Source organism: Kitasatospora sp. NPDC043949, from assembly GCF_056435365.1.
On sequence record NZ_JBWKEQ010000022.1, the window covers coordinates 6,869 to 64,539 of the forward strand.

At 75.3% G+C, this 57,671-nt stretch carries 42 protein-coding genes and 1 riboswitch; of the genes, 30 read left to right on the top strand and 12 right to left on the bottom strand.

The window, feature by feature from the left end; translation table 11 throughout:
- Positions 1–540: 540 nt before the first annotated feature.
- From AC07AL_RS19485 to AC07AL_RS19530, 10 genes are all read left to right on the top strand, one after another.
- A complete protein-coding gene (locus tag AC07AL_RS19485; RefSeq protein ID WP_363579595.1) occupies positions 541–1,512 on the top strand; it encodes an urea transporter in 972 nt (323 codons plus the stop codon).
- Positions 1,513–1,602: 90 nt separating this feature from the next.
- Positions 1,603–1,908 (top strand): urease subunit gamma, encoded by a 306-nt coding sequence (locus AC07AL_RS19490; protein ID WP_063349823.1) that lies wholly within the window; start codon positions 1,603–1,605, stop codon positions 1,906–1,908.
- 3 nt (positions 1,909–1,911) lie between these two features.
- Positions 1,912–2,778 (top strand): sirohydrochlorin chelatase, encoded by an 867-nt coding sequence (locus AC07AL_RS19495; protein ID WP_478317832.1) that lies wholly within the window; start codon positions 1,912–1,914, stop codon positions 2,776–2,778.
- 24 nt (positions 2,779–2,802) lie between these two features.
- A complete protein-coding gene (locus tag AC07AL_RS19500) occupies positions 2,803–3,201 on the top strand; it encodes an urease subunit beta (protein ID WP_350887002.1) in 399 nt (132 codons plus the stop codon).
- A complete protein-coding gene (gene ureC / locus AC07AL_RS19505) occupies positions 3,201–4,925 on the top strand; it encodes an urease subunit alpha (protein WP_363627609.1) in 1,725 nt (574 codons plus the stop codon). The genes AC07AL_RS19500 and ureC overlap by 1 nt, the downstream gene beginning before the upstream one ends.
- A complete protein-coding gene (locus AC07AL_RS19510) occupies positions 4,922–5,692 on the top strand; it encodes an urease accessory protein UreF (RefSeq protein ID WP_400804661.1) in 771 nt (256 codons plus the stop codon). Before ureC ends, AC07AL_RS19510 begins: the two co-directional genes overlap by 4 nt.
- 97 nt (positions 5,693–5,789) lie before the next feature.
- Entirely contained in the window at positions 5,790–6,410 is a 621-nt protein-coding gene (gene ureG, locus AC07AL_RS19515; protein ID WP_063349828.1) for an urease accessory protein UreG, read from the top strand.
- Entirely contained in the window at positions 6,407–7,381 is a 975-nt protein-coding gene (locus AC07AL_RS19520) for an urease accessory protein UreD (RefSeq protein ID WP_478317833.1), read from the top strand. The genes ureG and AC07AL_RS19520 overlap by 4 nt, the downstream gene beginning before the upstream one ends.
- Before the next feature lie 294 nt (positions 7,382–7,675).
- Positions 7,676–8,212 (top strand): DUF3159 domain-containing protein, encoded by a 537-nt coding sequence (locus AC07AL_RS19525; RefSeq protein ID WP_363579592.1) that lies wholly within the window; start codon positions 7,676–7,678, stop codon positions 8,210–8,212.
- A gap of 162 nt (positions 8,213–8,374) precedes the next feature.
- The gene (locus tag AC07AL_RS19530) at positions 8,375–9,280 is read left to right on the top strand and encodes a class I SAM-dependent methyltransferase (protein ID WP_363627608.1); all 906 of its coding nucleotides are present in this window, start codon (positions 8,375–8,377) and stop codon (positions 9,278–9,280) included.
- 24 nt (positions 9,281–9,304) lie between these two features.
- Here the strand turns inward: AC07AL_RS19530 and AC07AL_RS19535 are convergent, their stop codons facing one another.
- From AC07AL_RS19535 to AC07AL_RS19555, 5 genes are all read right to left on the bottom strand, one after another.
- Positions 9,305–10,462, bottom strand: a complete 1,158-nt coding sequence (locus tag AC07AL_RS19535) for an NAD(P)-dependent alcohol dehydrogenase (protein ID WP_363627607.1) — start codon at positions 10,460–10,462, stop codon at positions 9,305–9,307.
- Between the two features lie 21 nt (positions 10,463–10,483).
- Positions 10,484–11,899, bottom strand: a complete 1,416-nt coding sequence (locus AC07AL_RS19540; protein ID WP_363579589.1) for an aldehyde dehydrogenase family protein — start codon at positions 11,897–11,899, stop codon at positions 10,484–10,486.
- Entirely contained in the window at positions 11,896–12,651 is a 756-nt protein-coding gene (locus AC07AL_RS19545) for a (5-formylfuran-3-yl)methyl phosphate synthase (RefSeq protein WP_363579672.1), read from the bottom strand. Before AC07AL_RS19545 ends, AC07AL_RS19540 begins: the two co-directional genes overlap by 4 nt.
- Before the next feature lie 248 nt (positions 12,652–12,899).
- Complete coding sequence (locus AC07AL_RS19550) at positions 12,900–13,364, bottom strand: protein-tyrosine phosphatase family protein (RefSeq protein WP_363579588.1); 465 nt, start codon at positions 13,362–13,364, stop codon at positions 12,900–12,902.
- A 13-nt stretch (positions 13,365–13,377) separates the two neighbouring features.
- Complete coding sequence (locus tag AC07AL_RS19555) at positions 13,378–14,808, bottom strand: helix-turn-helix transcriptional regulator (RefSeq protein ID WP_363579587.1); 1,431 nt, start codon at positions 14,806–14,808, stop codon at positions 13,378–13,380.
- Between the two features lie 147 nt (positions 14,809–14,955).
- Here AC07AL_RS19555 and AC07AL_RS19560 point away from each other — a divergent pair, with 147 nt between their 5' ends.
- Both AC07AL_RS19560 and AC07AL_RS19565 read left to right on the top strand, forming a co-directional pair.
- Positions 14,956–15,885: an NADP-dependent oxidoreductase gene (locus tag AC07AL_RS19560; RefSeq protein WP_478317834.1), complete on the top strand. Its 930-nt coding sequence runs from the start codon at positions 14,956–14,958 to the stop codon at positions 15,883–15,885.
- Between the two features lie 104 nt (positions 15,886–15,989).
- A complete protein-coding gene (locus tag AC07AL_RS19565) occupies positions 15,990–16,778 on the top strand; it encodes an SDR family NAD(P)-dependent oxidoreductase (protein WP_363579585.1) in 789 nt (262 codons plus the stop codon).
- 71 nt (positions 16,779–16,849) lie between these two features.
- On the opposite strand, the gene AC07AL_RS19570 is transcribed toward AC07AL_RS19565, so the two are convergent.
- The 3 genes from AC07AL_RS19570 to AC07AL_RS19580 all read right to left on the bottom strand — a co-directional run bounded on the left by AC07AL_RS19570 (position 16,850) and on the right by AC07AL_RS19580 (position 19,812).
- Positions 16,850–18,031 carry a PP2C family protein-serine/threonine phosphatase gene (locus AC07AL_RS19570; protein ID WP_363627604.1) on the bottom strand — a complete coding sequence of 394 codons (1,182 nt, stop codon included), beginning with the start codon at positions 18,029–18,031 and terminating at the stop codon, positions 16,850–16,852.
- 94 nt (positions 18,032–18,125) lie between these two features.
- A complete protein-coding gene (locus AC07AL_RS19575) occupies positions 18,126–18,548 on the bottom strand; it encodes a MarR family winged helix-turn-helix transcriptional regulator (RefSeq protein WP_063349838.1) in 423 nt (140 codons plus the stop codon).
- Between the two features lie 31 nt (positions 18,549–18,579).
- Positions 18,580–19,812 carry a M48 family metalloprotease gene (locus AC07AL_RS19580; protein ID WP_363627603.1) on the bottom strand — a complete coding sequence of 411 codons (1,233 nt, stop codon included), beginning with the start codon at positions 19,810–19,812 and terminating at the stop codon, positions 18,580–18,582.
- Between the two features lie 282 nt (positions 19,813–20,094).
- Between AC07AL_RS19580 and AC07AL_RS19585 the strand changes: the two genes are divergently transcribed.
- The 7 genes from AC07AL_RS19585 (at position 20,095) to AC07AL_RS19615 (ending at position 27,145) form a co-directional block, all read left to right on the top strand.
- Positions 20,095–21,288: a CapA family protein gene (locus AC07AL_RS19585; protein ID WP_363627602.1), complete on the top strand. Its 1,194-nt coding sequence runs from the start codon at positions 20,095–20,097 to the stop codon at positions 21,286–21,288.
- Between the two features lie 285 nt (positions 21,289–21,573).
- A complete protein-coding gene (locus AC07AL_RS19590; protein WP_363627601.1) occupies positions 21,574–22,359 on the top strand; it encodes a 2,3-dihydro-2,3-dihydroxybenzoate dehydrogenase in 786 nt (261 codons plus the stop codon).
- A 276-nt stretch (positions 22,360–22,635) separates the two neighbouring features.
- Positions 22,636–23,787, top strand: coding sequence for an isochorismate synthase DhbC (gene dhbC / locus AC07AL_RS19595; protein ID WP_363627641.1), 1,152 nt, complete (start codon positions 22,636–22,638; stop codon positions 23,785–23,787).
- Between the two features lie 41 nt (positions 23,788–23,828).
- Positions 23,829–25,499, top strand: a complete 1,671-nt coding sequence (locus AC07AL_RS19600; protein ID WP_363627640.1) for a (2,3-dihydroxybenzoyl)adenylate synthase — start codon at positions 23,829–23,831, stop codon at positions 25,497–25,499.
- A 13-nt stretch (positions 25,500–25,512) separates the two neighbouring features.
- Positions 25,513–26,154, top strand: a complete 642-nt coding sequence (locus AC07AL_RS19605; protein WP_363579580.1) for an isochorismatase family protein — start codon at positions 25,513–25,515, stop codon at positions 26,152–26,154.
- A 5-nt stretch (positions 26,155–26,159) separates the two neighbouring features.
- Positions 26,160–26,384, top strand: coding sequence for a phosphopantetheine-binding protein (locus tag AC07AL_RS19610; protein WP_063349844.1), 225 nt, complete (start codon positions 26,160–26,162; stop codon positions 26,382–26,384).
- The gene (locus AC07AL_RS19615; RefSeq protein ID WP_400804685.1) at positions 26,384–27,145 is read left to right on the top strand and encodes an AMP-binding protein; all 762 of its coding nucleotides are present in this window, start codon (positions 26,384–26,386) and stop codon (positions 27,143–27,145) included. Before AC07AL_RS19610 ends, AC07AL_RS19615 begins: the two co-directional genes overlap by 1 nt.
- Positions 27,146–27,283: 138 nt before the next feature.
- On the opposite strand, the gene AC07AL_RS19620 is transcribed toward AC07AL_RS19615, so the two are convergent.
- Positions 27,284–28,408: an amidohydrolase gene (locus tag AC07AL_RS19620; protein WP_478317835.1), complete on the bottom strand. Its 1,125-nt coding sequence runs from the start codon at positions 28,406–28,408 to the stop codon at positions 27,284–27,286.
- Positions 28,409–28,532: 124 nt separating this feature from the next.
- Here AC07AL_RS19620 and AC07AL_RS19625 point away from each other — a divergent pair, with 124 nt between their 5' ends.
- Genes AC07AL_RS19625 through AC07AL_RS19635 form a run of 3 tightly spaced genes read left to right on the top strand, consistent with a single transcriptional unit; the run spans position 28,533 to position 37,424 of the window.
- Positions 28,533–35,849 carry an amino acid adenylation domain-containing protein gene (locus AC07AL_RS19625; RefSeq protein ID WP_478317836.1) on the top strand — a complete coding sequence of 2,439 codons (7,317 nt, stop codon included), beginning with the start codon at positions 28,533–28,535 and terminating at the stop codon, positions 35,847–35,849.
- Positions 35,842–36,027, top strand: a complete 186-nt coding sequence (locus AC07AL_RS19630) for an MbtH family protein (protein WP_400804692.1) — start codon at positions 35,842–35,844, stop codon at positions 36,025–36,027. The genes AC07AL_RS19625 and AC07AL_RS19630 overlap by 8 nt, the downstream gene beginning before the upstream one ends.
- Positions 36,024–37,424 (top strand): DHA2 family efflux MFS transporter permease subunit, encoded by a 1,401-nt coding sequence (locus AC07AL_RS19635; protein WP_400804695.1) that lies wholly within the window; start codon positions 36,024–36,026, stop codon positions 37,422–37,424. Before AC07AL_RS19630 ends, AC07AL_RS19635 begins: the two co-directional genes overlap by 4 nt.
- Before the next feature lie 65 nt (positions 37,425–37,489).
- Here AC07AL_RS19635 and AC07AL_RS19640 read toward each other — a convergent pair whose 3' ends face one another.
- The 3 genes from AC07AL_RS19640 to fhuB all read right to left on the bottom strand — a co-directional run bounded on the left by AC07AL_RS19640 (position 37,490) and on the right by fhuB (position 41,797).
- The gene (locus AC07AL_RS19640) at positions 37,490–38,344 is read right to left on the bottom strand and encodes an MBL fold metallo-hydrolase (RefSeq protein WP_363579575.1); all 855 of its coding nucleotides are present in this window, start codon (positions 38,342–38,344) and stop codon (positions 37,490–37,492) included.
- 12 nt (positions 38,345–38,356) lie between these two features.
- Positions 38,357–38,417: riboswitch (guanidine-III (ykkC-III) riboswitch) on the bottom strand.
- Positions 38,418–38,494: 77 nt separating this feature from the next.
- Positions 38,495–39,610, bottom strand: coding sequence for an enterochelin esterase (gene fes, locus AC07AL_RS19645; RefSeq protein WP_363579574.1), 1,116 nt, complete (start codon positions 39,608–39,610; stop codon positions 38,495–38,497).
- A 21-nt stretch (positions 39,611–39,631) separates the two neighbouring features.
- Positions 39,632–41,797 (bottom strand): Fe(3+)-hydroxamate ABC transporter permease FhuB, encoded by a 2,166-nt coding sequence (gene fhuB / locus AC07AL_RS19650; protein WP_478317837.1) that lies wholly within the window; start codon positions 41,795–41,797, stop codon positions 39,632–39,634.
- 105 nt (positions 41,798–41,902) lie between these two features.
- On the opposite strand from fhuB, the gene AC07AL_RS19655 reads away from it, so the two are divergent.
- The 8 genes from AC07AL_RS19655 to AC07AL_RS19690 all read left to right on the top strand — a co-directional run bounded on the left by AC07AL_RS19655 (position 41,903) and on the right by AC07AL_RS19690 (position 57,661).
- The gene (locus AC07AL_RS19655; protein WP_363579571.1) at positions 41,903–42,928 is read left to right on the top strand and encodes an iron-siderophore ABC transporter substrate-binding protein; all 1,026 of its coding nucleotides are present in this window, start codon (positions 41,903–41,905) and stop codon (positions 42,926–42,928) included.
- Positions 42,929–43,143: 215 nt separating this feature from the next.
- Positions 43,144–43,929, top strand: coding sequence for an ABC transporter ATP-binding protein (locus AC07AL_RS19660; protein WP_363579569.1), 786 nt, complete (start codon positions 43,144–43,146; stop codon positions 43,927–43,929).
- A gap of 191 nt (positions 43,930–44,120) precedes the next feature.
- The gene (locus AC07AL_RS19665) at positions 44,121–44,978 is read left to right on the top strand and encodes a DUF4132 domain-containing protein (protein WP_400804704.1); all 858 of its coding nucleotides are present in this window, start codon (positions 44,121–44,123) and stop codon (positions 44,976–44,978) included.
- Complete coding sequence (locus AC07AL_RS19670; RefSeq protein ID WP_478317838.1) at positions 44,975–50,149, top strand: hypothetical protein; 5,175 nt, start codon at positions 44,975–44,977, stop codon at positions 50,147–50,149. Before AC07AL_RS19665 ends, AC07AL_RS19670 begins: the two co-directional genes overlap by 4 nt.
- Positions 50,150–50,169: 20 nt before the next feature.
- Positions 50,170–51,345, top strand: coding sequence for an ATP-binding protein (locus AC07AL_RS19675; RefSeq protein WP_400984480.1), 1,176 nt, complete (start codon positions 50,170–50,172; stop codon positions 51,343–51,345).
- A gap of 4 nt (positions 51,346–51,349) precedes the next feature.
- Positions 51,350–55,093 carry a vWA domain-containing protein gene (locus tag AC07AL_RS19680; protein WP_478317839.1) on the top strand — a complete coding sequence of 1,248 codons (3,744 nt, stop codon included), beginning with the start codon at positions 51,350–51,352 and terminating at the stop codon, positions 55,091–55,093.
- A 2-nt stretch (positions 55,094–55,095) separates the two neighbouring features.
- On the top strand, positions 55,096–57,081 hold the full coding sequence (locus AC07AL_RS19685; protein ID WP_478317840.1) for a hypothetical protein: 1,986 nt from the start codon (positions 55,096–55,098) through the stop codon (positions 57,079–57,081).
- Positions 57,082–57,181: 100 nt separating this feature from the next.
- Positions 57,182–57,661 carry a MarR family winged helix-turn-helix transcriptional regulator gene (locus AC07AL_RS19690; protein ID WP_363579560.1) on the top strand — a complete coding sequence of 160 codons (480 nt, stop codon included), beginning with the start codon at positions 57,182–57,184 and terminating at the stop codon, positions 57,659–57,661.
- The last annotated feature ends 10 nt before the right edge of the window (positions 57,662–57,671 follow it).

Consider the following 57,671-nt stretch of genomic DNA (forward strand, 5'->3'; position numbering starts at 1 on the left):
ACCCCCCCCCACCCACACCCCCACACCCACCCACCGCTCACCCCCACCCCCCCCCCCCCCCCCTCCCCCCCGCGGCCCGCTCCCGCGCGGTCGGGGCCCGGAGGCCGGCTCGTACGCACAGGCTCACGTCCGGCGGCCCCTGCTTTCCGACGCGGCGCATACACATTTCCGCCACATTCCCGCAGTGCTGCGCCGCCTTTTCGTGGCGCCGGATGTCCGAATTGCCTGACCGGGGCGGCTTCGTGTCGAATTCCTTGACATGACCACCTTCTCATTTTCGTCTGCCGCAAGTAAAACTTCGCAAAGAATGGCTCTCTGCAGGGGGGTCGCTGACCTGCGCAATCAACATATTGTTGCAGCTCAGAGGCCTGATGATCACCCTTCGCCATACGGGTGTAACCGGTCGTGTCCGCGCCGACCGGCATTCCGCAGGAGTACGGTTCCGGAGGAATCGCCGGGCGTGCTCGCGAGTAAAGTCGAGCAGCCTTGCGGGACTATTCGCCATGCCGTGGAAAGACGTACCGGGAATTGGTGCGAAGTATGGGTCAGAAAAAGGGTGAGCCGGGGGCCTCGGAGGCCGCCCGCCCGATATCCCTCAAGTTAGCCGTCGAAGTCCTGCGCGGCGTCGCGCAGGTGGACTTCATGCCGTCCGCCGTCTGCGGCCTGTTCTTCGTGGCCGCACTCTTCGCGGCCGGCTGGCGCTACGGCGTCTACGGCCTGCTCGGCAGCGCCGTCGGCACTGCCGTCGCGTACGGCCTGCGGTTGGCGCGCGACGCCGTCGAGGCCGGGCTGCACGGTTACAACGGCTGCCTCGTGGCGCTGGGGTGCGCGGTGTTCCTCGGCCCCGACCACCCCGCCACCGTCGCGGCGGCCGTCCTCGGCGCCGTCGTCGCCGTGGTGGTCACCGCGGGCCTCGGCGCGGTGCTCGACACCTGGAAACTGCCCGCGCTCACCGCGCCGTTCTGCCTGGTCGCCACCGCGACGACGGCCGCGGCGCCCGGCTTCCGCCACCTGTGGCACGGCACCGGCGCCCCGACCGCCCTGGCCGGGCCGGCCGCCGGCCCGACCGGGCTGACCTGGGACCAGCTGTGGCACGGGTTCTTCGCCAACATCGGCCAGATCTTCTTCATGCCCCAGTGGTACGTCGGCCTGCTGTTCCTGGCAGGCATCTTCGCGGCCAGCCGCCCGGCCGGCCTGCTGGCCTGCGCGGGCAGTGCGACCGGGCTGCTCACCGCCTGGACGCTCGGCGCGCCCGCCGACGCCGTCGGCCAGGGGCTGCTCGGGTACAGCGGGGTGCTCGTCGCGATGGCGCTGTGCGGCGTGTTCGTCGCCCCCGGCGGGTGGAGCGCGGCCTACGCCGTCCTCGGCGCGGCCGCCGCCACCGTCCTGACCCCGGCGCTGGCCGCCGCCACCGTGCCGTTCGGCGGCCACGCCTTCACCTGGCCGTTCGTCCTGACCACCATGCTGTTCCTGGCGGCGGTGCCGGCCATTCCCCGGCTGCGCAGGGTCTGACCGGGTTTCGGTAGTCCGAATTCCCGCTCGTGACAGGCGTGTTCATTCGGAGTTCCTGCGGAGTTCCCTCGGAAAGGAAGAGTGATTCCCGTGAATCTCGCCCCGCGTGAGATGGACAAGCTGTACATCTACGTTGTGGCCGATCTGGCCCGCAAACGCCGCGACCGCGGTGTGAAACTGAACTACAGCGAGGCCTGCGCGCTGATCAGCGAGGCGATCATGGAGGGCGCCCGGGACGGGCGCACCGTCGCCGAGTGCATGGAGATCGGCAAGCAGGTCGTCAGCGGCGAGGACGTCATGCCCGGCGTCCGCGAGATGCTGCCGCTGCTCCAGGTCGAGGCCGCGTTCCTGGACGGCACCAAGCTGGTCTCCTGCCACGACCCGGTGGGTGCCTGAGCCATGACCGTACGTCAGGCGGAAGCGGCGACCGGTCCGACGCCGGCGCCGACCTCGGCCCCGCCGTCCGCCGCCACGGTGGTGCTGGCCGGCGGGCACGAGAGCGACGGCGGCCGGGACCTGGCCGCCCTGGTGGAGCGCGAGCCCGCCGTCCACGCCGCGGCCGCCGCCGGCCGGGCGCTCGGCGAGGCCGTCCGCTCGGCGCTGGCCGCCACCGACGGCCCGGTGTGCGTCGTCCCGATGACGCTGGGCCGCGACCCGAAGCTGGTGGCCGACACCGCCCGGGCGCTGCGCTGGCTGGCAGCAGGGGAGGGGCGCGGACGACTCGCCCTGACCGGGGCGTTCGGCGGCAAGGACCACCTCGTCGGCTGGCTGCGGGCCGCGGCCTCCGCCGCCCCCGGGCCCGACGGCGCCGTGCTGGTCACCGCCCCGGCGGCCGGCCCGTTCGAGGACGCGGACCTGTTCCGGATCGCCCGGCTGGTCCGCCAGTACGGCCACCACCGCTGGGTCGAGGTGGCCCTCGCGGGCGGCGACCCCGACCTCGCCGAGGGCGTCGAACGCTGCCGGCTGCTCGGCGCCCGCGAAGTGACGGCCGTACCGGCCTCGTTCGGACCGGCGCTGCGCACCGAACTGCCCGGGGTGCGGGACGGCGGGCCGCTGCTGCGGCCGTCCGCGATCGCCGGCGTCGTCGCGGCCCGCACCGCGGCGGCCCTGCACCTGCTCGGCCACGGCGAGGACGGCATCCTGGCCGGCCTCGACGCCGAGCACGGGCACGGCTACGCCCACAGCCACGGCCCCGGCGGGGACCACTCGCACGGCCACGGCCACGGTGCCACCGATGGACACACCCACGGCCACACACATCACTGAACCGACAGAGAGGAAGGGCCCGCCATGTCTGGTGGCGCCACGTACCTGTACGGCGACGACCCGGTGGAGATCAACGCCGGTCGCGCCCAGGTCACCATCACGGTCAGCAACACCGGCGACCGGGCGATCCAGGTCGGCTCGCACTACCACTTCTTCGAGGTCAACCGCGCCCTCGACTTCGACCGCAACGCCGCCTACGGCAAGCACCTGGACATCCCGGCCGGCACCGCCGTCCGCTTCGAGCCGGGCGACACCAAGGACGTCACGCTCGCCGAGTTCGGCGGCCACGGCCGCCTGATCGGCTTCAGCAACCTCGTCGACGGCGGCATCAGGTCGGCCGACACCCGCGCCCGGGCGATCGACCGGGCGATCGCCCTCGGGTTCAAGGGCACCAACCTCGACCACAAGGAAGGCGACCGCTGATGGCCACGCTGTCCCGCAAGCAGTACACCGATCTCTTCGGGCCCACGGTCGGTGACCGCTTCCACCTCGCCGACACCAACCTCGTCGTCGAGATCGAGAAGGACTTCAACCAGGGCCACTACGGCGACGAGGCCGTCTACGGCGGCGGCAAGGGCATCCGCGACGGCATGGCCCAGGACCCGGCCGCCACCTCCGCCCAGGGCGCGCTGGACCTGGTGATCACCAACGTCGTCGTGATGGACGCCGTCCTCGGCGTGGTCAAGGGCGACATCGGCGTCAAGGACGGCTTCATCACCGCCGTCGGCAAGGCCGGCAACCCGCACACCCAGAGCGGCGTGCACCCCCAGCTGGTCATCGGCCCCGGCACCGAGGTGATCTCCGGCGAGCACCTGATCGCCACCGCCGGCGGCATCGACACCCACATCCACTTCATCGCCCCGCAGCAGGTTCAGGAGGCGCTGAGCAACGGCATCACCACCCTCATCGGCGGCGGCACCGGCCCCTCCGACGGCACCAACGGCACCACCTGCACCCCCGGCCCGTGGAACATCCACCGGATGTACCAGGCGGTCGAGGACCTCCCGGTCAACGTCGGACTCCTCGGCAAGGGCAACGGCTCGCTGCCCGGCGCCCTGCGCGAGCAGGTCGAGGCCGGCGTCTGCGGCCTCAAGGTGCACGAGGACTGGGGCAGCACCCCCGCCGCCATCGACAGCGCGCTCGGCGTCGCCGACGAGTACGACGTCCAGGTGGCCATCCACACGGACACCCTCAACGAGGGCGGCTTCTTCGAGGACACCCTCTCCGCCATCGACGGCCGCACCATCCACACCTTCCACACCGAGGGCGCGGGCGGCGGCCACGCCCCCGACATCATGCGGATCGCCGGCGAGCCCAACGTCCTGCCGTCCTCCACCAACCCCACGCTGCCCTACACCGTCAACTCGGTCGACGAGCTGCTGGACATGGTGATGGTCTGCCACCACCTCAGCCACGACATCCCCGAGGACGTCTCCTTCGCCGACTCCCGGGTCCGCGCCGAGACGATCGCCGCCGAGACCGTCCTGCACGACGAGGGCGTCATCTCGATCTTCTCCTCGGACTCGCAGGCGATGGGTCGGATCGGGGAGTCCTTCACCCGCGCCTTCCAGACCGCCCACCACTGCAAGGACCAGCGCGGCAAGCTCGACGGCGACAGCGAGCGCAACGACAACTTCCGCGTCCTGCGCTACCTCGCCAAGCTCACCATCAACCCGGCCATCGCCTCCGGCACCGCCGACCACATCGGCTCGCTGGAGAGCGGCAAGCTCGCCGACATCGTGCTCTGGCCGATCAACTCCTTCGGCGCCAAGCCCAAGATGGTCATCAAGGGCGGCGTCATCAACTGGGCGCTGATGGGCGACCCGAACGCCTCGCTGCCCACCCCGCAGCCGGTCTACTACCGCCCGATGTACGGCGCGCTCGGCCGGGCCAAGCAGGCCACCCGGGTCTCCTTCATGTCGCAGGCCGCCATCGACCTCGGCGTCCCGGCCCGACTCGGGCTGGACAGCCGGGTCCTGCCCGTGCGGCGCTGCCGCTCGGTCGGCAAGCAGCACATGGTCCGCAACGACGCGCTGCCGAAGATCGCCGTCGACCCGGAGACCTACAAGGTCACCCTGGACGGCGAGCCGGCCACCATCGAGCCCGCCCGCGAACTCCCGCTCAACCACCTGTTCTACCTCGCGTGAGCGGCTCTCCAGGGCTCGGTACTTCGGGGCCCGGTACTTCGGGGCCCGGTTCTTCGGGGCCTGGCTCTCCCGGGCTCGGGGGAGGCCTGGACACCCTGCTGGTCAGCCTCCAGCTGACCGACTCCGCCTTCCCCAGCGGCTTCTACACCCTCTCGCACGGCCTGGAGGGCTACGCGCAGGCCAAGGCCGTCACCCCGGACACCATGCCCGACCTGCTCACCGACCTGCTGCGCCACTCGGTCGGCCCCGGCGACGCCACCGCGCTCGCCCTCGCCCACGGCGCCGCCCGGGCCGGCGACTGGGGCCTGCTGGTCGACGTGGACCAGCGGCTGCACGCCACCAAACTCAACCGCGAGCTGCGCCTGGCATCCACCCGGACCGGGCGCCAACTCCTCGACATCGCCCGGGAGTCGATCGGCGGCGAACCGCTGGACCGGTACGCCGAACTGGTCGCCGCCAAGCAGGCCCCCGGCTCCCAGCCGGTGGCCGCCGGAGTCGCCTACGCCTCTGCCGCCGTGCCCGTCGACCAGGCCGTCGCCAGCGACCTGTTCGCCTTCTGCACCAGCTTCGTCGGCGCCGCCCTGCGGTTGCGGCTGACCGACCACCGCAAGGCGCAGGTGGTGCTGCGGGCCGCGGCGCCGGTGATCGAGGAGACCGTACGGGCCGCCCTCGCCCGGGAGTTGGAAGACCTGGGCGGGTGCGTGCCGGTCGCGGACGCGATGTCCGGGCGGCACGAACGGGCCGAGGCCCGGCTGTTCGCCAGCTGAACCGCGTCCGGGAGGTGCGGGCGGGCGCCGGAGTGTCGCAGCTCCCGTTCCTCCCGGACGCAGAACCAACGTCACACCGCATCAGAAGGAGACAGCAATGACCGAGAACGTGCTCCGCGTGGGCATCGGCGGGCCGGTCGGCTCCGGCAAGACGGCGCTCATCGAGGCCCTCGTCCCGGTGCTGATCGCCAACGGCCACCGCCCGGCGGTCATCACCAACGACATCTACACCCAGGAGGACGCGCAGCACGTGCGTCGCACCCTGGCCGGCGTCCTCGACCCCGAGCGGGTCGTCGGCGTCGAGACCGGCGCCTGCCCGCACACCGCTGTCCGGGACGACCCGACGATGAACCTCGCGGCCGGCGCCGAGATGCTGGAGCGCTTCCCCGACGTCGACACCCTGCTGTTCGAGTCCGGTGGCGACAACCTCACGCTGACCTTCAGCCCCGTCCTGGTCGACCTCTTCCTCTTCGTCCTGGACACCGCCGAGGGCGAGAAGATGCCCCGCAAGCGCGGTCCGGGCATCACCGAGTCCGACCTGCTGGTCATCAACAAGATCGACATCGCCCAGTACGTCCGTGCGGACCTCGGCATCATGGAGTCCGACGCCCACCGCGTCCGCGAGGGCGGGCCGGTCGTGCTCACCAACTGCCTCACCGGGCACGGGCTGGACGAGATCGCCACCTTCCTGGAGACCTTCCGCAAGGTCCCGGCATGACCGTCACGGTGGCCGCGGGGGAAGCGGCTGCGGGGGAGGCCGCCGTGCCCCGGCTCGATCCGCGGCACTACGAGCCGGCCCGCGTCCCGTCCGCCGTCCGCCGGTACGCCGGGACGCCCGACACCCTGGGTGTCGGGCGCCCCGGCAAGGTCGGCCTGCTGGAGCTGGCCTTCGAACGGATCGGCGAACGCACCGAACTCACCGGCCACTACCAGAAGTCGCCGCTGCAGATCATGCGCCCGCTCTACTTCGACCCGGCCCGCCCGGACCTCGCCGTCACCTTCCTGATGTCCACCGGCGGCGGCATCCTCCAGGCCGACCGGCTCCGCACCGACCTGCGCTGCGGCGCCGACACCGCGACCCACCTCACCACCCAGGCGGCCACCAAGGTCTACCGGATGGAGTTCGACTACGCGACGCAACTGGTCAACCTGGACGCGGGCCCCCGCGCCTACGTCGAGTACCTGCCCGAGCCCGTCATCCCCTTCGTCGATTCCCGGCTCTACCAGCGCACCGTCCTCACCGTCGACCCCACCGCCACCGTGCTGGCCGGCGAGACCGTCCTCGCCGGCCGCCTCGCCCGGGGAGAGCGCAACGCCTACCAGGTGTTCGCCTCCGACCTTGAAGTGCGGCGCCCCGACGGCCAGTTGATCGCCCTCGACACCGTCCGGCTGGAGCCCCCGGAGGCCGGCGTGACCGGCCCGGCGGTCCTGGCCGGCCACGACGTCATGGCCAGCCTCTACGTCGTCACGCCGCTCGCCCCCGCCGCGCAGGTCGCCGACACCCTGCACGAGGCCCTGGCCGGCAGCGGCCTGCTCCACGGCGTCAGCGTCCTCCCGCACGACAGCGGCGCCTGGCTCCGCCTGCTCGGCTCCGACACCCGCGCCTGCGCCGCCGCCCAGCGCACCGCCTGGGACGCCGTCCGCCGGCTCCTCATCGGCGCCCCGGCTCCGGCCCTGCGCAAGACCTGACCCCGCTCCGCACCTCCCCGTACCTCCCCGAAGCGCCCCGGCGCCTCGGGGAGGGGGCGCGAGGGGGCGAGGGGGCGAGGGCGGCCCCGGATGCAGCCGGACCGGCCTGGTCGCAGCATGGAACCGGAGGCTCTCATGCACCGACCCACGTTCGGACCTTCCCCACCCGACCCCGCATCCGGCGGCCCGGCATCCGGCGCGGCAGTCGATCCCGCCCCCGTCCCCGCCCCCGGTCCGGGGCCGGGACGCCAGAGCCGGGGCGGTCTGCGATCCGGCTCGGTCTTCCTCTCGTTCGTGCCGTGGATCGTGTTCGACGTCATCGCCGGGCCGAGCACCTGGAAACTGGCGGCCCTGACGGCGCTGGTCGCCGCGCTCGTCCTCGCCGTACCGGACGCGCGCCACCATGCGCTCAAGGTGCTCAGCATCGTCGGCGTGGCCTTCTTCGCCGTGCTCTGCGTGCTGGGCCTGGCGCTCGACCGGCACAGCCTGATCTGGCTGGAGACCTACGCGCAGGTGCTGTCCAGCGGCGTGCTCGCGGTGGTGGCCCTGGGGTCGCTGGCGTTCACACCGTTCACCGAGCAGTACGCCCGGGAGTCCACGCCGCCGGAGGTCTGGGGTACGCCGCGGTTCCAGCGCACCAACCGGTTGCTGACCGCGCTCTGGGGCGCGGTCTTCCTGATCACCGCGCTCCTGGGGCTGGCGGCCCTGCACGTCGGCTCGGCGAAGGACTGGCTGACCTGGGTCATCCCGGTGATCCTGCTGGTGCTGGCGTTCCGGATCACCCGTTGGTACCCCGAGCACGTGCGCGAACAGGCCCGGCGCGGTCGGTGAGCAGCACACCCGGGGGGCGTCCGGGCGCCGCGGCGGCGGGATTCACCCGGTCGGGTGGATCCGGTGGGACCGCTCCCGGACGGGCGAGGGCCGGCTGGATAGTGAGGAGGCAGTCGCATTCCTCGCTGTTCGCGTTCTCAACTCGCTTCAAGGGGAGGACACATGGTCGGTACGGCGCACCGGAGCACCGGTGTGGAGGGGGTGGAGGGCGGTGTCGGTCTGACGGCTCTCCTGGTCGCCGCGGCGCGCGCGATCGAGACCCACCGGCACGACACCCTGGCGCAGGACGTCTACGCGGAGCACTTCGTGCTCGCCGCGCCGGCGTCCGCGGGCTGGCCGGTCCGGATGCACCAGGTGCCGGACGGGGACGCGAACCCGCTGTGGGGGCGGTTCGCGCGCTACTTCGGCCTGCGGACGAGGGTCCTCGACGACTTCCTGCTCCGGTCGGTGCACGCGGGCGCCCGCCAAGTGGTCCTGCTCGGCGCCGGGTTGGACACGCGGGCGTTCCGGCTCGACTGGCCTCCCGGCTGCACGGTCTTCGAGGTCGACCGGGAGGGCGTACTGGCCTTCAAGCACGGGGTGCTCGGAGGGCTGTCGGCCTCCCCGAAGGCGGCGCGCGTACCGGTCGTCGCCGACCTGTGCGCCGACTGGGCCGGAGCGCTGACCGAGGCCGGCTTCGACGCGGCCGTACCGAGCGTCTGGCTGGCGGAGGGGTTGCTCTTCTACCTGCCCAACGGTGTCGAGGCGCAACTCATCGACACGGTCGACCGGTTGAGTGCGGGCGGCAGTGCCATGGCGTACGAGGTCAAGCTGGAGAAGAGCCTGTTGGAGTACCGCGAGAGCCCGCTCTACACCTCGACGAAACACCAGATCGGCATCGACCTGCTCGATCTGTTCGACGGAGAGCCGCGGCCCGACTCCGCGGGCGCCCTGGCCGGCAAGGGCTGGATCACCTCGGTCCACACCCCCTTCGACTTCACCCACCAGCACGGTCGCGGTCCCCTGCCCGAGCCGAACGACGCGCTGGAGGGCAACCGCTGGGTGTTCGCGCACAAGCCCCGGGTGTAGGTGCAGGAGGGCGGAGCGCCTCGCTCAGCGGGCGCTCCGCTCCGGGACCAGGACGGGTTTGACCACCCGGCCCGCGTCGCAGTCGCGTTCGGCCTCGTTGATGGCGGCGAGCGGGTACCGGCGGATCAGCTGGTCGAAGGGGAACCGCCCGGCCTGCCACAGCCGGGTCAGCCGGGGGATCAGCAGCGCCGGCACCGCGTCCCCCTCGCAGATGTGCGAGATCCGCCGGCCCCGGTCCAGTGTCCCCGGATCGAGCGACAGCGCGGTGCGGAGCCGGGCCACCAGCCCGAGGTGGCCGGTCGGGCGCAGGGCCCGGAGCGCCTCGTTGATCAGCGGGCCGGAGGCCGTGGTGTCCAGCGCGTACTGGGCGCCACCGTCGGTCAGCCGCTGGATCCGCTCGGCCAGGCCGGGCCGGGGGACAAGGCCGGGCCGGGAGGCCAGGTCGGGCCCGGAGGCGTGGTCGGCCGGTCCGGCGCGCAGCGGGATCGCGCCGAACCGCTCGGCGAGGTTCAGCCGTTCGGTGTAGCGGTCGACGGCCACGGCCACCGCCCCGGCGGCCGTGGCCGCCATCACCGCGGCGAGGCCAACCGCCCCCGCGCCGAGGACCAGGACGGTGTCGCCGGGGCCGGCGCCGAAGGAGTTGAACACCGCCCCGGCACCGGTCAGGAAGCCGCAGCCGAGGGGCCCGAGCAGGTCGACGGGCAGCGAGCGGTCGACCCGGACGGCGTTGCGCGCCGGAACCATCGCGTACTCGCCGAACGAGGACTGGCCGAACCACCGGGGGGCCAGCTCGCCCCCGGCCGCGTCGGTGAACCGCGCCGCCTCCTCCTCGCGCCCGCCGAAGAGGTTGAGCGCGGCGAAGGAGTCGCAGTAGGCGGGGGCCGCACCCAGGCAGTTCCGGCAGTGTCCGCACGAGTCGAAGCTCAGCACGACGTGGTCGCCGACGCTCAGCCCGGTGCCCGGGCCGCCGGTCTCCACCACGACCCCGGCCCCCTCGTGCCCGAGCACCGCAGGCAACGGCGAGCGGCCCGCCGAACGCCGGACCGCGAGGTCGGTGCGGCACATCCCGCAACCCGCGATCCGCACCAGCACCTCGCCGTCGGCCGGCCCCCCGTTCAGGACCACCTCCTCGACGACGAACCCGCCCTCGTACGAGCGCAGTACCGCCGCGTCGAACCTCATCGTCACGCCTCCTCCGGATCGTCAAGCCTCCTCAGGCCGGTGCACGACGAACGGCCTGAGGTTCCCGTAGAGCCCCCACGGCCCGCCCGCGACGCCGACACCGCTGTCCTTGATGCCCGCGAAGGGCTGGGCGAGGGACAGCTCGGCGTGGTGGTTGATCCACGCCGTCCCGCACTCCAGCCGGTCGGCCACCACCTCGGCCCGGTCGAGGTCCGTCCCCCACACCGAGCCGCCCAGCCCGAATCCGGTGTCGTTGGCCGCCTCGACGGCCTCGTCGACGCTCCGGTACGGCAGCACCGGCAGGACCGGGCCGAACTGCTCCTCCGTCACCACCGGACTGTCGGAGGGGACGTCGGCCAGCACCGTCGGGGCGAAGAAGTAGCCCGGCCGGTCCAGCCGGTGGCCACCGGCCGCGGCCCGGGCGCCGTCCGCCAGGGCCCGGGCCGTGTAGCGCTCGACCCTGGCCAGCTGGGGGGCGTTGTTGACCGGCCCCAGCTGGGTGCCCGGGTCGAGTCCGGCGCCGACGACGACGCTCTTCGCCCGCTCCGCGAGGGCCTCGACCACGTGGGAGTGGAGCCGGGCCGGGGCGTAGACGCGCTTGACCGCCATGCAGACCTGCCCGCAGTTGCGGAACGCCGCCCAGAACAGCCGGTCCGCGATCCGGTCCACGTCCACGTCGTCCAGCAGGACGGCGGCGTCGTTGCCGCCCAGCTCCAGGGTGACCCGGGCGAGCGAGACGGCCGCGCCCGCCGCGACGGCCCGTCCGGTGGGGACCGAGCCGGTGAAGGTCACGTGGCGGATCCCCGGGTGGGAGGCGAGCCGGGCGCCGAGGGGTTCGCGGCCGGTGACGATCGTCAGGACGCCCTCGGGGAGGGCGGTGGCGAGGACGGACCCCAGCAGCCGGGTGGCGAGGGGGGTGAACGGGGAGGGCTTGAGCACCATCGTGTTGCCCGCGGCGAGCGCGGGCGCGAACTTCGCCGCCGCGAGCTGGAGCGGGAAGTTCCACGGGACGATCGCGGCGACCGGCCCCAGCGGCCGCCAGTGGATCTCGCTGCGCACCGGACGGCCGTCCGCGATCGGCTGTGGCCCGGGGGCCAGGTCGGCGAAGTAGCGCAGGCGGGCCGCCGTCCGGGCGACCTCGGCGGCCGACTCGGCCAGGGGTTTGCCCTGTTCCCGGGTGAGCAGCGGGGCGAGGTCGGCTCCGGCCGCCTCCACGGCGTCGGCTGCCGCGCGCAACGCGGCGGCGCGGGCGGCGGGGTCGGCCCGCCAGCTGCGCCAGGCCTCGTGGGCCCGGCCGACGACGGCGTCCAGCGCGTCCGGCTGCTGGTCGGGGGCCTCGGCGAAGGCCTTGCCCGTCGCCGGGTCGACGACGGCGAAGCGACCGCCGTCGGGCCCGGGCGGGCGGCCGGGCCGGCTCGCCGGCCTGCCGGGGGTCAACTCGCGGCGGTGACGACGGCCGCGTGGTCCCGGGCGTGCCGGTCCATCTCCGCCCGGAAGTCGGCCACCAGCTGCGGCCGGATCCTTCCGGCGGTGCGGTCGCCGCCCTCGCAGACGGCCCCGCGCACTCCCACGATGTCCGTGCCGATACGGGTCAGCGTGCCGAGGTCCGCCGCCTTGACGCTGCCCGCGAGCGCGGCGAGCAGATCGGCTTCGTGGGCCAGCCGGACGAACTCCGCGCAGACCTCGGGCGGAACGTGGTCGAACAGCCTGGTCCCGTCCTTGATCGCGGTGTCGAGCATGGCCGCGTCGGAGCCGGAGCGACGGGCGATGTCGGGCAACGCGAGCGGGTTGACGCAGCCGATCCGGTGGGCGTCGGCGTAGCCCGAGGCGACGACGAACGCGTCCGGCCGGTAGTCCTTCACGGCCCGGACGACCCCTCGCATGACGTCGACGGCCTGTTCGGGCGTCGTGCACCCGTAGAGGCCGACCTTGATGTACGTGGCGCCGGAGACGGCCGCACCGAGCGCGGCCTGGGCCACCGTGCCGGGCTTGTACGGGACGTCCCCCACGGTGGCGGACAACGGCTTGTCCGCCGGGACGGCGTCACGGATCTCCCTGATCACCCACGGGAAGTTCGCGCCGAGCGAGCCCTCGTCCGGCTTCTTGACGTCGACGATGTCGAGGTGCTCCGCCGCCTTCGCGCAGTCGAGGGCCTCCTCGACGCCGTCCGGGGAGATGAGCAGCAACAACGTGGGCTCCTTCCACCGCAGGTCCACCGGCCGGGGGCAGGTGTGCGGAGTCGTCTGGATCACGTGCGGTCCGCTCATCATTCCTTCGGCCCGTGGCCCCCGGTAGGGCGCGCGGAACCCGAACGGGTCACTGTCGTGGCGCGATCACCCCCCGACGCGCCGGACACGCCAGTTCGAACCCGTCGCACACGGGCGCGGTCGGGTCGCCGGGGTCGGGATTCCTGCTCCTGGCCGCCCGGGACGGCCGTTCAGGCCCACCGCTCCACGAAGCGGCGCTGCCAGGGCGTCTCCACCGCGTGCCGGTCGTAGTGCTCCCGGACGTACGCGACGGCCTCGGCGGCCGGGACGCCGTCCAGGATCGCGACGCAGGCGAGGGCGGTGCCGGTGCGGCCGTGGCCGCCGGCGCAGGCGAGTTCGACGCGTTCGGTCGCCGACCGCCGCCAGACCTCGCGGAAGGCGTCGGCCGCGTCCGCCCGGTCGGCGGGGAGCCGGAAGTCGGGCCAGTGCACCCAACGGCCCTCCCACGGGAACGGCTTGGGCGGGCGGCCCAGTAGGTAGAGCCCGAAGGAGGGGTGCGGGCCGGGCGGCAGCGGGCGGCTGAGGCCGCGCCCGCGCAGCAGCCGCCCGGAGGGCAGGCGCAGCACGCCGGGGGCGGCCGGGTCCCAGGGCGCGGTCGGCCCGGTCGGCCCGGTGGTCTCGGTGGTCTCGGTCATCTCGCGGTTCTCCTCAGGACGCCACGTGCAGGGCCGGGGTGCCCGGCATCCCGGCCCGGTGGGCCAGGGCCGCCGCCTCGCCGCGCGAGGAGACGCCGAGCTTGGCCAGGATGTTGGCGACGTGGAACTTCACCGTCGACTCGCTGATGTGCAGCGCCGCGGCGATGTCCCGGTTTCGCCGGCCCTGGGCCAGTTGGTCGAGCACTTCCAGCTCGCGCGGCTGGAGGCCGTCCAACGGGTCGGTGGCGCGCGGTTGTTCGGGCAGGCCGAGCGGCAGGTCGACGCTCACCGTGGTGCCCCAGCCGGGGACGGCCTCGATGGCGCAGCGCCCGCCGAGGGCGGCGATCCGGTCGGCGGTGCGGTGGACGGCCAGCGCGTCGGTGGCCAGCAGGCCGGGGCCGTCGTCCCGGACCACCGCCCGCAGCGTGTCACCGGTGAACCGCCAGCTCACGTGCAGCCTGGTCACGGCGTCCTGCTCCAGCATCACGAGGACGGCCGCCCGGACGGCGTCCCGGGCGGCGTGCGCGGTGTCCGCCGGCACGGACCGGCCTGCCTCCGCCGGCGGCGCGACGTCCAGCCGCACCCGGGTGTGCCGCAGCAGCGGGCGCAACTGCTGGTCGAGCCGGGCGAACGCGGCGTCGGCGGGCTCCTCGCTGAGCGCCCGGTCCAGGTCGGCGCCCCGGCGAAGGTCGAGCAGCGCCGTCACGGCCAGTTCGGTGGCGGCGCGGCGCGCGGTGGCGTCGTCCAGCGCGGCGGAGCGCAGCGGCGCGAGGATCGCGGTGAGCGCCGCGCCGTGGGAGCCGGTGAACTCGGCGATCGCCCGGGCCCGGGCGTTGGCGGAGGCCCGGGAGGCCACCGCGTGGGTGGGGCCGGCGTCGGTGGCGCGGTGGTGCGAGTGGGTGGTGACCAAGTCCCACAGTTGCTGGAGGACGGCGAGCGCCCCGGCCGCCACCGGGTCGGCGCCGCCGTCCCGGACCAGCACCAGCACCGCGGTGGTGGCGTCCGACGCCGACGCCGTGACCACCACGACGGACCTCGCCCGCCCGGCCAGCTGCGCCTCGCCCTGCCAGGCCCGGCCGTCGGCCGTCGCCGAGGTGGTCGTCTCGGCCAGCTTGGCGAGCTCCAGGCCGCTGACGGCGGCGGTCAGCTCGGGTGGGCCGAAGGCGAGCGTGGGGGAATAGGTGCAGATGCCGCTGAGCTGGGCGATCGCCACGTGCGGGACGAGGGTGGCGACCACCTCGGAGAGCCGGTCCATCAGGTGCGGCCGGGGGGTGCGCAGCACCTCGACGGCCCGCGCCAGCGCCTCCTCGGGGCGGCCCCAGTGCTGCCGCCACCGCTCGTCCGCGCCGTCCCCATCCCCGTTCCCGTGGTCCAGGTCCCTGCCGTCCACGTCCTCGCCCGTCTCGTTGCGCACGTCCTTGTCAACGCCGATGCCGTCGCCCATGCCGGCCAGCCTAGCCCGGGGGCCGGGGCGGGGGCCTGGCCGTTCGGACAGGTGGAACCATCCGAAAGGCGGGCCTGGCGACCACCCCGGACGATCCAGGATGGAGCCGTCGGAAGAAACAACTCACCGAACCCGCAAGGACATTCCATGACCAAGGCGATCGCCTTCTCCGAGTACGGCGGCGTGGACGTGCTGCGCCCGACCGACGTCGAGCTGCCCGCCCCGGGCCCCGGCCAGGTGCGGGTCGCGGTCCGCACGGTGGGCGTCAACCCGCTGGACCACAAGGTGCGCAGCGGCTCGATGGTGGCGGCCTTCCCGGTCTCCTTCCCGCACGTCGGCGGCTACGAGCTGGCCGGTGCGGTGGAGGCCGTCGGCCCGGACGTGACCGCGTGGGCGCCCGGCGACGAGGTGTTCGGCGCCGTCATGGGCGGCGCGTACGCCGAACAGGCGCTCGTGGACGCCGACCTGCTGGCCCGCAAGCCCGCCGCGCTGAGCTGGGAGGAGGCCGCGGCGATCCCGGTGGCGGCCGAGACCGCCGAGCGGGTGCTCGGCGTCCTGGGCGTGCGGGCCGGCGAGACGCTGCTGGTGCACGGCGCGGCCGGCGGGGTCGGCACCCTGCTGCTGCAACTGGCCCGGGCACGCGGGATCACCGTGGTCGGCACCGCCGGCGAGGCCAACCACGACTACCTGCGCGAGCTGGGCGCGATCCCGGTGGCCTACGGCGACGGCCTGGCGGACCGGGTGCGGGCCGCTGCCCCGGGCGGGGTGGACCGGGCGCTGGACGCGGCGGGCAAGGGCGGGGTGCTGCCGCTCTCCATCGAGCTGACCGGCTCCGCGGACCGGGTGGTGACGATCGTCGACTTCGCCGGCTCCGCCGAGTACGGCGTCCGCTTCAGCGGCGGGGCGGAGGGCGTCGAGTCCTACCACCAGAGCGCCTACGCCGCCGTGCTGGCGCTGCACGAGGCGGGCACCCTGCGGCTGCCGCTGCACCAGGTGCTGCCGCTGGCGGAGGCGGCCGAGGCGCACCGGCTCAGCGAGCACGGGCACCTGCGCGGCAAGATCGTGCTCACGGTCTGAGCCATGGGTGCCGGGGTCGTCGACGACCGGCAGTCGGCCCGGTGCACTGGTCAACTGGTCGATGCACCGGGCTTCCTGACGTGGAATCGGTAGAGTCCGGTGGCATGGTGACTGAGAACGCATCAGGGGTGTCGGCGGGCCGCCTGGCCGGGCGGTCCTGCGTGGTGACGGGCGCGGCCAACGGCATCGGCCGGGCCGTCGCCGAACGCTTCGTGCGCGAGGGCGCGTCGGTGGTCGGCACCGACATCGACGTCGAGGGCCTGCGCCGGCTGGCCGACCGGTTCCCGCACGCCGTCAGCACGGTGGTCGGCGACGTGGCCAGCGACGAGGACGCCCGCCGGATGGTCGACGCCGCCGTCGAACGGCACGGCCGCCTCGACGTCCTGGTGGCCAACGCCGGGGTGATCCCGCTCATGGAGGTCACCGAGGCCACCGCCGAGGAGTGGGACCAGGTCATGGCCGTCGACGGCCGCGGCATGTTCCTCACCTGCAAGTACGGCATCCAGGCGATGGCCGCCCAGGAACGGCCGGGTGGGGCGATCGTCTGCGTCTCCTCCATCTCCGGCGAGGCCGGCCAGCGCGGCCAGGCGGTCTACGGGCCCGCCAAGTTCGTCGCCTCCGGCCTCACCCGGCACCTCGCCGTCGAATGGGCCGACCGCGGCATCCGGATCAACGCCGTCGCCCCCGGCACCATCGCCACCGACCGCGTCGCCCGCCTGTACGACGAACCCGGCGGGACGGAGTACCTCGCCGCGATCGAGAAGCGCCACCCGATGGGCCGCCTCGGGGCCCCGGCGGAGGTCGCGGCGGCCGTCCTGTTCCTCGCCTCCGACGACGCCTCCTTCATCACCGGCGCGGTGCTGCCCGTCGACGGCGGCTACCTCGCGCAGTAGCCGTCAGCCCCCGGTGTTCGCGACAGGGGAGCCAGGGGAGAGAGCCGGGCGAGCCGGGGGAGCCGGGGGAGCTAGGGAAGCCGGGGGAGCCGCTCGACGATGACCATCGCCGCGTCGTCGTCCAGCCGGCCGCCGACGTGGGCGAGCAGGTCGCGGCGCAGGTGGTGGAGCAGGGCGGTCGGGCGTTCGTCCTGCCAGGCGGTGACGCGGTCGGTGAGCGGGTAGAAGCGCCGGTCGGCGTCTCGGGCCTCGATCACGCCGTCGGTGTAGATCAGCAGCCGGTCGCCGGGGTGGAACGGGAAGGTCTCCACCTCGTACCGGACCGGGGCGAGCTCGCCCAGGCCCAGCGGCGGCGCCGGGTGGCGGGCGGCCAGCGTGGTGATGCCGTCGGGGCGCAGCAGCAGCGGGGGCGGGTGGCCGCAGTCGATCAGCCGGACCGCCGTGCCGTCGTCGGGGATGTCGAGCAGGACGGCGGTGATGAAGGACTCGCCGCTGTCCTCCGGCGGGGCCGCCTCGTCCGGGTCCTCGCCGCTCAGGCGGCGTCGGCGGGCCTGTTCGCCGAGCTGGGCGAGGTCCCAGCAGACGCTGCCGTCCAGGTAGGCGGCGAGCCCGGGCAGGTCGGCGTGCAGGTGGGCGGCGGCGCGGAAGGCGCCGAGCAGCAGGGCCGCGTCGCCGAGCGAGGACAGGCCCTTGCCGCGGACGTCACCGACCAGCAGCCGGGTGCCGGTGGCGGTGCGGGCGGCCGCGTACAGGTCGCCGCCGACCTGTGCCTCGGCCTCGGCGGCGAGGTAGACGGAGGCCAGGTGCAGCGGCCCGATCCGGTCCGGCAGCGGGCGCAGCAGGACCCGCTGGGCGGCCTCGGACACTGAGCGGACCTGGGCCAGCTCGCGTTCGTACCGTTCGCGCAGCGCCCGCAGTCCGATGATCAGGGCGGAGACGACGACCTGCGCGCCCAGCTGGGTCTCGATGTTGGCGCTGGTGAGGCCGTCCCGGGTGATGCCGATGACGGTGAGCGCGGCGAGGGCCAGCAGGGCGACGCCGGCGGTGGCCCGGGCGCCGGCGTAGGAGGCGGTGAGCGCGGGGGCGACGATCAGCAGCGGGCCGAGGTGGATCTGCGCGGGGGAGAGGATGTCGACGACGGTGATCACGACGATCAGCGCGAGCGACAGCGCCGTCAGCGCGCGGCGGTCGGGCCGCCGGGGGCGGCGGCGGTCGCGGGGCTGCGGGTCACGGGGACGCTGCCGGAGTGGCACCTTTCCTCTGTACACCGTCGGGGCGGTGGGGCGCACCCCGGGCGCTCCTCGGGTACACCCCGGAGGCCCCCGGGCGCACCCCGTACAGGGGGTCTCAGCCCTCTTCGCCGTAGCGGGCCAGGTAGGCGGCGAAGCGGGCGACGTCCTCGTCGGACCAGTCGGTGAAGCGGGCGGTGAAGGCCAGGCGGCGCTGCTCGTTGGCGTCCTGCAGCAGGGCGAGCCCGGCCTCGGTGGCGCGCAGGATCTGGCCGCGCTGGTCGTCCGGGTCGGCCTCGCGCCGCAGCAGGCCGAGCTTCTCCAGGGCGGTGACCTGGCGGCTGACGGTCGACTTGTCGAGCATGAAGTGGGCGGCCACGTCGGCGGCCCGACAGCCGCCGCGCTCGGTGATCAGGTCGAGGATGCTGTAGGTGACCAGGGAGAGGTCGGGGTGCAGCTGGGAGGCCTTGTGCCGGGCGCGCCGGGCGAAGGCGGTCAGCTCGCGCTGGATGGCGTCGATGGACGACTGGCGGCCGGGCACGGGCGTTCCTACCTCCTCGATATTTGTTGCACTATACAACGGATTCCCCCGGGTTCGCGCGCCGCTCCGGGCCTCCCTGTCCCTGAGTGGCCTGCCAGGCGCGGGCGGCGGCAATCCGGCGGGTCGCACTCGGGTGAGTGGCGAACAGTAGCTCAAGCGCCCTCGGCGGGTCGACATCGGAGACGTTCGCCAAGGCCAGTCTGCGTTGCATTGCGACGAACTGCTCGGCGTCCGACGTCAGTTCGAGCGCATGCCGGTCCGCCCTGGCCTCGATCCGGCGGCTCACTGCGCACTGGGCCGGCCCCGACAGCGCCCCCAGCAGCGCCGCGCACGCCGCCAGCAGCGGCAGCGCCCGCGGATCGGCCGCATCCGCCGCCCCCGCCGCCGACAGCAGAGGTCGCCAGGAGCCCAGCACCCCCAGCACGGCCACCGCCGCGGCCGCGCCCACCGCGCCCAGCAAGGTGCCGAACGGCACGTCCCGGTGCTTCACGTGGCCCAGCTCGTGCGCCACCACCAGTTCCACCTCGCGCGGCGTGGCCGTCGACAGCAGCGTGTCGTACGCGACGATCCGGCGGGTCGCGCCCAGCCCCGACACGTACGCGTTGAGCGCGGTGGTCCGCCGCGAGGCGTCCGCCACCAGGACGTCCCGCACCCGTACGCCGTCCCGCTCGGCCAGCGCCAGCAGGGCGCTGCGCAGCGGGCCCGGCGGCATCGGGGTGAAGCGGTTGAACACCGGCTCGATCAGCAGCGGGTGCAGGAAGGACAGCGCCGCCGTCAGCACCGCCGCCGCGCCCGCCGCCGGCAGCCACCAGTGCCGCGGCGACCAGGCGGTCAGCGCGAACAGCCCGAGCGCGAGCGGAAGGACCAGCACGAGGGCCAGCCCCAGGCCGCGCAGCGCGTCCACCGTCCAGCCGACCCAGCCCTGCGTCACCAGCCCGTACCGGGCCCGGACCACCCGCAGTCGGGCGCCGAACGGCAGCTGCAACGCCTGGCCGAGCACCACCAGGGCCGCCGCGCCCGCCAGCACCCCGGCCGTCCGGGAGCCGCCGAACCAGCCGCCGACGGCCGAGACCAGGCCGGCCCCGGCCGGGGTCAGGCCGAGCAGCAGGGTGAGCGCCAGGCCCGCCAGCCGACCGCCCAGTGCCCAGGGGAGCTGGGCGCGGCGCAGCGCGCGGCCACGGGCGCGCTCGGCGGGGGTGAAGTCGGCTGGTGGGCGGCCGGTGGGGGCGGGGCCGGCGGAGGCGGTGGTATCGGTGTCGTCCATGGGGTGGGTGCGGCTCCGGGCTCTGGCGGACGGGGGCGGTTCAGCATCTCCTACCGCGCCGGGGCGGCGCTCAGTCCTCGGCGCCCGGTGCTCCAGTCTTTGGTGTCCGGCCGTGGGTGTCCGGCCGTGGGTGTTCGTCGGCTCGTGTCCGGCCGTGGGTGTTCGGGGGTGGGTGTCCGGCCCGCCGGTGTTGTGCTCGGAATGTTGCGGAACCGAGGCGGATGGGTGCGGAACCCGTGCCGTAGGCTGACCGCTTCTGGATCGACCCGGGGGGAACCACTCATGCGCCGTGCCGCGGCCGCCGTCGCGCTGTTCGTCGGCCTGACCGCCGTCGCCGCCTGCGGGCCCGACGACCCCGCCCCGGCGCCGGCCGCCGCGCCCGGCTCGACCGCGGCCTCCTCGGGTGGGGCGGCGGGCGCGTCCACCAGCCCGGGTGCGACGCCGTCCGGAACCGCCGCCGGGAAGAACGCCGCGCCCCGGCCCGACGGCAGCATCACCGTCGCGTTCGCCGGAGACGTCCACTTCGAGGGCCGCACCGAGGCCCGGCTCGCCGTCCAGCCGCCGGAGCAGGCCCTCGGCCCGCTCTCCCGGACGCTCGCCGACGCCGACCTGTCCGTCCTCAACCTGGAGACGGCGATCACCGGGCGCGGCGCCCCCGAGCCGAAGACCTACACCTTTCGCACCTCGCCCAAGGCGCTCTCGGCGCTCAAGGACTCCGGCGTCGACGTCGTCTCCATGGCCAACAACCACGCCGTCGACTTCGGCGCCGACGGCCTCACCGACACCCTCGCCGCCAAGGACTCCTCGCCGATCCCGGTCGTCGGCGTCGGCCGCAACGCCAAGGAGGCGTACGCCCCGTACGTCACCACCGTGCGCGGTGTGAAGGTCGCCGTCGTCGCCGCCAGCCAGGTCGAGGACCTGACCAACCAGAAGTGGCGGGCCGGTGCCAACAAGCCGGGAATCGCCTCCGCGCTGGACGTCCCCGCGCTGGTCAAGGCGGTCGAGGCGGCCAAGCAGCAGGCGCCCGTCGTCCTCGTCTACCTGCACTGGGGCGACGAGGGCAAGGCCTGCCCCACCGGCCCGCAGACCGCCATCGCCAAGAAGCTCGCCACCGCCGGCGCCACCGCCGTGGTCGGCACCCACGCCCACACCATGGTCGGCTCGGGCATGCTCGGCAACACGTACATCGGCTACGGCTTCGGCAACTTCCTCTGGTACGGCACCTCCAACTACGCCTTCTCCAACGAGACCGGCGTCACCACCCTCACCCTCACCCGCGACGGCAAGGTCACCGGCGAGGCCTTCGCCCCGGCGACCATCGACGACAAGGGCGTCCCCGTCCCGGCCACCGGCGCCACCGCCGAGGCGGCCCGCAAGCGCCGCGACGCCCTCCGGGGCTGCACCGGCCTCGCCCCGGCCCCGGCGGCTCCGTCGGCTCCGGCTCCGTCGGCTCCGGCGACGGGCGCGACGGGCTGAGTCGCCTCCGGGGGCCCGTGGCCCTCTCGTGGGCGACCGGTAGCCGTCCTCAGCTCTCGGTCGCCGTCGGGCAGTTCACCGCCCTCCAGTCGCCGCGGCACCGCGGCCGTGGGGGTTCGATCCATGCTCTCGGCGAGACGAAACGTCTCGTACCGGTGTGCCCGGAAATGGCGGAGATCGGACCGGAGTCGAGAGGGTGGCGGTGAGTTGACGACTGCACAGGGCATCGGCGCAGCCGAACATATGTGTTAGGTTAGGCTTACCTAATATTGCTGGTCGGAGGGGATGTCCGTGCAAAAGTCCGAATTCGCCGGTGCCGTCGCGATGGTCACCGGGGCCGGGCAGGGCATCGGTGCGGCCGTGGCCCGGGCGCTCGTCGCCGAGGGTGCCGTCGTCGCCGCGGTGGACCGCAACCCCGGCCCGCTCGCCGCCCTCGCGGCGGAGTCGCCCGCCGTGCACCCGTACGTCCTGGACGTCGCCGACGGCCGGGCGGTGGACGACACGGTCGACCTGATCGAGCGCCAACTCGGGCCGATCGCCGCGCTGGTGAACGTCGCCGGGATCCTGCGCACCGCACCCGTCGTCGAACTCACCGACCAGGACTGGGCGGAGACCTTCGCGGTCAACACCACCGGCGTCTTCCACACCGGCCGCGCGGTCGGCCGCCGGATGGCCGACCGCGGTCGCGGCGCCGTGGTCACTGTCGGCTCCAACGCCGCCGGGGTGCCGCGCGCCGGCATGGCCGCGTACGCGGCGTCCAAGGCGGCGGCCACCATGTTCACCCGCTGCCTCGGGCTGGAACTCGCCCGCTCCGGCGTGCGGTGCAACATCGTCTCGCCCGGCTCGACCGACACCGGGATGCAGCGCGCGCTCTGGGGCGAGGACGCCGAGGCCGCCGAACGGCGGGTCATCGACGGCGACTTGGGCGCCTGGCGGGTCGGCATCCCGCTCGGGCGGATCGCCGCACCCGCCGACATCGCCGAGGCGGTGGTCTTCCTGGCCTCCGACCGGGCCCGGCACATCACCATGCACGACCTCTACGTCGACGGCGGCGCGACCCTGCGCGCCTGAGCGCCCTCGCCGTCCCCACGCCTTCCTCGCAGCTTCCCTCCGCTCCCCTCCGCGCCCCGGGCAACCCCCGGGCGTCGGCCATGCCCTGACTTCCTTCCCCGACCTTCCACCCCGACGTCCAGACCGTCCAGACCGTCCCAGACTGGAGACTTCACGGTGACCACGGTGCACCACGCCCCCGCCGGGGGTGTCGTCGAGCACGCCGCTCCCGTCCCCGCTGCCCCGGCCCCCGCCGGGTCCGCCGACCCTTCCGCCCCGGCCCCCGACCACGCCGTCATCGGCGCGGCCAGCGGCCTGCTCGGCCAGTACCGGGCCGCGGCCGACGAGGCGTTCTTCGCCTCGCCGACCCGCACCCTGCTCACCGCCGGGGTGCACGCCCGGGTCCCGCAGGACGGGCGCCCGCTGCCCGTCCGGGTCGCCGCGACGCTGGCCGAGGCCCGTCGTGCCGGGGTCGAACGGCCGCTGGTGGTCGGCGCAGTGGCGTTCGACCACGACAGCCGGGTCGAACTCGCCGTCCCCGAGAGAGTCCGCAGAGCCGGGGCGCTGCGCGACGACCCGCTGATCGCGCTGCCCGCGCCGCCGGCCGAGGTGGTCGACTGGCAGGTGCGTCCGATCCCCGAGCCGGCCGCGTACGGCGCGGGCGTCGCGGCGGCCGTCGAGCGGTTGCGCGGCGGCGAGTTGAGCAAGGTCGTGCTGGCCCGCACGCTGGAGCTGAGCGCCGACCGCCCGCTGGACCTGCCCGCGATCCTCCAGCGGCTCGGCCGCCGTGACCCGGGCGGCTACACCTTCGCCGTCCCCGCCGGCGGCGGGCGGACGCTGATCGGGGCCAGCCCCGAACTCCTGCTCTCCCGGCGCGGAACGGCCGTCCTGGCCAACCCGCTGGCCGGTTCGGTGCCGCGCAGCGCCGACCTCGGCGAGGACGTCCGGCGCGCCGCCGCGCTGCTGGAATCGCCCAAGGACCTGCACGAGCACGCCGTCGTGGTGGACGCGATCCGCGCCGCGCTGGCGCCGTACTGCCGCACCCTGGACGTGCCGGCGCGGCCGACCCTGGTGCGCACCGCCGCGATGTGGCACCTGGCCACCACCATCACCGGCGAACTGGCCGATCCGGCGGTCTCCGCCCTGGAGTTGGCCACCGCCCTGCACCCGACCCCGGCGGTCTGCGGCGCGCCGACGGCCGTCGCCCGGCGGGTGATCGGCGAGGTCGAGCCCTTCGACCGGGGCCTGTACACCGGCATGGTCGGCTGGGGTGACGCGGACGGCGACGGCGAGTGGGTGGTCACCATCCGCTGCGCGGAGGCGGACGAGCGGACCCTGCGGGTGTACGCGGGTGCGGGCGTCGTCGACCGGTCCCGGCCCGAGGACGAACTCGCCGAGACCAGTGCCAAGTTCCGCACCTTCCTGGACGCCGCGGGGGTGTCGCAGTGACGGCGACGGAGAGCTTTCTGACGCAGAACCAGTCCGCCGTTGTGGGCCGGACCTCCGTTCAGGAGTCCGCCTTCACCCCGTACCCCGCCGAGTTCGCCGAGCGCTACCGGGCCGCCGGGTACTGGCGCGGCGAGACCTTCGGGCGAATGCTGCGTGAGCGCGCCGCCGCGCACGGCGAGCGGATCGCGATCGTCGACCCGGCGGGGGAGGGGCGGCGCTGGACGTACGCCGAACTCGACCGCCGCGCCGACCGGATGGCCGCCGGGCTGCTCGCCCGGGGGATCGGGCGCGGCGACCGCGTGGTGGTCCAACTGCCCAACGTGGCCGAGTTCTTCGAGGTGGTCTTCGCGCTGTTCCGGATCGGCGCGCTGCCGGTCTTCGCGCTGCCCGCCCACCGCGCCACCGAGATCGGCTACTTCTGCTCCTTCACCGGGGCGGCCGGCTACGTCGTCGCGGCCGTCGACAACGGCTTCGACTACCGCGAACTGGCCTCCCGGGTCAAGGCGGAGAGCCCGGCGCTGCGGCTGGTCCTGGTGGCCGGGGACGACCCGGGCGAGCACCTCCGGTTGGCGGACGTGCCCTGCGACGGGCCCGGGCCGGTCGAGGAGCCGGAGCCCGGGAGCGTCGCCTTCCTCCAGCTCTCCGGCGGCAGCACCGGCGTGCCCAAGCTGATCCCGCGCACCCACGACGACTACATCTACTCGCTGCGCGGCTCGGTCGAGCTGTGCGCGCTCGACGAGGACAGCGTCTACCTGTGTGCGCTGCCCGCCGCCCACAACTTCCCGCTCAGCTCGCCCGGTTCGCTCGGCACGCTGTACGCGGGCGGCCGGGTGGTGCTGTGCCCGCGGCCCAACCCGGAGACGGCCTTCCCGCTGATCGAGCGCGAGGGCGTGACCATCACCGGGCTGGTGCCGCCGCTGGCCCTGCTCTGGCTGGACGCCGCCGAGCGCGACGCGGGCGGCCCCGGCGCGGGGGACCTGGACAGCCTGGAGGTGCTGCTGGTCGGCGGTGCCAAGTTCAGCGCCGAGGCTGCCCGGAGGGTGGGCCCGGTGCTCGGCTGCACGCTTCAGCAGGTGTTCGGGATGGCGGAGGGACTGGTCAACTACACCCGCCTGGACGACCCGGAGGAGCTGATCACCACCACCCAGGGCCGGCCGATCTCCCCCGACGACGAGGTCCGGGTGGTCGACGACCAGGACCAGGACCTGCCCGACGGCGCCACCGGCCACCTGCTCACCCGCGGCCCGTACACCATCCGCGGCTACTGGAACGCGCCCGAGCACAACGCCAACTCCTTCACGGCCGAGGGCTTCTACCGCACCGGCGACCTCGTCCGCCGCACCCCGACCGGCCACCTGGTGGTCGAGGGCCGGGCCAAGGACCAGATCAACCGGGGCGGCGAGAAGGTCGCCGCCGAGGAGATCGAGAACCACCTGCTCGCCCACCCCGCCGTGCACGACGCGGCGGTGGTGTCGATGCCCGACCCCTACCTCGGCGAACGCACCTGCGCCTACGTCGTCCTGCGTACCGAGCATCGCGAACAGCCGCCGAAGAGCATCGAGTTGAAGCGCTTCGTACGGCAGCGCGGACTGGCCGAGTACAAGGTGCCGGACCGGGTCGAGTTCGTCGACGCCTTCCCCGCCACCGGGATCGGCAAGGTCAGCAAGAAGGACCTGCGCGCCGCCATCGCGGCCGCACTCCCTACTCACTGAAGGAAAGACCACCGTGGGCCTGCCCCGCATACCCTCCTATCCCCTGCCCGCCGCCACCGAACTGCCCGCCAACCGGGTCGAGTGGACGGTCGACCCGGACCGCGCCGTGCTGCTGGTGCACGACCTGCAGAACCACTTCCTGGACGCCTTCGACGCCGCCGCCGCGCCGGTGCCCGAACTCCTCGGGAACGTCGGCCGGTTGGCCGGGGCGGCGCGCGCCCACGGCATACCGGTGCTCTACTCGGCCCAGCCCGGCGGGCAGAGCCCGGCCGAACGCGGCCTCCAGCAGGACTTCTGGGGCCCGGGCATCCCGGACGACCCTCGCGCGACGGCGATCGCCGACGCCGTCGCCCCCGCACCGGGCGACACGCTGCTCACCAAGTGGAAGTACAGCGCCTTCGTACGCACCGATCTGGACCGGCTGCTGCGCGAACAGGGCCGGGACCAGCTGGTGATCACCGGCGTGTACGCGCACATCGGGGTACAGGCCACCGCCTGCGACGCCTGGATGCGCGACCTGCCGGCCTTCGTGGTGGCCGACGCGGTCGCCGACTTCGGCCCGGACGAGCACCGCGCGGCGCTGTCCTGGGTGGCCGGCCGCTGCGGGCAGGTCACCACCACCGACGCCGTCCTCGCGATGCTGGAAGGGAAGTGACGGGCATGGCCTTCACCGTGGAGCGGATCCGGGCCGAGGTCGCCGACCTGCTCGGCGAGGACCCGGCGGACGTCCCGCTGGACGAGAACCTGGCCGACTGGGGCCTGGACTCGGTCCGGCTGATGGCGCTCGCCGAGCGCTGGCGGGCCGAGGGCGCCGAGGTGGCGTTCGTGCAACTGGCCGAGCGCCCGGCTGTCGAGGCCTGGGCCGCACTGCTCGGCGCGGCCTGATGGAGACGGTGCTGCTGGAGGCCGCCGGGCCGCAGGCGCCCCCGCGCACGGACCGGGCGGCGAAGTACCCGCCGACCACCGTCGTGGGGCCGGTCGAGGCGCAGGCCGCCCGGACCCCGGACGCCCCCGCCGTGCTGCTCGCGGGCGGCGCGGTCGTCACGTACCGGGACCTGAACGCCGCGGCCAACCGGCTGGCGCGCGCCCTGGCCGCGCGCGGCGCCCGGCCGGGGGCGGTGGTCGGCCTGGCGCCGGCCCGCCACCCGGCGCAGCTGCTGACCGCGCTGCTCGCGGTGGCCAAGTCCGGCGCGGCGTACCTGCCGCTGGACCCGGCGGACGCACCCGGGCGCCGGGAGCGGCTGCTCGCGGAGACCGCGCCGGTCTGCGTGCTGGGGGAGGGGGTGCCGGAGGCGCTGGCCGGGCTGGACGTGGACGACGAGCTGGCCACCGACCCGCCCCGGGCGCTCACGCCGCAGCACCTGCTCTGCGTCGGGTACGGCCCTGGCGGGCGACCGGACGCCGTCCGGCTCACCCACGCCGAGGCCGACCGCCGGGTGCGCGAGTTCCAGGCGGCCCACCCGCTCGGCCCGGGTGACCGGGTGCTGCAACTGGGCCTGCCGCTCTGGGAGTTCCTCTGGCCGCTGCGGACCGGCGCCGCCGTGGTGCTGGCCGACCCGCAGCGGCCGGGCGAGGTCGGGGAGCTGGTGAGGGAGCTGGGCGTCACGGCGGTGCGGGCGTCGTCGGCGGCGCTGCTGGGCGGCTGACGGGGGCGGGGCGAGGGCGGCGAACAGATGACAACGTTCAGCGAACAAATTTCAGATAACAGATGATGAAATCTGTTATCTGAAAGTTGTCATCTGTCAGTCGTCGATCGGCGGCCGTCGGTCGCCATGCGTCGGCTGTCAGGCGTTCGCCGCCAGGTCGGCCGCCGTCCAGGCCATGGCGACCGCGCCGTCCAGCACTGCCCGGTCGGCCTCCGCCCCCACCGCGGCCTCGGCGAACGCGGCCTCGTGCGGGGCGCAGGCACCGCCGGTGATGTCCAGCACCGGGTGGATGGCGGGCACGGCGTGGGAGACGTTCCCCATGTCGGTGCACGCGAACGGCCCGCTCTCGACCGGTTCCGGTCGGCCGAGCGCCGCCGCGTTGGCCCGCCAGAGGGCGAGCAGGGCGGGGTCGGAGCGCATGTCCAGGTAGTCCGGTTCGGGCCGGTCGAGCGTCACCTCGCAACCGGTGGCGAGCGCCCCGGCCCGGAAGCAGTACTCGACCCGGGCCCGCAACTGCGCGAGGTCCTCGGCCGCCGAGGCGCGGATCTCGTACTCCGCGCTCGCGCTGTCGGGGATCAGGTTGGGCGCGGTGCCGGCGGCCGTGGTGATGCCGTGCACCCGCCACTGCGGCGGCAGGTGCTGGCGCAGCAGCCCGAGGGCGACCTGGGCGACGGTGAGGGCGTCGGCGGCGTTGCGGCCCTGGTGCGGGTTGAGGCTCGGGTGGGCGGCGCGGCCGGTGTAGCGGACGGAGAGGGTGCCGAGCGCGAAGGAGCGGAAGTCGGCGACCTCGACCGGGCAGGGGTGCACCATCATCGCCGCGTCCACGCCGTCGAAGGCGCCCGCCTCCAGCAGTAGCGCCTTTCCGGCTCCGCGCTCTTCGGCCGGCGCGCCGATCACCCGTACGGTGAGCCCGAGTTGGTCGGCGTACGGGGCGAGGCCGAGTGCCGCGCCGAGGCCGGCGGCGGCGATCAGGTTGTGCCCGCAGGCGTGCCCGAGGCCGGGCAGCGCGTCGTACTCGCAGACGAGTGCGACGGTGACCGGCCCGTTGCCGAGGCTCGCGGTGAACGCGGTGTCCAGTCCGTGCGCGGGCGCGGTGACGGCGTAGCCGTGGGCGCGTAGGAGTTCGGCGCACCAGGCGGCCGCGCGGTGCTCCTCGAACGCGGTCTCGGGGTGGGCGTGGATGCGGTGGCTGAGCGCGAGCAGTTCCGCGCGGTGCGCGTGGACGTGTTCGCGGACGGCCTGTTTGGTCGCGGTCAGGGGCATGGGCGGCGCCTCCGTGATGTCAGGGCCCCCGCACTGGGGGGCCGTTGACTAGATCATATGAAGTTAGATTAGGCTAACCTAACTAGGCGTTTCGTTCGCCGGACCCCGAGGAGCACCCCGAACCATGCCTGCCGTCGAAACCCAGGCCGTCGATGTCCCGCTGCTCGCCGCCCAGGCCGCCATCTGGTACGCGCAGTCACTCGACCCCGACAGCCCGGTCTACAACACCGGCGACGCCGTCGAGATCACCGGCCCGCTCGACGAGGCCCGGTTCGAGGACGCGCTGCGGCAGGCGGTCGACGAGGCCGAGGCACTGAGCGCCGTCGTCGTCACCGGCCCGGACGGCACGCCCCGCCAGCAGCCGCGCCCCGGCCGCCGCTGGCCGCTGCACCACCTCGACCTGCGCGCCGCGCACGACCCGGCCGCCGAGGCCGAGGCCTGGATGCGCGCCGACCTCGCCCGCCCGGCCGACCTCGCCGAGGGCCCGCTGTTCACCCACGCGCTGATCCGCCTCGCCGAAGACCGGTACCAGTGGTACCGGCGGATCCACCATCTCGCCGTCGACGCCTACGCGTTGAACCTCCTCGGCGAGCGCCTCGCCGAGCTGTACACCGCGCACGCCACCGGCACCGAGCCCGCCGCACGCCCGTTCGCCACCCTCGCCGAGGTCGCCGCCGAGGAGGCCGCCTACCGGGACGGCGAGGAGTACCCGGCCGACCGCGCCTACTGGGCCGACCGCCTGGCCGGCGCCGACACCCCGGCGACCCTGCCGGGCAGCCCGGCGCCCGCACTGTCCGCAACCCCGGCCCAGGCCCCCCTGCGCCTCACCGCCGAGCTGCCCGCCGGCACCCGCGACCGGCTGGAGCGCGCCGGCGCCACCGCCCGCGCCACCTGGGCCGAACTGCTCCTCGCCGCCACCGCCGGCTACCTGCACCGCCTGGCCGGCACCGAGGACGTCGTGCTCGGCCTGCCGCTCGCCAACCGCCGCGGACCGGCCGCCCTGCGCACCCCCGTCGCCGCCGCCAACGTCCTCCCGCTGCGCCTGGCCGTCCGTCCCGCCGACAGCGCCGAGGCGCTGCTGCGCCGGGTGGTCCGCGAACTGCGCGCCGTCCGCCGCCACCAGCGCTACCCCCTGGAGGACCTGCGCCGCGACCTCGGGCTGACCGGCGAGCGGCGCGCCCTGTTCGGCCCGATGGTCAACATCAAGGCCTTCGAGGGCGATCTCGACCTGGCCGGCCTGCCCGGCGTCGTCCGCAACCTCGCCGCCGGGCCCGTCGACGACCTCGCCGTCGGCGTCTCGCCCGCCCCCGGCGGCGCGCTGCGCCTCGTCCTGGACGCCGACCCCGCCCGCCACGACACCGCCTCACTCGCCGCCCACCGCGACGGGCTGCTGCGCTACCTCGACGCCCTCGCCGACCTGCTGCTCACCGCCCCGCAGACGCCCATCGCCCGGATCGACCTGCTCGACCCGGACGGCCTGCGCCGCGCCACCGCCGGCCGCACGGAGCCGCCGCTCGACCGGACGCTGCCCGAGCTGTTCGCCGCGCAGGCCGCCCGCACCCCGGCCGCCGTCGCCGTCCGCAGCGGCAAAGTCGCCCTCACCTTCGCCGAGTTGGACGCCGCCGCCAACCGCCTCGGCCACCGCCTGAACGCCCTCGGCGTGCGCGCCGGTGCGCCGGTCGCGCTCGCCCTGCCGCGCGGCGTGGACACCCTGGTCGCGATGCTCGGCGTGCTCAAGGCCGGCGGCGCCTGCGTCTCCCTCGACCTCGCGCACCCCCGGCAGCGCCTGGCCGCCGTCCTGGACGACGCCCGCCCGGTCTGCGCGGTCGGCACCGCCGAGGCCCTCGCCCAACTGGACCTGCCGGCCGGCCTGCCCGCCGTGCTGCCCGGGGACGCGGACGCCGAGCCCGCCACCGCACCCCCGGCCCCCCGGCCCCACCACGCCGCCTACGTGCTGCACACCTCCGGTTCCACCGGCCGCCCCAAGGGCGTCGTCGTCACCCACGCCTCGCTGGCCAACCTGTACGCGGGCCACGGCGAGGACCACATCGCCCCGGCCGTGCGCCGCACCGGCCGCGAGCGCCTGCGTGTCGCGCACAGCGCCTCGTTCGCCTTCGACGCCTCCTGGGACCCGGTGCTGTGGATGGTCCACGGCCACGAGCTGCACCTGCTCGACGACGCCACCTACCGCGACCCGGCCGCCCTGGCCGGCCACCTGCACCGGGAACGCGTCGACTACCTCGACGTCACCCCCTCCTACCTCGAAGTCCTGCTCTCCGAGGGCATCCTGGACGAGGAGTGGCACCGCCCGGCGGTCATCGCGGTCGGCGGCGAGGCCACCCCGCCCGCCCTCTGGCAGCGCCTCACCGCCGCACCCGGCCTGCACCCGATCGACCTCTACGGCCCGACCGAGACCACGGTCGACGCCTACGCCTGGACGCCCGGCCCGGACGGCGCCCCGGTCGGCCGGGTGGTGCGCGGCTCCCGCGCCTACGTCCTCGACGGCTCGCTGCGCCCCGCGCCCGACGGCGTCGCCGGCGAACTGTACGTCGCCGGGGCCTGCCTGGCCCGCGGCTACCTCGGCCGCCCCGACCTCACCGCCGAACGCTTCCTCGCCGACCCGTTCGGCCCGCCCGGCGACCGGATGTACCGCACCGGCGACCTCGCCCGCCGCCGACCGGACGGCACCCTGGAATTCCTCGGCCGCGCCGACGACCAGGTGAAGATCCGCGGCTTCCGGATCGAGCCCGGCGAGATCGCCGCCGTCCTCGCCGAACTGCCGGGCGTCGCCCAGGCCGTGGTGATCGCCCGCTCCGGTCCGCAGGGCAAGCAGCTGCTCGGCTACGTCGTGCCCGAGGTGCTCTCCGAGGCGGCTCCCGAGGCAGCCTCCGAGGCGGTTTCCGAGGCGGTCTCCGAGTCCGAGGCCAAGCCGGAGGACACCGCCGAACCCGCCCCCGCCCCCCGCGTCGCCCTCGACCCGGCCGCGCTGCGGGCCGCCCTCGCCGCCCGGCTGCCCGGACACATGGTCCCGGCCGCCGTCCTGGTCCTCGACGAACTGCCGCGCACCGCCCACGACAAGCTCGACCACCGCGCCCTGCCCGAGCCGGCCGCCGCCGAGCCCGGCACGGCCCCGGCCACGCCGCAGGAGGAACTGGTCTGCGGGCTGTTCGCCGACGTCCTCGACCTGCCGCAGGCACCCGGGCGGGACACCTCCTTCTTCGACCTCGGCGGCCACTCGCTGCTGGCCGGCCGCCTCGCGGCCCGGCTGCGCGAGACCTTCGCCGCCGTCGTCGGGTTCGCCGACGTCTTCCGCCACCCGACCCCGGCCGCGCTCGCCGCCCTGCTCGACGCGCACCCCGGCGGCGAGCCCGAGACCCGCCCCGCGCTGGTGCCCGTGCCGCGCACCGACCGGATGCCGCTGTCACCCGCCCAGCGCGGCCTGTGGTTCCTGCACCGGCTCCAGGGCCCCAGCCCCACCTACAACATCCCGCTCGCCCTCACCCTCACCGGCCCGCTCGACCGGACCGCCCTCACCCTCGCCCTCGGCGACCTCGCCGCCCGGCACGAGGTGCTGCGCACGGTCTATGGCGAGGAACCGGACGGCACGCCGTACCAGCGGGTGCTGCCCGCCGAGCCCGTCGCACTGCACGACGGCACCGAGCTCGCCGAAGCCGTCCGGCACGCCTTCGACCTCACCGGCCGGCCGCCGCTGCGCGCCACCCTGTTCACCCACGGCCCGGCCGAACACACCCTGCTCCTGCTGCTCCACCACATCGCGAGCGACGGCGCCTCCACCACCCCGCTGGTCCGCGACCTGTCCGCCGCCTACACCGCCCGGCTGGCCGGCCGCGCACCGGAACTCCCGGCGCCCGCCGTGCAGTTCGCCGACCACGCGGCCTGGCAGCGGCAGCTGCTCGGCACCGCCGAGGCGCCCAGCCCGCTCGCCGCGCGGCAGTCGGAGTACTGGCGCACCGCCCTGGCCGGCCTGCCCGACCAGCTGGAACTGCCCACCGACCGACCGCGCCCCGCCGTCGCCGGCCACCACGGCGCCACCGTGCCCTTCACCCTCGACGCCGAGGCCCACGCCGCCCTCGCCGCGCTCGCCCGGGCGGCCGGCGGCACCGTCTTCATGGCCGTCCAGGCCGGACTCGCCGCCCTGCTCACCCGGCACGGCTGCGGCACCGACATCCCCGTCGGCACCCCGGTCGCCGGCCGCGACGACCCCGAAACCGCCGACCTGGTCGGCTACTTCGTCAACTCCGTGGTTCTGCGCACCGACACCTCGGGCGACCCGACCTTCCGCGAGCTGCTCGGCAAGGTCAGAGGCACCGTCCTCGCCGCCCACGAGCACGCCGACCTGCCCTTCGACCGCCTGGTCGAGGAGCTCAACCCGCCGCGCTCCCTCGCCCGCCACCCGCTGTTCCAGGTGATGCTCGCCTGGCAGAGCCGCCCCGACGAGCTCCACCCGCTGGGCGGCGGCCTCACCGCCCGGATCGCCGCCGTCCCCAGCGGCACCGCCAAGTTCGACCTCACCCTCAACGCGGGCGAGCTCCCCGACGGCGGCATCGGCGGCTTCCTGGAGTACCGCACCGACCTCTTCGACGCCGCCACCGTCGAAGGGCTCGCCACCCGCCTCGCCCGGCTGCTCGCCGCCGCCGCCACCGCCCCCGACACCGCGATCGGCCGGCTCCCGCTGATCGGCGAGGAGGAGCGGCTGCGCGCCCTCGTCGAGTGGAACGGCACCCCGTACACGTCGGCGCTGCACACGTCGGCGCTGCACACCTCGGCTCCGCACACGTCGGCCCCGGACGCCACCCTGGCCGGGCTGTTCGAGGCCGCCGCAGCCGCCAACCCGCGGGCCGTCGCCGTCAGTTGCGGTGACGAGCAGCTCGACTACGCCGAACTCGCCGCCCGCGCCGACCGCTTGGCCCGGCTGCTGGCCGCCAACGGCATCGGCCCCGGCACCATCGTCGCCCTCGCCCTGCCGCGCTCGCTCGAACTCGTCGTCGCCCTCCTCGCGGTGGCCAAGTCCGGCGCCGCCTACCTGCCGCTCGACCCCGACTACCCGGCCGACCGCCTCGCCTACATGCTGGCCGACGCCGCCCCCGCCGCCCTGCTCACCGACCGCGCCACCGCGCCCCGGCTGCCCGCCCACCAGGTGCCCCAACTGCTCGTCGACGGACCGGAGTCGGCCACCCACCCGGCCGCCCCGCTGGCCCAGCACGAGCGCACCCGCCCGCTGCGCGCCGAGGACACCGCCTACGTCATCTACACCTCCGGCTCCACCGGCCGCCCCAAGGGCGTCCCCGTCACCCACCACAACGTGGTCCGGCTGTTCAGCTCCACCGACCACTGGTTCGGCTTCGGCGCCGACGACGTCTGGACCCTCTTCCACTCCTACGCCTTCGACTTCTCCGTCTGGGAGCTGTGGGGGGCCCTGCTGCACGGCGGCCGCCTGGTCGTCGTCCCGCACCTGGTCAGCCGCGACCCGGCGGCCTTCCTCGACCTGCTCGCCCGCGAACGCGTCACCGTGCTCAACCAGACCCCGTCCGCCTTCTACCAGCTCAGCGCCGCCGACCGGGACCGCCCCGGATCCGAACTCGCCCTGCGCTACGTGGTGTTCGGCGGCGAGGCACTCGAACTGGCCCGGCTCGACGACTGGTACGCCCGCCACCCGGAGGACGCGCCCACCCTGGTCAACATGTACGGCATCACCGAGACCACCGTGCACGTCTCCTACATCGCCCTCGACCGGGCCACCGCCGCCGCCGGAAGCAGCAGCACCATCGGCGTCAACATCCCCGACCTGCGGGTCTACGTCCTGGACCAGCACCTCCAGCCCGTCCCGCCCGGCGTCACCGGCGAGATGTACGTCGCCGGGGCCGGCCTGGCCCGCGGCTACCTCGGCCGCCCCGACCTCACCGCCGGACGCTTCGTCGCCGACCCGTACGCCGAACTGTTCGGCGAACGCGGCACCCGGATGTACCGCTCCGGCGACCTCGCCCGCCGCCGCGCCGACGGCGTCCTGGAGTACTTCGGCCGCGCCGACCAGCAGGTGAAGCTGCGCGGCTTCCGGATCGAACTCGGTGAGATCGAGGCCGTGCTGGCCGCCCACCCGGGCGTCGCCGACGCCGCCGTGGTCGTCCGCGAGGACGCCCCGGGCGACAAGCGACTGGTCGGCTACGCGGTCACCACGGCGAGCCCCGAGGACCCGAGCGCCGTCGCCGCCCCCACCCCCGAGGACCTGCGCGCCCACGCCGCCGCCGGACTGCCCGCCCACATGGTGCCCTCCGCCGTCGTCCTGCTCGACCGGCTGCCGCTCACCGCCAACGGCAAGCTCGACCGCCGCGCCCTGCCCGCCCCCGACGCGCCCGCCACCGGCGCCGGACGCCCGCCGCGCACCCCGCGCGAACAGCAGCTGTGCGAACTCTTCGCCGAGGTGCTGGGCGTCGCGGCGGTCGGCGTCGACGACGACTTCTTCGCCCTCGGCGGCCACTCGCTGCTGGTCGTCCGCCTCGCCGGGCGGATCCGCGAACTGCTCGGCCTGGACGTCGGCATCGGCACCCTGTTCCAGTCGCCCACCGTCGCCGCCCTCGACACGGCCCTGGCGGCCGGCTCGCAGAGCGCCGACGCGCTGGACGTCCTGCTCCCGCTGCGGCCCGCCGCGCCCGGACGCCGTACCCCGCTGTTCGCCGTCCACCCCGCCGGCGGCCTCAGCTGGTGCTACACCGGCCTGATCCGCCACCTGCCCGCCGACCTGCCGATCTACGGCCTCCAGGCCCAGGGCGTCGGCGCGGCCACGGCGGCCCGGCCCCTGCCGCAGACCCTGGACGAGCTGGCCGCGCACTACGTCGACCGGCTGCGCGAGGTCCAGCCCGAGGGCCCGTACCGGCTGCTCGGCTGGTCCACCGGCGGGATCATCGCGCACGCCGTCGCCGTCCGGCTCCAGGACCTCGGCCACGCCGTCGAGTTGCTCGCGATCCTGGACGCCTACCCCGCCGAGGGCTTCCGCGACCTGCCCGTCCCCGACCAGGCCGAGGCGCTGGAGGCGCTGCTCACCATGGGTGGCTACGGCCCCGAGGACCTCGCCGGGCGGCCACTCGAACTCGCCGCCGTCACCGAGCTGCTGCGCCGCGAGGGCAGCCCGCTCGCCGGACTCGACGACGCCACCGTGGCCGCCCTCAACCGGATCTACCTCAACACCAACCACCTCGTCCGGGGCCACGACCACCGCCCCTTCGACGGCGACGTGCTGTTCTTCCGCGCCACCGTCGACACCATCGACGAGACCCTGGTGCCCGAACTCTGGACCCCGTACGTGTCCGGCCGCATCGACAACACCGACGTCGCCTGCTCGCACAAGGACATGACCCTGCCCGCCCCGATCGCGCACATCGCCCGCGTGATCACCGACCACCTGGAGAAGTCCTCCGATGAGTGACGCCCCCGCCAACCCCTTCGACGGCGACGGCGAGTTCCTCGCCCTCGTCAACGACCAGGGCCAGCACTCGCTCTGGCCGGCCTTCGCCGCCGTCCCGGCCGGCTGGAACGTCTCCCACGGCCCGTGCGAGCGCGCCGACGCCGCGCAGTGGATCACCGCCCACTGGACCGACCTGTGACCCCTCCGGCCGTCGAGGCCGCCCCGGCGCGCCCCCTGCTCGCGGGGCGCGCCGCGGTGGTCGTGGTCTACACCGCCGCGATGTGCATGAACGGCCTGGATTCGACCATCGTCAACCCCGCGCTGTTCACCATCGCCGAGGACTTCGGGCGGCCCGTCTCGGCCGCCAACGCCGTCGAGACGGCCTTCCTGGTCGGCCTCGCCGTCGGCCTGCCGGTGGCGGGCTGGCTCGGCGACCGGTTCGGCGTGAAACGGGTCTTCCTCGGCTCCCTGGCCGCGTTCACCCTCGCCTCCGCCCTGTGCGCCGCCGCGCCCGGCCTCGGCTCGCTCGCCGCCGCGCGGGCCGTCCAGGGCGTGGCCGGCGGGCTGCTCACCCCCGTCGGGATGACCCTGCTGTTCCGGGCCTTCGCCCCGCACGAGCGGGCCGGCCTGGGCCGGATCCTGATCGTCCCGACCGCCCTGATGCCCGCCCTCGGCCCGCCGCTCGGCGGCCTCCTGACCGAACACCTCTCCTGGCACTGGCTGTTCCTGGTCAACGTGCCGGTCGGGGTCGCGGCCGTCGTGACCGGGCTCATCGGCCTGCGCGCGGCGGACGAGCCCCCGGCCGGCCGCTTCGACACCACCGGCTTCCTGCTCGCCACCCCCGGCCTCGGACTGCTCACCTACGCGCTCGGCTTCGGCCCCGCGCACGGCTGGTCCTCGCCGGGAGTGGCGCTCAGCGGCGTGGCCGGTCTCCTCCTGCTCGTCATCGCCGTGCGCCACCAACTCCGCTCCGCCGAACCACTGGTGGACCTGCGGCAGCTCGCCGACCGCACCTTCGGCACCGCCACCTGGCTGGCCCTGCTCACCTCGGCCGGCCTGATGGGCGCCCTGTTCGTCCTCCCGCTGCTCTACCAGGCCGCCCTCGGGGCCTCGGCCCTCGACGCCGGGCTGAGCGTCTTCCCCGAGGCGATCGGCCTGATGGCCGCCTCCCAGGTGGTCGACCGCCTGCTGCCCCGGTTCGGCCCCCGCCGCCTCGCGCTGCCCGCGCTGCTGCTCGCCGCCCTCGTCCTGGCCGCCCTCGGCTTCGCCGAGAACCCCTGGGTCGTACGGGCGTTGATGTTCGCGGTCGGGCTCGTCCTGGGCACCGCCGTGCTCACCGTCCAGATCGCCGGCTTCGCCGACGTCCCCGGGCCCGCGATGGGCCGCGCCATGGGCCTGTTCACCATCGTCCGCACCCTCGGCGGCGCCCTCGGCATCGCCGCCACCGCCGCCCTCATCGGCGCCCTGGACACCGACGGCGGCTCACCCGGCCCCTACCGCCTCGCCCTTCTGCTCACCGCCGCCCTGGTCGCCGCCGGCACCCTCCTCACCACCCGCCTCCCCTGGGAGGCGCCGGCACCACCCCCCGCCGACTGAACAGCCACGCCGCACCCCGCGACCGCGGGGTGCGGCGTCAGTTCGTTGGACGCGGCCTTCCGGGCTCAGGCGCTCGGCCAGAGGATCAGGTCGGGCAGGGCGTGCCGGCGCGGTCGGTCGCCGAGGTCGGCGAGTGCGGTGCGGATGGCCCGGAGGTGTCCGACGGTCAGCTGCAGGGGCGGCTCGTCGGGTTGGTGGGTCGTGCGGATGGGGTAGTCGACGCCGGGGGTGCGGGTCATCTCGATGTGGCAGCCGAGCAGGTGCGTCACCGGGCGGCGTTCGGCGAAGTCGATCAGCCGGTCGACGGTGCGGGTGAAGGCCGGCCAGTCGTCGATGTAGAGGCGGCCCGGGTAGACGGTGTCGCCGGTGAGCAGCAGGCCCGTCCACGGGTCGTAGTAGGTGACGGCCGCCGGGTGGTGGCCCGGGGTGGCCAGGCATTCGAGCACCCGGCCGCCGCCCAGGTCCACCCGCGCGACGGCGTCCGGGTCCTGGTCGAAGCCGAAGTACGGCCAGGCCGTGGCCGGGTCGGCGCCGACCAGGGTCGTCGCGGGCCGGTCGGCGAACTGCCCGTCGCCCGCGACGTGGTCGCCGTGCGGGTGGGTGTGCAGGACGAGCAGTCCGTAGCCGTCGCGGGGGTGGTCGGCGAGCCACTGGTCGATGAGTCCGTCGACCACGGTGCGCAGGGGGAAGTACGCGGCGGAGGCGGTGGCCCCGGTGTCGATCAGGACCGCCCGCTCGCCCCCGAACAGCAGGAACAGGAACGGCGCCTCGTAGTCGACCGCCTTGTTCTGCCGCAGGATGACGGTGTGCTCGTCGTACGCGTGGACCTGGATGTCCGGGTCCGTGTTGTGCTTCGCGGACGGGGACCCGTGGATCCACCGCACGTCGAGCGGACGGGCGATCGGGGCACCGGCGGCCATGACGTCTCCCTCGGTGCGTCGTCTTGGCGGGCCGGGTACGGCGCACATCTCGTCCGGGGCGGTCACCGGCGCGCCGCCACCGGGACGCTAGCACGCCCGGGTGGCGGGACGCCTCGGCCGCCGTCGGTCCGGATGGTCCACCGGGAGTTCTCAGGCACGCCCCAGCAGGTGCGCCAGCCCGTCCGCCAGCCCGCCGCGCCAACAGGCGTAGTCGTGGCCGCCGTTGAACTCGCGGTACGCGAGGTCGTAGCCGCGGGCGGTGAGGACGTCGCGCAGGTGACGGTTCTGCGGGAGCAGCATCCACTCCTGGAGGCCGACCTCGACGTAGAACCGGGCCTCCCGCCTTTGCTCGCGGGCGAATTGGCGGGTCAGCCACTCACTGCCCTCGTCGAACTCGGTCTCGTCCGGCCACCAGAAGGAACCGGACTGGCAGAGCGCGCCGCCGAAGCGGTCGGGGCGCCGGAACGCGGCGAAGGCGGCGGTGAGGCCGCCCGCGCTCTGGCCGGCGATCACGGTGGCGGCCGGGTCGGTGGTGGTGCCGAACTCCGCCGCCGCCCAGGGGAGGAGGCGGTCGGCGAGGAGGTCGACGAAGGCCGGGTTGCAGCTGAGGTCGTCGGGTCGGCAGGGGCCCATGGTGTGGACGAGCAGGGCGACGGTGGGCGGGATGGCGCCGTCCGCCGCCAGGTTGTCGAGGGTGTCGCCGACCGACAGCACCTCGCCCCACATCTCGCCGTCCAGCAGCACGGCCACCGCGAACGGCCCGCCGCCGGCGGAAGGCCCGCCCCCGGCGGGGAGGTGGACGTCCACCCGCCGCCCGGCCACCTCGTGGGCCACCGTCCGCCCGCGCGGCACGCCGTCGCGCCGCCGGACGTACGGCTGGGCGGGGGCGTCGGGCAGGCTGAGCACGGACGACGGGTGGCGCCCGTCGCGGGCGGGCAGCCGGGGGGCGGCGTCGTGCGGGTCGGGGCGGGCGTGGTCGAGGACGCGCAGCCAGTCCGCCCGGGCGGTGCCGGGGGCGTCCCCCCGGAACGGGTACAGCTGGTAGGACGCCCGGTGGTCGGCGCGCAGCCGGTAGGTGATCGACCAGCGGCCGTCGTCGCGGCGGGTCATCAGGTGCGGGGCGAGGTCGCCGGCGTGCCGGTCCTTGTCGGTGACGGTGTGCAGGAGGGCGAGCACGCCGTCGCACGACGCGTCCTCGTGCACGAAGGTGACCAGGCGGTAGGCGGGGTCGGCCGGATCGGGCTCGACGAGGGGAAGGGTTTCCATCTGCGGTACTCCTCGGGGAGGTTAAGCGGGGGTGCCCTTGCGGCCGAGCAGCACCCAGAGCAGGAAGGGGCCGCCGAGGACGGTGGTGACGATGCCGACCGGGATCTCCACCCCGCCGATCAGCACCCGCCCCACGGTGTCGGCGAGCACGACGAGGACGGCGCCGGTCAGTGCCGAGCCGAGGACCGGCACGCGCGCCGGCCCGGCCAGCCGTCCGGCGATCACGGGCGCGGCCAGCGCGACGAAGCCGACCGGCCCGCACACGCCGACGGCCAGCCCGGCCAGTGCGACGGCCAGCAGCAGGCAGCCGAGCCGGACCCGGCCCGGGTCGACGCCCAGCGAGGCGGCCACGCTGTCGTCGAAGCGCAGCACCGCAAGCCGCCGGGCCACCGCCAGCGCGAGCGGCACGAGTACGGCCAGCCCGATCAGGACCGGGGTGGCGACGGCGTAGTCCCGCCCGTTGAGACTGCCGGAGGTCCAGACGTACAGCGAGCCGGCCGAGTTGAGCGAGCGGCGGGCGAGCGCGACCTGGATGACGGCCGAGGCGAGCGCGGACATCGCGAGGCCGACGACCAGCACCCGGTAGCCCTGCGCGCCGAGCCCGCCGGAGACCAGGGTGACGACCAGGACGGCGGCCAGCGCGCCGAGCGGGCCGGCCCACCAGGCGCCGAAGGTGCCGGAGACGGTGGCGGAGATCAGGACGGCGGCGGTGGCACCGTCGTTGACGCCGAGCAGTTCGGGGGTGGCGAGGCGGTTGCGGGCGAGGGTCTGGGTGAGGCAGCCGGCCAGGCCGAGGGCGGCGCCGGCGGCGAGCCCGGCGACGATCCGGCCGAGCCGGAACTTCTGCACCAGCAGCACGTCCAGCCGGTCGCCGTAGCCGAACACGGCCTGGAGGGTGCGGCCGAGGCCGAGTTCGCTCTGCCCGGCGTGGGCGGACACGACGACGACGGCGAGCAGCGCCGCGGCCAGGGCGAGCGAGGCGAGCAGCGCCCGGCGGGGGAGCAGCAGCGACCAGGCGCCGCGCCGCAGCACCAGGTCGGGTTTCGGCGCGGGCGGCTCGGACCGCCGGACGGGGGCGGGCTCGGCCGGGTCGGCCATGCCGAGCGCGGCGGTCCGGCGGGAGCGGACGATCGCGATCAGCGCGGGGGCGCCGACCAGGGAGACGATCACCGACACCGGCGCCTCGAACGGGCGGGCCACCAGCCGGGCCAGCACATCGGCCCCGGTGAGCACGGCGGCACCGAACAGGCCGGCGAGCACGGTGAGTTGCCCGACCCTGGGGCCGGCGACGGCCCGCGCCAGGAACCCGGCGAGCAGGCCGAGGAAGGAGATCGGGCCGGCCAGCGCGACGGCCGAGGCGGTCAGCAGGGTGACGGCGAAGGCGACCGCGGCCCGGGTGGCGCCGGGCCGGTGACCGAGACCGCGGGCGAGGTCGTCGCCGAGCGCGAGCGCGGTGAGCGGCCGGGTGGCGAGCAGGGCGAGCAGGAAGCCCACGCCGAGCACCGGGGCGAGCTGGCGCAGCGTCGTCCAGCCCTCCACCCCGGCCAGCGAGCCGAGCACCCACACCCGGTACCGGTCGTACGCCTCGGGCGAGTTGACGATCAGCACGCCGGTGAGCCCGCCGAAGGTGGCGCCGACCGCCGAGCCGCCGAGCACCAGCCGCATCGGGGACCCGCCCCGGGCACCCGCGATGAGCAGCACCAGCGTGCTGGCGAGCACGGCGCCGCCGAAGGCGAAGGCCAGGTACCCGTACGAGGTCTGGATGCCGAGCACGGCGATGCCGAGCACGACCCCCAGCGAGGCGCCGGCGTTGACGCCGAGCAGTCCGGTCTCGGCGAGCGGGTTGCGGGTGACGGACTGCAACTGCGCCCCGGCGACCCCGAGCGCGGCGCCGACCAGCAGGGCGGTGGCCGTGCGGGGCAGGCGCAGGTCGCCGACGACGAGGGCGAGCCGGCCGTCCGCGCGGGCGCCGTGGCGGTCCAGCAGGTAGTCCAGCACCCGCCCGGGGCCGACCTCCCCGGCGCCGACGGACAGTGAGAGCGCGGCGAGGGCGAGCAGGACCGCGACCGCGCCGAGGGCGATCGGCCAGGCGGCCCGGCGGCCGTCCCCGCGCGGTGGCGTCGGCGGCGGCGGGGCGTCCGGCTCGGTGCGGGACTCCCCGGGGGCGCCCACTTGCGACAATGTCATAAGGTAAGGCTAACCTAATGAGCGCATCGTCCTGTGGGCACCGTCACCGTGCCGGGTCGCCCGGACGCCGCCCAACCCCCGTACCACCGCTGCCCGGAGGCACCCATGCCGTTCGCCCAGAGCCCGCTCCACCCCGTCCGCCGCCGCGCGGCCCGGGCGCTGGCCGTCACCGGGGCGGCCGCCCTCCTGCTCGCCGGGTGCGGCTCCTCCGGGTCCTCCTCCGGATCCTCGGGCTCCGCGGGCGGCTCCTCCGCCGCCGGCAGCCCGGCGGCGGACGCGGCCGGCGGCAAGCGCACCGTCAAGGACGCGACCGGCAAGGCCGTCGAGATCCCCGCCGCGCCCCAGCGGATCGTCACCCTCACCCAGGAGGACCTCGACGCGGTGCTCGCCCTCGGCGTCAAGCCCGTCGGCATCACCAACGGCCAGGGGCTCAACGAGCCGCCCGCCTACCTCAAGGACAAGGTCCAGGGCGTCCCGGTGGTCGGCAACCTGCTGCAGCCCGTGATGGACAAGGTCATCGCCGCCAAGCCCGACCTCATCCTGGCCGGCGACATGCAGGACGAGCAGATGCTCAAGCAGCTGCGCGAGATCACCCCCGCCACCCTCGTCACCATGGCGCCCACCGACGACTGGAAGCTCGCCTTCCGCGGCATCGGAAACGCCGTCAACAAGCTCGACCAGACCAACAAGGTGATCGCCGACTACGAGGCCAAGGCGGCCAAGGCCGGTGGCGACCTCGGCAAGAACAAGGGCGCGGCCGTCTCCATCGTCCGCTGGAACCCGACCGGGCCGAGCTGGATGGAGAAGAAGCAGTTTGCCAGCGGCGTCGCCCTCGACATGGGCCTCACCCGCCCGGCCGCGCAGGACAAGGACGGCAACGCGCACAGCCCGGCGCTCAGCCTGGAGAAGCTCGCCGAGATCGACGGCGACTGGCTGTTCCTGTCCACCCTCACCGACGACGGCAAGACCGCGCTCAAGGACGTCCAGTCCAAGCCCGCCTACCAGGAGCTGGGCGCGGTGAAGAACAAGCACGCCGTCACCGTGGACGGTTCGGTCTGGTCCACCCGCGGCGGGCCGCTCGCGGCCGACGTGGTCATCGGCGACATCGGCAAGGCGCTCGCCGCCTCCTGACCGGTCCGCGTTCGGGCCCGTGCCCGCGTTCGGGCCCTGTTCGGGCTCGTACCCGCGCTCGGGCCCTGTTCGGGCTCGTACCCGCGCTCGGGCCCTGTCCGGGCTCGTACCCGCGCTCGGGCCCTGTTCGGGCCCGTGCCCGCGCGGGCCCGTACCCGGTCGGCCGGCACCTTGCCCGGTCGGCCCGCAGCCCCCTCCAACCGAAGGAACCCTCGATGGAGTTGACGATCCAGGGCCTCACCGCCGGCTACGGCCCCGGCCGCCCGGTGCTCGCCGGCGTCGACCTCACCGTCCCGGCCGGCCGGGTGGTGGCCGTCGTCGGCCCGAACGGCTGCGGCAAGTCCACCCTGCTGCGGGCCGTCGCCCGGCTGCACCGGCCGGACGGCGGGCGGGTGCTGGTCGGCGGCGAGGACGTCTGGCGGCTGCGGCCGCGCCAGGCCGCGCACCGGGTCGCGCTGCTCCCGCAGAGCCCGCAGGCCCCCGAGGCGGTCACCGTCGCCGGACTCGTCCGCTACGGCCGCCACCCGCACCAGGGGCTCTTCCGCCAGTGGTCGGCCGACGACGAGCGGCTCACCGCCGGGGCGCTGCGCGCCACCGGCGTCGAGGAACTCGCCGACCGCCGGCTGGACCGCCTCTCCGGCGGCCAGCGGCAGCGCTGCTGGCTCGCCATGGTGCTCGCCCAGGACGCGCCCGTCGTGCTGCTCGACGAACCCACCAGCGCGCTCGACCTCGGGCACGCCGTCGAGGTGCTGGAACTGGTCCGCGAGGTCGCCGCCGGCGGGCGGACGGTCGTCATGGTGCTCCACGACCTCGCGGCGGCGGCCCGCTACGCCGACCTGGTCGTCGCCCTGCGCGACGGCTCGGTGGTGGCCTGCGGCCCGCCCCGCGAGGTGGTCGACGCACCGCTCGTGCGCGCGCTGTACGACATCGACAGCGACGTGCTCGCCGCCCCCGGGGACGGCGCGCCGGTGATCGTTCCCCGTGCGGCGCCGGTGCGTTGACGATGCGTCAGGCATGACCTGGCGCGCGACGGGAGGCGGGTGGCGGGGCAGGCGGCGTGCCGTCTGCCCCGTTCACTCGTTCGACGGGTTTGCGCCCAGGAAGCCGCGGAGCGGCCTCTCCGGCTGCCGCTTTGTCAGTGGGCCTCGCTACGTTCCTCGCATCGCTGACCGGCAGGTGGGAGGAGACGTCCGTGGCATGGGTGGAAACAGGCGCGGGAGGGTACCGCGTCGCGCTCGACGGGGAGGGCAAGGTGGTCTGCCGCAACGCGGCGGGCCGCGAGCTGAAGTCCCTGCCGTCGAAGCTCGGTGACGATCCGGTGGTCGTCCAGCTCAGGCAGCTCACCGAGTGGCTGGCCGCGCACGAGCGGCGCTGCCAGGAGGACGTCGAGCGGTGGATGGTGCGCTCGCTGCCGGTGCCCGCCGCCGTGCTGACCGCGGTCTGGGCGGACGAGGCCTGGCAGGCCGTCCTGCGCGACCTGGTGGTCACCGGCTCGGACGGCGCCGTCGCCGGCTTCCTGCGCGGTGCGGACGCCGAGCGCGGGATCGGCCTGGTGGACCTGGACGGCGACACCGTCCGGCTCACCGACGGAGAGATCCTGATACCCCACCCCGTGCTGCTCCCGGACCTCGACGACCTGCGCGAGTTCGCCGTCGAGCTCGGCGTCTCCCAGCGCGTGCCGCAGCTCTACCGGGAGGTCTGGCACCGGCCGGACGAACTGCCGGCCGGCACCGAGGTCACCACCTACGCCGGCGGCCGCTACCGGGAGCTGCGCGAGCTGCTCGGACGTTGCGCCCGGCTCGGCCACCGGGTGCGCGGCGGCTCCGCCGTCCAGCCCGTGGTGGAGGCGGGGCGCACCGTCGAGGCCCGCGTCTGGGTGGGCGACTACTACGAGTACGACGCCTGCGAGACGGGCGCGCTCAGCTGGGCGGGCCCGGACGGCCGGGTGCTGCCGCTCGCCGAGGTCGGCCCGATCGCCTGGTCCGAGGGCATGCGGATGGCCGCCGCACTGTACGCAGGCCGCACCATCGAAGGGGAGGACGCCGCATGACCGCCACCGGACTCGACCAGAGGGCCGTTCAGGACGCCGACCGGGCGGCTGCCCAGGACGCCGGGCCGCACGAGCGGCTGCTCGACGCGGGGGCCGTGCTCCCGCCCGGCACCCTGCCCGGCGCCGGCCGCCCCGACAGCGCCGCCGACGTGCTCACCGCCCGCGCCTACACCCACCCCGCGCTCGACGGGCGCCGGATCGTCCGGCTGGTCCCCGGTGCGCTCGGACCGGCCGAGGACCTCGCCGTCGACTTCCTCGGGCTGGTCCCCGACGGCGCGCCCGCCGAGGTCGGCCAGGTCCGCCAGGAGGCGCTCGGCTTCCCCGCCTGGGCGCTGGTCCACGACCCGGCCAACGGGCACCACGCGCTCGCCCTGGTCAAGGAGATGGAACGGCTCTCCCGCCAGGCCCGGTCCAAGCCCGGCACCGCCAAGGACGGGTTCGAGGCGCTGGCCGCCCGTCTCGGCCGCGCCGTGCCGCACTTCCTGCCCACCTTCTGCGAGGAGGTCGGCCGGATCTTCCTCGCCCACGGCAACCAGACCTACGCCGCCAGCTACTTCGGCAAGGCCCGCGAGGCCGAGCGCACCTACCGCCTGACGGTCGACGAGGAGCGGCTGCGCGCCGTCTTCCTGGAGTTCGCCCTGGCCGGCGCGCTCACCGTCAAGTCCCTGCGCCAGTACGTCAAGGAGCTCACCGGGCGGCTCGACGCGCTGACCGCCTGGCAGCGCTTCCGCCAGCTGTGCACCGAGCGCTCCGCCGCCGGCATGGCCCCCTACGCCGGGGTCGCCGAGGACGCCCGCGCGCTGATCAAGGCCGCCGGGCTGGACCGCGCCGAGTACGAACAGGCGCTGCTCGCCGAACTGCTGGCCGCCCCGGGCGTCAACCGGGCGCCCGGCGCGTTCTGGAAGTCCTGGCACGGTTCCCTGACCGAACTCGGCCGGCGCGACCCGGCGGTCCGGGCCCGCCTGCTGGAGCTGATGCCCGACCCGGCCGGTACCGACGCCGCCCTGAACGACACCGCCTGGCTCGGCCTGCTCGCCGAGACCGGGGCCGAGCAGCTGCTCACCGGCCCGCGCCCCGAGGGCACCGAGGGCTCCGAGCCTGCCGCCGCGTGGCTCCGGCGCTGGTGCCACCACCTCGGGCGCGGCTGGCGCTCCCGGCCCAGTTGCGCCGCCACCGTCGCCCTGGCCGGCCGGATGGCCGAGCGGCTGCGGGCCGACGGAGTCCCGGTGGACCTGTACACCGACGTCCGCCGCAGTCAGACCCAACTCGACCTGCTGGACCAGCTGCTCGCCGACGGCGTGCCCGTCGCCGACCCGTCGGCCACCCACCGGTTCGACCTCAAGGACTGGGTCGACCAGTGCGGCGCCGACAGCACCGGCCTCGCGGCCGTCGCCGCCGACCCGCGCTTCCGGCCCGCCCTGCGCGCCGCGACCGCGCCCGCCTGGGACACCGCCGTCAAGCGGCAGGTGCCCGCCCTGCCGCTGCTGCGCCGCCTGTTCGAGGAGTGGGCCGAACTCCGGGCCGACGAGCTGACTGCCGCCCGCGGCCTGGCCGGCGCCGCCGACCTGGTGCAGTCGCTGAGCCCGTACCGCACCGCCGTGCGGGCCGTCGCCCCGGACGCTGCCGAGCGGATCGCCGCCCTCGACGTCACCGCCCTGCTCGCCGGGGCGCTCGGCGCCGGCATCCTCGACGAACTCGGCTGGCCCGCCCTGGAAGAGGCCCTGGCCAAGCTCGCCGACCCGACCGACCCGACCGACCCGACCGACCCCGCCAAGCCCGTGGACCCTGCGGACCCCGAATCCGCCGGGCCGGACTCGGAGTCGCCCGACACCCCCGGCCTCAACGGCGGGCGCCTCACCGGCCTGATCGTCGAGGACGCCTGGCCGCACCTGATCCTCGCCCGCCACGACCAGGCCGTCGTGGTCGGCCCGCAGGGCGTCCTGCTGGAGCACACCCTGCGCCTGCCCCCGGCGAAGGAACGCTGGAACCAGCCCCGGTTGCGCTTCGTCGACGGCGAACTCCTCGTCGCCTGGTACCAGGACGGAAAGCAGCACGCCTACTGGTCCAGCCGGCCCGGGGAGGTCACCGAACTCACCGGCGAGACCATCGCCGGCTACTACTACGGCGACCGGGATCCCGAGCCCCCCTCCCTCCCGCTGCCCGGCGGCGGCCGCACCACCGGCGAACGCCCGCTGCACCCCGGCGACACCCGGATGCCCGGCGAACACCGGGTCCTCGGCGACGGCACCGGCCACTGGACGCTGCGCTACGGCCAGGACGGCGCCGTCCTGCGCGAACTCGACCCGCACACCGGCACCCTCGGTCGCGCCGCCGAACCACCGGTGATCGCCGCCACCGCGGCCGCAGGCTGGCTGCCCGCTGCTCGTGCCCGACTGCTGCCGCTCCAGCCCGGCCTGGAGCAGACGCCGCTCGGCACCGACGGCACCGTGCTCGGCAGCTGGGTCCGGATCGACCCCGGCCGCGCCGTCACCACCACGACCGCCGACGGACAGGCCATCGTCCTGCCGATCACCGACGGCCACCCGGACCACGTCCCGGTCGGCCGCCTCACCCTCCCCGGCCAGGCCCGACCGGTCGTCACCGAGGCGCAGCGCGGCGGCCTCGCCCTCACCCTGCCCGACCTGGCCACGGACACCGACCGCACCGCCGACCTGCGCCCCTGCCGCCCGGGGGACTTCGCCGCCGCCGGCACCGGGCTCGTCCCCCCGCTCGACCACTGGCACGCCCTGCGGCCCCGCGACGAGGCAGGCTCCCGCGTCCTGCGTGGCGTCGACACCGAGCAGGCCGCCCGCCTGATCGACGCCGCCTGGCCGACCGACAGCCGGCCCGCGCCCGAGGAGGAGCAGCGCTGGATCACCGTCCAGGGCGTCCGGCGCCCGCTCGCCCGCTCCGGTGGCGCCCGCCGCGCCCTGCCCGTTCAGGCGGTCGGCACCGTCCTGCCCGGCATCAGCCACCCGCTGCTGCTCGCCGGGGTCGCCGGGCTCGCCCGCACCGCCGCCGACCTGCTCGACCGGACCGCCCGGTTCGTCCCGCAGCCGGAGGCCGAGAAGCCGTCCAAGGCCGAGGCCGCCGAGTACCGGCCCGAGCACGGCCGTGACCACGAACTGCGCGAGGCCGTCACCACCCTCCTGCCCGACGTCGCCTGCTTCGGCCCCAACTGGGGCGACGGAGACCGGTGGCGGGTGCTCACCAACCTGCGCGCCGTCACCGCCGTCCTGGCCGACCCGCCGACCGCCACCGGCGAGGGCTGGAGCACCCCGGCCACCGTCACCCTGCAACACGGCGACACCCACCACGGCTGGCTCCACCTGCTCGGCCGTCTCGACACCCTCGCCTACGCGGTGGCCGCCCCGCTCACCGAACCGGCCCACCGCGCCAGCCTCGTGCTGCTCCTCGGCGAACTGACCGAGGGAGTGCTCGCCGACCGCGGCGCCACCCTGCGCGAGATCGTCCTCGGCGAACCCGCCGACCGCGCCGACCGCCGCCGGCCCGCCGTCCCCCGCGAGGGGCAGGTGCTGCGCCACGGCGACCGCACCGTCGTCATCCTCGGCCACCGCCGGCACCACGAGGGCACGGAGCAGTGGTACGCCGTCGACCACGACCCGAGCGGCGCGTTCGGCCCCGTCGCCCACTTCACCACCGTCAAGGAACGCGGCACCGAGGAGCGGGTCGACGCCGCCTGGATCGCCGCGCTCCGGCAGGCGGCCGTGCTGCACGGCGGCGCCCCCTGGCAGCCCGCCCGTGCCATCGCCTTCGGTGGGCTCACCGGGATCGGTGCCGCCCGCGCCGCCCTGCTGCTCAGCCCGCCGCCCGGGCTCTTCCAGTGGCACAGCGCCGTCCTGTCCGCCGACCGCCTCGCCGAGTACGGCCTCAAGTCCACCGAGGCCAAGGCCGCCCGGGACTGGCTGCGCGGTCGCGACCGGACCGCCCTCACCGACGTCTGGGGCGCCCTGCTGCCCGCCGACCCGAAGACCCTCTGGACGGAGGGCCCCGACGTCGACGCCGGCGCCGCCGCCTGGATCCGGCACTTCGGCCGGCTGGTCACCCTCCCCGAGGCCGCCCAGGCCACCGTCACGGGCGCGCGGATCGAACACATCGAGGCGGTGCTCAACCTCGCACAGACCCCCTGGCTGACCGGCACCACGGCCTTCCGGCTCAGCGACGACGGCGGGTCCACCCCCCAGCTGCTCGCCGAGGACCAGAGCGCCGCACCGGCCTCCGGCGACCTCGGGCACGCCGTCGACGCCCTGCGCTGGCTCGCCTACCACCTGCCCGCCGACAGCCCGCTGCGCCCGCTGCTGCCCGCGGCCGCCGCCGCGCTGCGAAGCCGCCTCGCCGACCCCGACCTGCTGCTCGACCTCCACCTCGTCCACACCACCAAGGGCGCCTCGATGTCGGCCGTCCTGCGCACCCACTTCGGCCTGCCGGCCGCGGGCGGAGTCGACCCGAACGGACTGGTCGACTGCGGCCCGGCCCTCGTCCTGACGCCCTACCACGGCGAGTACGAGCGGGTCTGGCTGCGCCCGGCCGGGCTCACCGGCCCCGACGACCCGGTGCTCGAACTGCTCGGCGGGCTGGGCGCCAGCTACTGGCTGGAAACCGAGCGGGGCGCCATCGAGGCCGTCCTGCGCGGCGAAGTGGAGCGTCTGGCGGCCTCCGCCGCCGGCCCCGCCGCCGCGGCCGGTGACGCCGCGGCCTGGCTACAGCACCCGCAGCTCACCGTCCCCGACCTGGTCGCCGAGGCGGCCCGGGCCCACGGCCTCGGCGAGGACGCCGCGGTGCTCTACCTCCAACTGCTGGCCCTGCCCGACCCCACCGACCGCAACATCGCCCGCTGGACGGGCTGGAAGCCGGCCAGGCTCAAGCGCGCCCGCGCCGAACTCGCCGCCACCGACCTGGTGCTGGAGGCCAAGCGGGCCCGGGCCGGCCGCACCCTCTTCCTGCCCGGCGGCTGGCAGGAGGCCAAGGCCCCCGCCCTGCCCGCCGAGACCTGGAAGGCCGCGCTCTACGAACTGCCCACCCACCGCGTCTCGCTGCCCTACCTGCCCGTCCCGGAGCTGTTCGCCCGGGCCTGGCAGCGGACCCTCGACGGCGACGCCCCCGGCTACGAAGAGCTCCAGACCAGCAAGCGCAGGAAGGCCCGCCGATGAGCGCCACGCCGACGAACAGCATGCCGACCAACAGCACACCGACGGGCAGCACACCGGGGAGTGCCGACGCCGCCCCCGCGAGCCGGCAAATCATCCCGCCCGAGGAGAAGCACGCCGCCGAACTGGAGTTCCTGGCCGCGTACGACACCGGCCCGCGCCCGCCCGGCTGGCGGCTCACCCCGCGCGCCGTCGTCACCTTCGTCATGGGCAGCGACGGCGAGAAGCTCAAGGCCGGCCGCCGCGGCCTCGCCATCGAGCAGAAGTTCGTCGGCGAGCGCGCCCTCGTCGAACGCTGCGTCGTCACCCTCGCCGGGGAGCGCGGCCTGCTGCTCGTCGGCGAGCCCGGCACCGCCAAGTCCATGCTCTCCGAACTGCTCGCCGCCGCCGTCTGCGGCACCAGCGCGCTCACCGTCCAGGGCACCGCCGGCACCACCGAGGACCAGCTCAAGTACGGCTGGAACTATGCCCTCCTGCTCGCCAAGGGGCCCAGCCGGGACGCCCTGGTGCCCTCCCCGGTGCTCACCGCGATGACCGGCGGGGCGGTGGCCCGCGTCGAGGAGGTGACCCGCTGCCTGCCCGAGGTGCAGGACGCGCTGGTCTCCCTGCTCTCCGAACGGCGGGTCGCCGTTCCAGAGTTGGCCGGCACCCCGGACGGACAACTGCACGCCGCCGCCGGTTTCACCCTGATCGCCACCGCCAACCTGAGGGACAAGGGCGTCAGCGAGATGTCCGCGGCGCTCAAGCGGCGGTTCAACTTCGAGACGGTCGGCCCGATCGCCAGCCTCGCCGCCGAGGTCGAACTCGTCCGCCGGCAGTCGACCGTCGCCGTCGCCCGCGCCGGAGCCACCTACGCGGTGGACGACGCCGTCCTGGAGGCCCTCGTCACCGCCTTCCGCGACCTGCGCACCGGCCGCTCCACCGAAGGCTGGGACGTCGAGCGCCCGTCCACCGTGATGAGCACCGCGGAAGCCGTCTCGGTCGCCACCGCGCTCGGTGTCACCGCCGCCTACCTGCCCGACGGCGGCGACCTGCTCGGCCGCCTCCCCGGCCAGCTCATCGGCGTCGTGCGCAAGGACGACCCGGCCGACGCCGCCCGGCTGCTCGGCTACTGGGACGGACCGGTCCGCCGGCGCGCCGAACAGGGCGCCGGCACCTGGCGCACCCTGTGGGACCTCCGCTCGGCCCTGGAGGCATGAGGCCATGACCAGCACGGTGACGCCCGCCCCGGCCGGCCCTGATCGCCAGGCCGGCCGCGACCGCCAGGACGGCCCCGCCCGTCCGCTCGGTCCTGACCACCTGGACGGCCTGGACGGCTTGGACGACCCGCGCCAGGCCGTCCGGGCCGCGGCCGACCAACTGGCGGCCTCCGGCACCGGCCGGCCCGGGCCCTACCTGATCGGCGTGCGGCACCACGCGCCGTCGCTCAGCGCGGTCCTCCCCGCGCTGCTCGACGCCGCCAAGCCCGAGGTGGTGCTGGTCGAACTCCCCGCCGAGTTCCAGCCCTGGCTCGGCTGGCTGGCGGACGAGGCCACCCAGGCCCCCGTCGCCCTCGCGGCCGCCCCGGCCGGCCGCGAGGGCGGTCGGGGCACCGCGGCCGATTCCGGCCCCGGTCGGCTCGCCTTCTACCCGTTCGCCGACTTCTCCCCGGAGCTGGTCGCCCTGCGCTGGGCCCGGCGCAACGGCGTCGAGACACTCGCCTGCGACCTCCCGCTCGCCCACCGCACCACACTCCACGGGGAACAACAGCCCGTCGCCGACGCCCCGGGCACCCCCGGCGTCGCCGACGCGCTGCGCCACCGCCTCACCGGGCGCGCCTTTGACGACGACCTGTGGGACCGCCTTGTCGAGACCGCAGCCCCCGGTTCCACCCCCGACGCCGTCCGGCGCGCCGCCCTGCTGGTCGGCTGGGCGCTGCGCCGCGACGCCGAGACCGGCTCCGGCGTCGACCCGTACGACCTGCGGCGCGAAGCCTGGATGCGGGCCCGGATCCGGGCCGCGGCGGCCGACGGGCGCCGGGTCGCCGTCGTCGTCGGTGCCTTCCACGCGCCCGCCCTGCTCGACGGGCCCGCCGCCACCGAGGAACCGCCGCACCCGGACGACCTCGGGCACGCCCTCTCCCTGATCCCCTACACGTACCCGCTGCTCGACGCCCGCTCCGGCTATCCGGCGGGCATCCGCGATCCCGAGTGGCAGCACACCGTCCTCGACGCCGGCGGCGACCCCGACCGCCTCACCCTGGCCCTCACCACCACCGCCGTCCGGATCTGCGAGGCACTGCGCAGCCAGGACCACCCCTCCGGCCCGGCCGACGCCCGCGAGATCGTCCGCCTCGCCGGAGACCTCGCCCGCCTGCGCGGCCACGCGGCCCCCGGCCGCGGCGAACTCGTCGAAGCCGTCCAGACCGTCCTCGCCCAAGGCGAACCCCTCGGCCGCGGCCGGGCCGTCGCCCGGGCGCTCGAACGCGTCCTGGTCGGCACCCGAACCGGCCGCGCCACCCCCGCGGCCCCGCGCAGCGGGCTCGCCCCCGCCGTCGAAACCCTCCTCGCCGACCTCGGCCTCCCCGGCCCCGCCGACCCCGAGCCCCGCGAACTCCGCCTCGACCCGCTGCGCACCCCCCTCGACCGCCGCCGCGAGATCCTCCTCCACCGCCTCACCACCTGCGGGGTCCCCTACGCCGACCCCGTCACCACCACCGGCGCGGGCGGCACCGAAACCATCGGCACGCGCTGGAGCCTCCACTGGACCCCGGCCACTGCCGCGATGCTCACCGTCGCGGGCACCCGGGGCGTCACTCTCGCGCAGGCCGCCGAAGGCACCCTGCGCGAACGCCTCCGCCGAGAACAGCAGGCCGACGGTCCCACCGCCCGCGAGGTCCTCCAAGGCCTCACCGACGCGGCCGCCTGCGGCCTCCCGGCCCTCGCCGACACCCGCCTCACCCAACTCGCCGCCGTCCTCCCGTCCTCCGGCACCCTCCCCGAACTCCTCGACGCCCTGGCCCTCCTCGACCGCCTCGCCGCCGGCCACCTCCCGGGATACCCCTCACCCGACACCCCCGACGGCTCCGACGGCTCCGCACCGTTGCCCGATGCACCCGATGCACCCGATGCACCCGATGCGGGCGGGTCGTCGGCCGTGCGGGCGGGGCGGTTGGGGGCGGTGGGCGAGGTGTTGACCGTGGCGGCCGTACGGCAGCTGGAGGGGCTGGGCGGGTCGGACGATCCGGCGGATGCGCGGGCACTGGTGGAGCTGGCGCGGCGGGCGGACCTGGACGGCGGGTTGCGGCTGGGGCACGTGCTGGCCGAACTCGCGGACCGGGGGAGTCCGTTGGTGCGAGGTGCGGTCGGAGCGGTGCGGGTGCTGCTGGGCCGGGAGCGGGCGGAGGTGCTGGGCGGGCGGGCGGCTTCGTGGGTGGACGGGGCGACCGGTCCGGAGGCCCGGCACGCGCTCGGTCGGGGGCTGGTCGGCCTGCTGACGGCGGCGGAGGGGCTGTTCGCCGCCGCACCGGAGGCGCTGGAGCCCGTGCTGGAGCGGATCACCTCGCTGCCCGACGCCGCCTTCCTGGACCGGCTGCCGGCGCTGCGCGGCGGCTTCGACACGCTCAGTCCGGCCGCCCGGGACCGATTGCTGGTCCTGGTCGAGGAACGTCTGGGCACCCGGCTCGCGAGCCTGCCCGAGGACGTCCCACCGGCGGTGGTGGCCGGCTGGGTCCGCGCGGATCTGGCCGCCCGCGCGGCGCTGGCCCGGCGCGGCCTGCTGCCGGCGCCCGGGGACGACCCGGTGCCCGAGCCTCCGCACCACGTCGGCCCTCTCCCTTCCGCACCTGTCGCCACACGGCACGCCCTCGCCCCGGCCGAGCGCTGGCGGCTGCTCCTCGGTCGCCCCGGCAGCGGCCTGAACGGGCGTTGCGCCCGACTCGCCACCGCCCTGGACGAGTTGTACGGCAGCGGGCGAGGCGAGGGCTCCGGCCCGGGCCTGGACGGGCGGTCCGGGCGAGGAGGCCGCGAGGCGCCCTTCCCAGGGGTGCGGGAGTGGGCCGAGGAACTGTCGGCGCTGTTCGGGCCGGGCGTTCGGGAGGAGGTGCTGGCGGCCGCCGTGGCGCAGGGCCGGACGGACGTCCTGGAGGCGATCGAGCCGGGCGCCGTCCGCCCGTCGGTCGACTTGCTGCGCACGGTGTTGGAGCATGCGGGCGGCCTGCCGGAGGCGAGGGTGGCGCGGCTGCGTCCGCTGGTGCGGCGTCTGGTGGACGAGCTGACGCGCGCGTTGGCGACCAGGCTGCGTCCGGCGCTGACCGGGATCAGCGTGCCGCGTCCGACGCGTCGGCCGGGTGGCGGATTGGACCTGGACCGGACCATTCGCGCCAATCTCGCCACGGCCCGCCCGTCGGGGGACGGCGGCACGCTCATCGTGCCCGAGCGCCCGGTGTTCCGGACCAGGGCCCGGCAGTCGGCCGACTGGCGGCTGATCCTGGTCGTGGACGTCTCCGGGTCGATGGAGGCGTCGACGGTCTGGGCGGCGCTGACGGCGTCGATCCTGGCCGGAGTGCCTTCGCTGAGCACCCACTTCGTGGCGTTCTCCACCGAGATCGTCGACCTGACCGAGCGGGTGGAGGATCCGCTGAGTGTGCTGCTGGAGGTGCGGATCGGTGGTGGCACCAGCATCGCGGGCGGCCTGCGGTACGCGCGGAAGCTGGTGACGGTGCCGTCCCGGACGCTGGTCGTGGTGGTCAGCGACTTCGAGGAGGGCGGTCCGGTGGGCGGGCTGCTGGGCCAGACCCGGGCACTGGTGGATTCCGGTGTGCACCTGCTCGGTTGCGCGGCGCTGGACGACACGGGGACGGCCCGCTATTCGAAGGCGGTCGCGGGCCAGCTGGTCGCGGCCGGCATGCCCGTGGCGGCGTTGAGTCCGCTGGAACTGGCCCGCTGGGTGGGGGAGAAGGTGCGATGAGTGTGACGGAGCGGACGAGCGGCTGGCCGGTGGTCCGGCCGGAGGTGGTCGCGGAGGTGGTGGCCGGGTTGAGCGCCCGGTTGCAGAAGCGGCTGGACGGCGCGGCGGCGAAGCTGGCGGAGCGGCCGGTGATCCGTTGCGGCGACGAGTGGCGGGTGGAGGTGGACGAGGAGACGGCGCTCGTGCTGCACGCCCCGGGCGCGGTGGTCGCGGATGCGGCCGACGTGCGCTGCGGCTGCCTGCTGGCCCCGGCCTGCGTGCACCGGGCCGCTGCGGTCACGCTCTGCCCGTTGGCCGAGCTGGCCGAACTGGCCGAGGAGACCGAGGAGACCGAGGAGACCGAGGAGACCGAGGAGACCGAGGAGACCGAGGAGACCGAGGAGGTCACGCCGACCGAGGCCGCCCCAGCGTCCTCGGAGGAGGCGCAGCCCGAGGCCGGGCCCACCCCGGTGGAGGTGGCGGCGGCCCATCATCTCCACCGGGCCGGGTGTGCCGTGCTGGCCGCCGGGGTGAGCGGCGCGGGGGCGGTCGTGCAGGCCGAGCTGCTGCGGGCGGCCCACCGGGCGCGGCTGGCGGGGTTGTACCGCCCGGCCGCGGCGGCGGTCGCGGTGGTGACGAGGGTGCGCGCGGCCCGGTCCGGGGCGCCGGACCACCGGCTGGCGGACCTGGTGGCCGGTCTGCGTGAGCTGCTGGACCTGACCACCGCTCTGAGCACCGGCTGCGGCCCGGTCTCCGAGCTGCGCGGCACCGCCCGCCAGGCGTACGGCGAGGAGGGCGGGTTGCGGCTGTACGGGCTCTTCGCCGAGCCGGTGCTGACGGCCACGCATGCGGGAGTGGTGAGTTGGGCGGTGGACGCCGGGGGGCGGCTCAGCACGGTGGCCGAGGTGATGCCGCACGGTGATGCGGCGGACGCGGCCCCGCAGGCGGTCGGTGCGGGCAACCGGACGGTCCGGCTGGGGGAGGCCCCGCTCAGCCACCGGGAGTTCAGCCGCGCCGGACTGGCCGTCCAGGGCGCCACCCGGTCCGCCGCCGGGCGGCTGGGCGCGGGTGCTTCCGTCCGGGCGGTTCGGGCGGCGGGCGCGGCGTGGACGGCGGAGCCGGTGGCCGCGCTCTGGGCCGAACCGGCGGCCGCCCAGGTGGCGCGGGTGCTCGCGGCGGAGCCGCTGCCGTACGAGGGCCGTCCGGCCGGGAGCGACCTGCTGTTCCTGGACGTGACTCTGCTGGGCCCGGCTCCGGCCGGCCCGGGCGGGGCGCCGAGGCTGCTGGCGCGCTGCGAGGGCGGTGCCGACGGCGCCGACGGCGGCTTGGTGGTCGGTCTGTGCACGGGGCACGAGCACCCGGGGCTGGCCTTCCGGGCGAACCTCGCACTGCTCGCCACCGCGCCCGGCCTGCGGCTGCGGGTGATCGGCCGTCTGGAGCGATCGGACCGGCCGGAGCTTCGCCTGCTCGCGATCGGTACACCCCCGGAGCCCTCGATGGCCCCCGAGATCCCCGGCCTTCCCTCGCTCGCCGTCCCCGCGGACCGGGCCGACCGGGTCAATCTCGGCCTCGAACGCCTCCAGACCGCCGACCTCCGGACCGCCGACCAGCGGACCGCCGCACCCGCCGATGCCGGGCCCGGCTTCCCGGCCGGTCTCCCGAACGAGGCCCCTTACGGTCCACCCGTCCACGTGCTCGGCCGCCGGGTCGAGCAGGCGGTCACCACGGGGCGCCACGCCCTGGCCCCGAGCGCGGCCACGGCGGCCGCCGACGGGAGCCTGCTGCGCGCCGCCGGGCTGGTGACGGCCGCCGAGCTCCTGGACGCCCTGCGGGCCGCCGCGGCCGACCGGCGCCGCGACGTGTTCGGCCGGGTGGTCCCGGACGACCACGACGCCTTCGCTGGGTCCTGGCTGGCGGCCGCCTGCTACACGGAGGAGCTGGCCGCCGCGCTCTGCGCCGCCGCCTGGGCCGGGGAGCCCGCTCTGGACCGGCATCGGGGGGAGGTATAAGGAAAAGTATTTGCATAGACAGCTAATCCGCGTCGGCTGGCATACTTGTCGCAGGGAAGACGTCGCGAGACGTGCAGGGACGTGGAAGGGAAGGCGAGCTATGGGTATCCGCGACGACGCGGCCGAGGTCCGGGCCCGTGGCTGGCGAACTCTCGCCGCGCTGCACGGGCTGATCGACGCGGCGCTGGAGAAGGCGCTGCAGGCGGAGCACCGGCTCTCGGTGGTCGAGTACACGGTGCTGGACGCCCTGTCGCGGCAGGACGGGTGGCACATGCGGATGCAGCAGCTGGCCCGCGCCGCGGCGCTGAGCAGCAGCGCGACGACCCGCCTGGTGACCAGGCTGGAGGACCGTGGGCTGCTCAGCCGCTACCTCTGCGCCGACGACCGGCGCGGGATCTACACCGAGCTGACGCCGGAGGGCCGCACCCTGCTGACGTCCGCCCGCCCGGTGCACGACGCCACCCTGGAGGCGACGCTGGCGCAGGCCGCCGAGGTGCCGGAGCTGGCACCGCTGGTCCACGCGCTCTCCGGACTCGACGACCCGGCCGGGCTCACCGGCCGCACTCCGGCCAACGCCTGAACCCTGGCCA

Coding starts and splice junctions, on each gene's coding strand:
- AC07AL_RS19630 (WP_400804692.1), top strand. CDS start 35,842: ATGAGTGACGCCCCCGCCAACCCCTTCGACGGCGACGGCGAGTTCCTC.
- AC07AL_RS19585 (WP_363627602.1), top strand. CDS start 20,095: ATGCGCCGTGCCGCGGCCGCCGTCGCGCTGTTCGTCGGCCTGACCGCC.
- AC07AL_RS19670 (WP_478317838.1), top strand. CDS start 44,975: ATGACCGCCACCGGACTCGACCAGAGGGCCGTTCAGGACGCCGACCGG.
- AC07AL_RS19560 (WP_478317834.1), top strand. CDS start 14,956: ATGACCAAGGCGATCGCCTTCTCCGAGTACGGCGGCGTGGACGTGCTG.
- AC07AL_RS19660 (WP_363579569.1), top strand. CDS start 43,144: ATGGAGTTGACGATCCAGGGCCTCACCGCCGGCTACGGCCCCGGCCGC.
- AC07AL_RS19615 (WP_400804685.1), top strand. CDS start 26,384: ATGGAGACGGTGCTGCTGGAGGCCGCCGGGCCGCAGGCGCCCCCGCGC.
- AC07AL_RS19485 (WP_363579595.1), top strand. CDS start 541: ATGGGTCAGAAAAAGGGTGAGCCGGGGGCCTCGGAGGCCGCCCGCCCG.
- AC07AL_RS19590 (WP_363627601.1), top strand. CDS start 21,574: ATGTCCGTGCAAAAGTCCGAATTCGCCGGTGCCGTCGCGATGGTCACC.
- AC07AL_RS19535 (WP_363627607.1), bottom strand. CDS start 10,462: ATGAGGTTCGACGCGGCGGTACTGCGCTCGTACGAGGGCGGGTTCGTC.
- AC07AL_RS19620 (WP_478317835.1), bottom strand. CDS start 28,408: ATGCCCCTGACCGCGACCAAACAGGCCGTCCGCGAACACGTCCACGCG.
- AC07AL_RS19675 (WP_400984480.1), top strand. CDS start 50,170: ATGCCGACCAACAGCACACCGACGGGCAGCACACCGGGGAGTGCCGAC.
- AC07AL_RS19565 (WP_363579585.1), top strand. CDS start 15,990: ATGGTGACTGAGAACGCATCAGGGGTGTCGGCGGGCCGCCTGGCCGGG.
- AC07AL_RS19655 (WP_363579571.1), top strand. CDS start 41,903: ATGCCGTTCGCCCAGAGCCCGCTCCACCCCGTCCGCCGCCGCGCGGCC.
- AC07AL_RS19580 (WP_363627603.1), bottom strand. CDS start 19,812: ATGGACGACACCGATACCACCGCCTCCGCCGGCCCCGCCCCCACCGGC.
- AC07AL_RS19610 (WP_063349844.1), top strand. CDS start 26,160: ATGGCCTTCACCGTGGAGCGGATCCGGGCCGAGGTCGCCGACCTGCTC.
- AC07AL_RS19640 (WP_363579575.1), bottom strand. CDS start 38,344: ATGGCCGCCGGTGCCCCGATCGCCCGTCCGCTCGACGTGCGGTGGATC.
- AC07AL_RS19680 (WP_478317839.1), top strand. CDS start 51,350: ATGACCAGCACGGTGACGCCCGCCCCGGCCGGCCCTGATCGCCAGGCC.
- AC07AL_RS19500 (WP_350887002.1), top strand. CDS start 2,803: ATGTCTGGTGGCGCCACGTACCTGTACGGCGACGACCCGGTGGAGATC.
- AC07AL_RS19625 (WP_478317836.1), top strand. CDS start 28,533: ATGCCTGCCGTCGAAACCCAGGCCGTCGATGTCCCGCTGCTCGCCGCC.
- fhuB (WP_478317837.1), bottom strand. CDS start 41,797: ATGACATTGTCGCAAGTGGGCGCCCCCGGGGAGTCCCGCACCGAGCCG.
- AC07AL_RS19550 (WP_363579588.1), bottom strand. CDS start 13,364: ATGACCGAGACCACCGAGACCACCGGGCCGACCGGGCCGACCGCGCCC.
- ureG (WP_063349828.1), top strand. CDS start 5,790: ATGACCGAGAACGTGCTCCGCGTGGGCATCGGCGGGCCGGTCGGCTCC.
- AC07AL_RS19495 (WP_478317832.1), top strand. CDS start 1,912: ATGACCGTACGTCAGGCGGAAGCGGCGACCGGTCCGACGCCGGCGCCG.
- AC07AL_RS19520 (WP_478317833.1), top strand. CDS start 6,407: ATGACCGTCACGGTGGCCGCGGGGGAAGCGGCTGCGGGGGAGGCCGCC.
- AC07AL_RS19690 (WP_363579560.1), top strand. CDS start 57,182: ATGGGTATCCGCGACGACGCGGCCGAGGTCCGGGCCCGTGGCTGGCGA.
- AC07AL_RS19530 (WP_363627608.1), top strand. CDS start 8,375: ATGGTCGGTACGGCGCACCGGAGCACCGGTGTGGAGGGGGTGGAGGGC.
- ureC (WP_363627609.1), top strand. CDS start 3,201: ATGGCCACGCTGTCCCGCAAGCAGTACACCGATCTCTTCGGGCCCACG.
- fes (WP_363579574.1), bottom strand. CDS start 39,610: ATGGAAACCCTTCCCCTCGTCGAGCCCGATCCGGCCGACCCCGCCTAC.
- AC07AL_RS19555 (WP_363579587.1), bottom strand. CDS start 14,808: ATGGGCGACGGCATCGGCGTTGACAAGGACGTGCGCAACGAGACGGGC.